We start from the raw sequence: 57,671 nt of genomic DNA, 5'->3' as shown, positions 1-57,671 counted from the left end.
GGTCGCCCACAAGCGCAATCGACCGGCTTCTTTCTCGAACACGTAGATGGAGCAAACTTCCATGCCCAGGCGGCTCGAGATCGTGTCGACGATGCCTTGCGCTGCCGCCCGCAAGTCGACCGTGTTCGTCGCCAGGGCAACGATCTCCTCGAGCAGACCGAGGCCCACGCCCGAGCTCCGAGGCGCTACGCCGCGATTTCGCACTGTTGAAGCCGCCGCCCTAGCCATGCGCTTTGCCTGTATACCGCAGGAAACCATGGGCGGCTAGCTACGCAAGCCGTCAACCGTCGCGCGGTACGAAGGTGCTGGCCACGGCAGCGGCGTCCGCATCCGGCCATCCAATGGGAAGTCATCTGGAGGCCGATGGCGGTGATTACCGCTCACTCGCCGGGGTGGGGTGGGCTTGGCACGCACCTCTACGGTTGCCCGCTCATCATTGGCCGCTGGACGACGTCCTACCCAGCCCGACGGGGGAGCGGCGGTCGCCGCTAAGTGCCACCATGCAGAATCCGTCAACCAGCTCGGGCGACCCGTCGCCAGGCAATTCGCCCTTCGCCTTCGATCGCATCCGCCACCGCAGGAACCGGCAGCGCGGGCGACGCGTGCGTCGCCCCTACCGCTCGCTACACGCCATTCGCGCCATTCACTATCCGTTCTGGCGCCTGAGGAATTACAGCGGCGGTGGCGGCAGCGGAAACGCAATCGACGCGTAGCTCACCACGTGCTCGTAGTCGCCGGTGATGTCCAAAGACGTGTAGTAGTGCAGCAACACACCGGAGGTTCGCTGCGCGTGCATCGCTAAAAAAAGGACAACCGGGTTGCGTCCGCAGATGGTTGCACCGGTGGCGTCGACAAAACGGCGAAAGGCTTCGAAGTCCCCAAGGCAGATGCGAGCAATGGCTTCGTGATCTAGCGCTTTTAACTGCGAGCGCACGAAGTCCGCACTCTGCGGGGGGAAGGGCAGATAATCGAACCGGGCCCCGTAGTGGGTGAGGTCGGAACTCACCAGAACCAAGGTGTCGCTGTCGACCATGCTGGCAAGCTCGTCGCCCCAAGTCCGCGCCCGTTCCGTTGGCACCTCCCCCACCAACAACGGCACGACACTCACCCCTGGGAGCGCCACTTGGAGAAACGGGAGTTGAATCTCCAGCGAGTGCTCGGGACCGAATGGAGCGGCATCTTCGCGAATCCAGGAGAAATGGAGCAGCTTTGCCACGGACTCGCAGTCGATGTTTACGATCCCGAGCGGGGTGCGGAAGCCGTCCCAGTTCAAGGTCACTGCCCCGCGGAACAGCGCATAATGACTCGGAGCGAGCATCAGTGCCCGCTTCACGGTGCGGTGGGCCGCCAAAGCATAACCGAATGCCGCGGCATCGCCGGAGTACATGTGACCAGCATGCGGCACAACCAACGCAAACGGCACAATGTTGGGAAGCGGGTAAGCGCGCTCGATCCGTTGCTCGATCTCCCTGCGCAACGCGACTGCGTCACTCGTGTACCAGCGGCCAGCCAGATGGGCGTCGTGAATCTTTCTCATACGCCGTCTTCCAGCTCCGGGCGCAACAACCGCATGCGTTCCCGTTGCACCTCCGGGCGCGGATAGCAGTCGATACAAGTGTACACGAAACGCGGATTGCGCACGTGTACCACGACGCGCGTAAGGGCAGCATACTCGTCCCACATCTCCGTCTCCTCCACCTCGCCGGTGTAGAGGAAGTGGAAGTCCACGTGGTAGCTGTCACGATAGTGCAGCGTGTCCTGCACCACGCGCCCACAGTGCGTGCAGCGCCTCGGTTGAGCGGGTTTACTTTCCAGCATCGCCTCTCGCCTCGAGTACCAGGGCAGCAAAGGCCGTATATCCCACAAATACACAAGGGCCAAGAACCAGCAGGTTCCCGCCGCATCCGCCAAAGCTTCGGACAGGCCCGCTCACACCTGCTGTACTTGTACGGGTAGGTACCAGCAAGCCAGCTCAGGGCGTTTCAAAATTCCGACGCGGTGGCGGGCGCCTCTGGGCGGTCCCTCAGCGAGGTTGGAGCGCCATCTTGGGCCTTCGCCTCCTCCACACCCACGCTTTCCTCCCACTTGGGCTCGGTTCCTGCGCGGAAGCACTCCAGCACCGCGCCGGGGGCGGTCGGCGCGGCACGCTGGCCCGTGTGACGGTCGATGGCCACAAAGCGAATGCCGCTCGGGATGGGAAAGTCGAGCACTGGTTGATCCGCGAGTGCCTCCCGCATGAAGGAAAGCCAGATGGGCGCGGCCACACGTCCGCCGGTTTCCCCCTTTCCGAGCGAGCGCTTGCTGTCGAAGCCAACCCAAAACCCAGCAAGCAATTGCGGGGTGTACCCGATGAACCACGCATCGTTCATATCGTTGGTCGTTCCGGTTTTGCCGGCGGCAGGTCGGCCCAGTGCCTTGGCACGCTGGCCGGTGCCTCGCTCGATCACGTCTTGCAGTACATCCGTAACCAAGTATGCCGTCTCCGGTGACAGCACAGCGCGGCGCTGCGGCTCGTTTTGCTCGATTGGCTGGCCGTGCTGGTCGCTCAAGCGCACAATAAACCGTGGCTCGACCAGCACCCCTTGATTGGCAAACACGGAATAGGCCGTGACCAGCTCGAGCGGGGTCACCTCCGCAGCTCCCAGGGCGATCGATAGGTTTGGAGGCAGCGGGCTGCGAATGCCCAGGCTACGCACAAAGGGGATTAAGCGCCGCAGCCCGATTTGTTGTGCAAGTTTCACCGTGGGCACGTTGCGCGAAAAGGTCAGCGCATCGCGCAGCGTGGTCGGTCCAAAAAACCGATGTTCGTAATTTTGCGGGGCCCACACTCCGTTGTTGTCGGGAAACGCTACCGGGGCATCGACAATCACGCTCGCTGGCGTGTAACGATCGTCGAAAGCCGCAGCGTACACAAACGGTTTGAACGCTGAGCCCGGCTGGCGCCGCGCTTGGGTGGCACGATTAAACTGACTCGTTTGGAAGTTCGTGCCGCCCACAAGCGCGAGCACATCGCCCGTGCTCGGATCCAAAACCACGGCGGCCCCTTGCACGAGGGAATCGCTGTCCACAACAAAATCATAGGCAGGGTCACGGCCATTGTCTCCCGGCATGGTGCGCAAACGCACCCGCACGACATCGCCCGCACGAAGCCGAGAGCGGACGGACGTATCCAGCACACCGGAAAACGGGCCCACGCGCACGCGCACGGCATCGCGGGTGGACACCACCAAGGCTTCATACGAGCGCTCCGGCTCTAGAGCTTTTCCGGCCAGCATGCGAGTTTGCTCGGCAAGAAACTGCTCTTGTTCCTTAGCATTCAAAGACCGCAACGCCGGCGAATACCGCTGCCGCTCTTCCAGAGCCGCGATTCCATCGCGCAGCGCTTGTTCGGCGAGGCTTTGCAAGCGCAAATCGAGGGCGGTGAACACCTGCAGCCCCATTTGATACGCACTTTGGCCACCGTAGCGCTGCTCGAGCAGGCGGCGCACATGCTCCACATAGTACGGGGCGTGCAAAACATTGCCGCGCCGCGGCCGCAGCGCAATCGGCTCCTGCGCTGCCAATACAGCCTCTGCCGGGGTGATAAATCCCACCGCCGCCATCCGTTCCAACACGTACCGTTGCCGCGCCTTGGCACGCACCCAGTGGCGCAACGGGGAGTAACGGCTGGGAGCTTGGGGTAAGCCCGCCAACAAAGCCGCTTCAGCCACGCTCAACTGATCCACCGACTTGCCGAAGTAGACCTCGGCAGCAGCCGCCACTCCGTAGGCCCCCGAACCCAGGTAGATGTGGTTTAGATATAGATAGAGGATGTCATCCTTGCTCAGCGTGTTCTCCAAACGGATAGCTAGGAGGATCTCTTTGAGCTTACGCTCGTAACTCTTCCGCGGCGTCAGCAGGATTTGTTTAACGACCTGTTGCGTAATCGTGCTTCCCCCTTGCACGCCTCCGCCACCGCTCAGGTTGTGAATCAGGGCCCGCACCATTCCCGCAGGATCTATGCCCTTGTGTTGATAGAACTGGTCGTCCTCCGCGGCGATAAAGGCATTTCGCACAATCGCGGGAATCCGTTCGAGAGGAACGACGTAGCGCCGCTCATCGTAAAACTCGCCCACGAGCGTACCGTCGCGCGCGAAGATTTGCGTGGCCGTGGGGGCGCGGTAGTTCACCACCTGGTCGAGCGGCGGTAAGGCTTCGGTCAACTCGCGATAAATCAGCACACCGGCAAGCGTAGTGCCGACCACAAGAATGAGCCCGAGCGAGAAGAAAAAAAGTTGCAAAGTACGCCACCAGCCGCGTGCCTGCCGGTCTTCGCGTGCCTGTCTCATTGCCGTCCGTACAAAGCAAGCCGAAGAACGCCCCGGCCACAAGTAGGCAGCGCGTAGGCCAGCGTTAGTCCCGTGCAGTTTCTCCCAACGGGGTTGCCGCACGCTATCGCTTCCCTAAAAGCCAATTTGATTTCACCGAGGAGAGCGGCACATGCTTCCCACAGCGATTGTCATCGATCAGAGCTACGCACGCCACCAAGCGGGCAGGCACCATCCAGAGCGGCCCGAGCGCATCACCGCATTGGTGGCTTGGGCCGAGGAAGTCCAAGATACCGTAGAAACCCTGCCTGCCCGCTACGCCACGATCGAAGAAATTTGCCGGGCGCATGATTCCACTTACGTCCAACGCGTCGCAGCCACTGCTCAGCAACCCCTCGTCCACTTCGACCCCGACACTGCCGCCTGCGCGGAGACGTACGACACGGCGCGCCTGGCTGCGGGGGGCTTGCTCACGCTGCTCGAGGCCATTGTGCAAGGCGGGGTGGAAAACGGCTTTGCCCTGGTGCGTCCGCCCGGGCACCACGCTGAGTTCGATCGGGCGATGGGCTTTTGCTTTTTCAACAACGTCGTCATCGGCGCCGAGCACTTGCGGCAGCGCTTCGGTGTGGAGCGCGTGCTCATCGTCGACTGGGACGTACACCACGGCAACGGTACGCAGCACTTTTACGAACGCGATCCGAACGTGCTTTACTTCTCCCTCCACCAATGGCCGCTCTATCCGGGAACCGGAAATGTGACCGAGGTCGGCCACGGCCCAGGGGAGGGCTTTACCGTCAACCTGCCCTTACCTGCGCACACGGGTGACGCTGAGATCTACCACCTCGCGCAGCGCATTCTCCGCCCAATCGCGCTTGCGTTCCGGCCCGACTTCGTTCTCGTCTCCGCTGGCTTCGACGGCCACCGCCGCGACCCGCTCGCCGATCTTGCGCTTACGGATGTCGGCTATCGGTACTTGGCCCGCACGTTGATCGATGTCGCATACGCGAGTGCCGGCGGGCGCATCGCCCTCGTTCTCGAGGGTGGCTACGATCTCACCGCGCTCGTGCAATGCACGCACGCGGTCACCCGCGAGCTCGCCGGCGACCGGCCCGAACTCCCCGAGCCACCACTAACCGACCCTGCCCAAGCCCTACTCCGCCGCTTCCAATCAGCTTTCGAACGCTATTGGCCGGTGTGAGGCATGGCAGGCGAGCGGCGAGCAGCGAGTGGTGGGAAACAGCGAATGGCGAATGGGGACCACGTCGATCGGTGATGGTGTTGTCACCGGTGTCCTGCGCGCGTGGTCGTCTTGGCACGCGGCACCTGCACGATCGTAGGGGCGACGCATGCGTCGCCCGTGCAACTCACAACCTGCGCAAGATGAGGCGTGGTGACCGGGAAGCCTGTTCGGCCGGGGGGTCATTTGACACCTCCGGGGCGTTCTTTTACCGTCGATCGTCAGGCGTGCGGCGATGTTTGGGATCGGAACTCCGGAGTTGCTCGTCATACTACTCGTTGCCCTCATCGTGCTCGGGCCGCAACGACTCCCGGAAATCGCGCGGGCATTGGGCAAAGGGTTAGCGGAACTCCGCAAGGCCACGAGCGGACTTACCAACGAGATCGAGCGGGCGCGCTGGATGTTGGAGGAAGAAATCCGCACCGCGGAGCGCGCCAAACTTACAGACCAAAGGGCGTCTCGGCCAGGGCCAACGGTTGAACGCGGGAGCGGCACCGTCACGCGCGATGCTCCATCTGCGGATCAGGGAAGAGTCACCGACACATCCCCAGCTTCTGGCATTCCGCACACCACCACCTGAGCGTCGTTCCTATGCCAGGGTCGCTCGACGATGTGAAAATGCCGCTTACAGCGCATTTGGAAGAGCTGCGCTGGCGGCTCATAAAGTCATTGGCTGGGATCGGTGCGGCATTTCTCCTCTGTTACCAATTTGCCGAGGTATTGTTTGCATTTCTCACTGAGCCCTTGCACAGCGCGCGCTTACTGGTTGGCGACAACCCCGGCCACACGGTGAACTTGATTGGCACCGGTGTGGTCGAAGCGTTTTTTACCAAGCTTAAAGTGGCGTTGATTGCGGGCATTTTTCTGTCGAGTCCCATCACGTTCTATCAACTTTGGCGCTTTGTGGCCCCCGGCCTCTACCCACACGAGAAGCGTTACGCACTGCCATTTGTGTTGTTCGCCAGCTTTTTCTTCGTCGCCGGGGCGGCGTTTTGTTACGCGCTTGTGTTACCGGTGGGCTACCGCTTCTTCCTCGAGCAGTACGGCACCATCGGGGTACGGCCGGAGCTGCGGATCAGCGAGTACTTATCGTTCACCGCACGGATGCTGTTGGCCTTTGGGGTGACCTTCGAACTTCCCGTGATCACCTTCTTCCTTGCCCGCGTCGGGGTGGTCACGCATCGCACCATGCTCAGCTACTGGCGGTATGCGGTGGTCCTGATCTTTATCGCCGCTGCGGTGCTCACTCCTGGCCCCGACGTTGCGTCGCAGCTTCTCATGGCGACACCCTTGCTCGTCCTCTACGGGGCCAGCATTGGCGTCGCGTTTGTTTTCGCTCGCCCCCGCCCCGAGGGGAGCACGGCAGAGGGCACTAGCGCGGGTTCTTAAAGCTCCGGCAAGAGCCAGTCGCCGCTCAGGTCTGCCGGAGGCGGCACCTGCCGTGCCCCGGTTCGCACGCAGGCCTCAGCCACGATGGCGTGCACGTGAGGCAGAAAATCCCGCAACCCGAGCACAACGATGATCGCCCGCTCCCGATCGAGGGTGCGCACGATGGCAAGCTCTTCGTAGGACTCGAAGAGGAACTTCCAGTACGCGATCTGCGGGGGTCGAACCTCGATAAAAATTGGGACCACCGCCCCTCGATCCTGCCCACCCGTTTCGCTGCCGGCTTTTACCGTGCAATCCTCCATTGGTCGAACAGCCACCAGGTTAGCAACTTGCCATACTCCGTGACCACGCGGCGCAGGAATGCGCGCTCGCGCCACCAAGTGTGGGGGTCGAACGGGTCGTAGCGCGAGGGCACGACGAGAATTTCCGGATGCCCCGCGGCAAGCGTGCGGAAAATCACCCGCGCCCGCCGGGCATGAGCTCGCGAGGTCACTAACAGCACTCGCTGCATCCCCTGCTTCTGCAGCAGCGCCACGAGCTCGCGAGCCTCGGCCAAGGTGCTCGTTGCCCGCCGCTCGATCACCTCGATGTTTTCTACCGGCACTCCCAGTGCCAAAGCAATGTCGCGGTTTTGCTCATGGCGCTCGGGCAAAGCGACTCCCCGCCGTCTCAGCTCGTCCAACCCGGGCAAACGCCCTTCTCGGGTCAGGAGCAGCCGCGGGGCGAGTCCGGCGTGGTACAAATCCACTGCTTCGAGGATGCGATCCGGAACAGAGCCAGACAACACCACGATGGCGTCGCTTTTCGTCGGAACATCCTGCACCACCAAGAACCCGCCGATCGCTACAAGAATTGGCTGGCGTTGCCAAAATAGCAACGCGGCCAGGACGGCCACCCCAGCGAGCGCGGTTGCGCACCCGATCGTTCTTCTACGTCGCACTGCCTTCCCCCCGCCTTATTTGGCGGCACGGAGCTGATCCATCCAGCGAAACTGGCTCGTAGAGGAGATTTGTTCGCAACCGTCTTGACCTCGCAGTGACGTTTATTGCAAAGAGATGGCGCATGTGGGATAGCGAGGACCCGCAGAGCCGAAAACCAGCATCACGGCAACCAAGTCTGGGAGGCACAGGAATGGATTTTCTTCAGGGAAGGAGAGTGGTTATGCGCAAACGGAGAGTATGGTTTGGGTGGGAGCATGGTCGGGCGCTGGTGACGGCAGCAGCGTTGGTGGCGCTGCTCGGCGCATCACCGGCGACGGCGCAACGTCGCTGTTTGGGCGATTGTAACGGCGATCAACAAGTCACTGTGGATGAAATCATTACCATGGTGAACATAGCCCTCGGAGCCCAGCAGGTGTCGGCTTGCCCAGTTGCCGATCCGAACGGCGACAACCAAGTTACCATCGACGAGATCATCCAAGCGGTAAACAGTCTCCTCACGAGCCAGTGCGTGGAGCTGCCTGGCGGCGAAGCCGTCTGCGGTAATGGCCAGCGCGAGGGCGACGAAGAGTGCGACGACGGTGGCATTTGCGTCGGCACAGCGAAGTCGGGCACGGCTTGTACCAAGGATTCTGACTGTTTTACGGGTAACGATGAGTACAAAGGCGTTTGCGACGGTGGCGAGAAGCCTTACACCTTCTGCAATTCGAACGACGACTGCCCGGGTGGTGGTACCTGTGTGGCTTGCCGGACTTTTGGTGGCGATGGCTGCGCAGCCAACTGCACCACGGAGCAAACCGTCACGTACTCCCTGGTGCCGGGTGTTGTGAATGCGGATCAAACCCTCCAGCCTGGAACGAGCGGTGCGGTGGTTCACGGTGACCCACTGGTCCTGGGGTTGTCCTTGAAGGGCTCGCAGGAGCTCAAGATCGGCAAAGAGCGCAACGGGCGAATTACCGCCGTCATTCCCGCGGCTAGCGTGCAATTCGAACAGATTCCGATCTCCACCTTGGCTTGCGCATGTGTGCGCGGAGCGGAGTACAAGACCTGCGGCGGGGCGATTTTCGACCAAAACGGAGCGTTCGTCGAGTCGTGCACCACGGGCTTTGCTTCCCAACCAGCACAATGTCCCGAAACACGGCCCTGCACAGCCGTGTTCGGCCCGGGCAATTCCGCTGCCGGTGTGGTGGGTTGCCAAAGTTTGAGCGGTGTGAACGTGGCTGTCACCCAGGATAGCTGTGAAGGCGACCCAGGTGGTCCGGTGCAACTAAGCTTGTCTGGCCAAGGCGGGCCGGGAAGTGCCTTGATCGTAAATGCTATTGGTATCGGTACCTCCCTCGGCGCGTGTCAGCCTTCGTTCTGCACGGATGCCGACCCGCCGTCATCGCGTGGCACACCCAACCCCTTGGTGTTCACCACTGGACAGGCGTGCGCCACGGTGCTGTGCAAGAACGATGACCCGTCGTACCCGGCTGCACCCAAGTGCGTGCAGGGAGCACCGGCGAGTTGTGCCAACCTGAGCGCCGGCAATATTAACGGATTCACCCTCGGCGGTGCCTTCACAGCGCTTGGCCAGCAAACGCTGGGAGACATCGAGGTCACCAACATCCTCGTGGCGCAGTAACCGAGCACTAAGCTCGCATGCGCACGGCGGTGGCCGCCACAATCGGCCACCGCCGTTTTTTTTTGGCGTGCCCGCGATCGTGGCTGGGTAGGTTGTACCACGGATGAACATCCGATAATCCCGCGGACTCAAGGAGAACTTTGCTGCCATGGACTTACGCTTTCGCCCGGAGTACGAAACGTTTCGCCAAGAAGTGCGCGAGTTTTTGGCAACACACTGGACAGACGAGGACCGCGCCAGCGCGCCACCGGTGAACCCACGGGGAATGAGCTTGGGAACCGCGATCCGCACTGACGAGCGGGCGACTCGCTTCCGCCTGGCGGCCATCGCACGCGGATACTTGTACCGCCACGTGCCACGCCGGTACGGAGGCAGCGAACAACCGTTCGACCCATTGAAGTCGGCCATCATCCAAGAGGAATTCCGCAAGGCCGAGGCTCCCGGCGAGCTAATTGGGCAAGGACCCAGCATGCTCGTGCCGACCTTGCTCGAACACGGCACCGAAGAGCAAAAGCAACGCTTCATCCGCGACACGCTGCTCGGCAAGATCCAGTGGTGCCAGGGCTACAGCGAACCGGGCGCCGGGAGCGATCTGGCCTCTTTGCGTACGCGTGCGGAGCTCGACGGCGACTTCTTCGTCGTTAACGGTCACAAAATTTGGACTTCCAACGCCGACACCGCAGACTGGATGTTCGCCTTGGTACGCACCGATCCGGACAAACCCAAGCACGAAGGCATCAGTTACTTACTGATCGATATGAAAAGCCCTGGCATCAGCGTGCGCCCGCTTCGCCAAATGACCGGTGAAGCCGATTTCAACGAGGTTTTCTTCGATAACGTACGCGTGCCGGTGGCAAACCTCGTGGGTCAGCGCGGCCAAGGCTGGGTGGTGAGCCGCTCCACCCTGAAGCACGAACGCAACCTCATCGGTAGTGCGCTGCTGAGCGAGCGCGTGTTGGAAGGCGCCCGCTTCTTGGCGCAAGCGCTCGAGCTGCACGGACGGCCGGCCATCCAAGACCCGATTGTCCGCGCTCGGCTGGTGGAGCTGGAAACGAAAGTGCTTGCCAATCGCTATCACGGTTACCGGCTGCTCACCATGCAGGCGCGCGGGGAAGACCCTGGAATCGCCGGCTTGGTGACGAAACTCTACGGGACTACACTCGGCTACGATGTGGCTCGCTTAGCGATGGATCTCCTGTCCGACCGGGGCTTGCTCGCCCCAGGAGAGAGCGAGGCGCCGGCAATGGGCATGTTTATTACCGCTTACATGTGGTCGCTCGGTATCTTGATTGCCGGCGGCACCGCCAACATTCAGCGCAACGTGATTGCCGAGCGAGGGTTGGGCTTGCCGCGCGACCCGGCCGTGCAGCGCAGCCGCGGCGCGGAAGCTAAGGAGGCTTGAGTCGCCATGGACTTCGGTTTGTCATCTGATCAGGTACTCTTTCAGTCGACCCTGCGGCGTTTCCTCGCGGAGCAGTGCCCCACCACGCGCGTGCGCGCCATCATGGAAACCGAAACGGCGCACGATCCCGAGCTGTGGAGTGGGCTGTGCAATCTCGGAGTGGCTGGCCTGATGGTGCCGCCCGAGCACGGAGGCGCGGGACTCGAACTCCTCGACCTGGCGCTGGCCGCGGAAGAACTCGGTTACGCATGCACCCCGGGGCCATTTCTCGCTCATGCGCTCGCCACCATTTGCGTGCTGGAGGGGGCAAGCGCCGCTCAGCAAAAAGCCTGGCTTCCAGCGATGGCAGAAGGCACGAGCCTCGGCAGCGTGGCTTGGGGTGAAGCGGGCAGCCAGTGGGACCCACAACAGTGGCGGACGACCTTCGACGGACACTCGCTCACCGGGCAAAAGTTGTTCGTGCCCTGTGCTAATGTAGCGCAAGCCTTGTTCGTGGGGGCACGGACTCCGGGGGGTGGCGTCGGCTTGTTCCGTGTAGAGCGCGACGCACCCGGGATCACGGTGACGAACCTTACGGTAGTGGACATGACCCGCAAGGTCCAGCACGTGCGTTTCGACCGCACACCCGCAGTCCCGCTCGAGGGTCCTCCCACAGGTTTGCAGCGCGCTATCGATGCTGGCTGTATTCTCATCGCTGCGGACGCCTTTGGGGGTTCGAAGCGCTGCTTGGAGATGGCGGTGAATTACGCGAAAACGCGCGAGCAATTTGGGCAAGTCATCGGCGCGTTCCAAGCGGTGAAACACCAGCTCGCGAACATGGCTTGCGAATTGGAGCCGGCGCTCTCCCTGTGGTGGTATGCCGCACACGCCTACGACCACATCCGCGATCAAGCGGAGCGGCATGCGGCCATGGTCAAGGCCCACCTCAGCGACCTTTACGATCGCATCACCCGCGACGCCACGGAGCTGCACGGCGGCATCGGATTCACGTGGGAATTCGATTTGCACCTCTGGTTCCGCCGGGCAATTTTCGATCGCGGCTTTCTCGGCGACGCGCACTACCACCGCGAGCGAGCTGCGCGGCTTGCGGGCTGGTGACGACACATAAGGAGGCACACTGCCGTGCTGCACTATCTAATTTTGATTCCGTACTACTTCTTCGGTGCCCTTGCTCTGACAACCTTCTTCCTCGTGTTTTGTCGGGTGTTGGGTCTTCGCGTCCCCATTGCTTATCTCGTAGGTGCAGGTGTTGTTGGCACCGTGGTGGGGCTCGTCGTGGCCTTAGCCACGTACCACATCTCCATCGACCACTTTGGTTTCTTGCCCTTAATTGCGCTGCTGGCAGCCTCGTTCGTGTTCGCCGGGATCGACGCCTTGCTCCAACGATGGCGGCCACTCCCTCTCGATCAAGAGCTGGCTGAGCTTTAACAATCGGGCGAGCGCCTGCGCCGTAACCGAAGTCCACGGGCGATCGCCCCTGCGGGTGGCGTCTCGATGGAAAGATTCCGTCGCAGCGTGGCGGCGTTGTGTCACGATGGCAACGAGGGCGACGCGGATCGTACTGCGCGGAGTCACCGGCGGTCTTCGCTGCCTCGGCGACAGGGCGGCCCGATGCGTCCCCCTGTCGCTGTCACATACGGGCGCCCGAGGCCATACAGGGACGTCTAGGGGCAGGCCTTGTGCCTGCCCGTGGGGGGGCGGTATTGGTCGTGGAGCAGGCAGTGGCGGCGTCGTGACGGTCACCGAGAGCAGCCACAAGGGCTGCCCCTACGATGGCTTTGGTGCCGCGTGCCCAGACAGCCACGCGCGCGGCCCCGGTGGCAACACCGTCACCAACCGACGTGTTCCCTCTTCGCTCTTCGCTATTCGCCATTCGCTATTCGCCGCTCCGCTCACCATTCGCTGCTCGCCGCTGGCGCTCGACCTAGGACCACGGGCGACGCATGCGTTGCCCCTACGAGCCACCACTCGCTACTCGCCAGTTCCCAAGTCACCTTGCGCTCTCCTCGCCAGCCGTGACAAAGCGAGGAGAACTGTATGCCGGATCACGGTTTTCTCACCGACTTTTTGTTGATTCTGGCCGTGGCACTGCCGATTGCGGTGGTGTTCACCCGATTGCAACTGCCGTCCCTGGTTGGGTTCCTCCTCGCTGGCGCGGTGATCGGTCCGCACGGATTCGGGTGGATCGACCAAAGCCAAACGGTCTCCGCATTGGCCGACGTGGGGCTGATTTTGCTGCTGTTTGTTGTGGGCTTGGAGCTTTCCCTCGCTCAGCTCTCCCAACTCGGAGGGCGAATTCTCCTGGCTGGCATCGCCCAGCTTTTCCTGACTGGTCTGCTCATCGTCGTTGCGGTCCGCGCCGGTGGTGTCGGCGGCACCGTGCCACTGCTTGCTGCCTTCGTCGCCGTGCACTCGAGCACTGCGATCGTGCTCAAGGTGCTGAGCGATCGTAAGCAAATCGACGCCTTGCACGGGCGGATCTGCTTGGGCATCGCGCTCATCCAAGACCTGTCATTGCTGCCGATCATGCTGGTGCTCCGCGGTCTTGGCTCCGCGCAAGTGTGGACATGGGAAGCCATTGGCCGCGTGACATTGCAGTCGGTGCTCGGACTCGGCCTGGTCGTTTTTGCCGCGCGCTTGCTTCTCCCCGCACTTCTCCGCCGCATCGTGGCGATGCGCAGCCGCGAGGTGTTTACGGGGACGATCGTCGTCGTCGCCCTCGGCACGGCCTGGGTTGCGGGGCAATTTGGCTTGTCACTTGCCGTCGGTGCACTGATTGCCGGGTTGGTGATTAGCGAATCGGAGTATGCGCACGCCGTCGTGGCCGACGTGCTTCCTTTCCGAGACACACTCAACAGCATCTTTTTCATCTCCATTGGCATGCTGGTGCCGATCCCGGCGGTGATCAGTGAATTCCCGTTCTTTATTGGCTCGGCGGTGGCCGTACTGGTCGGCAAGGCTGCCATCGTGTTTGCCATCGTGCGCTTGCTCTACCGCTCGAGCCGCGTTGCCTTCCAGGTGGCCATCGCGTTGGCTTCGATGAGCGAGCTGGCCTTCGTGTTGTTACAAGCGGCGCGCGAGCTCGCACTGATCGACCATTCTCTTTACGAGCGCTTCGCTGCCGTAGCCGTGCTGACGATGCTTCCTACCCCGTTTCTCGTCACCTGGAGCGAACCCATTTGGTCGTGGTTGGCGCATCGCTGGCGCACCCGGGCTCCGGGTCCCTCTCAGCCAGCAGAGAACTCGCTTGCGCCCCATGTGGTCATTGTCGGCTATGGCCTGAACGGCGAAAACCTGGCTCGGGTGCTGCGGGCCACCGGGATTCCCTTCGTCGTCGTGGAACTCGATCCGCGCCGCGCTCGGAGCGCGCGCGCGCAAGCAGCCCCGGTGGTGTACGGTGATGCGACCAAGCCGCAAGTGCTGCGGGCAGCCGGGGTCGAACGGGCACAAGTGGTCGTGATCGCCATCTCCGATGTCCAAGCTACGCGCCGCATCGTGTCGCAGGTGCGACATTTGGCACCGCAAGTGCCCATCATTGTTCGCACCCGGTATGTGGCTGAGATCGAGGAGCTCCGCCGGCTCGGGGCCACCGAGGTCATTCCCGAGGAGTTCGAGACCTCGGTGGAAATTTTCGCGCGCGTGCTGCGGTTGTTGCGGGTGCCGCGCAACATCATTAACGCGCAAATCGACCTCATTCGCCGCGAAGGCTACAGCATGTTGCGGGGGCTCGAACTACCGCGCCAAACGCTCGACCAACTCGATGCCATCCTGGCGGCAACCACAACCGAATCCTTTCTGGTTACGCGCGATTCTCCTTTGTGCGGAAAGAGCTTGCGCGACCTACGTTTACGCAAGGAAACCGGCGCAACGGTGATCGCGATCGTCCGCAACGGCAAGCCGCTGACCAACCCTGAGCCAGACGAACCCATTCACGCTGGTGACATCTTGGTTCTCGTTGGCTCTCACGAACAACTCGACCGTGCCTTGCAGCGGCTCAGCGAACCGGCAGGAACGGGCTGACACGATGCTGAGTATCTTGTTTACCTTGGCGATCGTGGCCGCAGTCGTCGCCATGGCCGCACGTCGCTGGCAAGAACGGCGCGCGCGCCGACGCCGCCCCGGGGCCACCATCGAGCGTGCCGTTGTGGTAAGCCGTTTTGATGAAATCGATCTTACGCTCGACCGTTACCGCTGCTCGCGCTGTGGCGAGCCGGTGCAACGCGTGGGCGAGTTCTCCCGCACCGTCGGCCAACGCCGTTTTCGGGTGGCGCGCGTGCTGTGCCGTGGCTGCGCAAACGAAGAGCGCGTGCACTTCGACGTTACCGCCGCCTTCCACTGAACGTGGATCGATCACCGCGGCCGCAGCCACGTCGCCCACCCCGGCCGCCTGTACGGGCGACCGGCCGGTCCCGCTCGGTGTTGTGTCGCAATCGACCGGTTCCTCCGGGGCGTGGTCGCGTTGTGCCACGGTGGCAGCGGGGGCGACACATGCGCCGCCCCCTAAGCGCCATCCCCACCACTCGCCATTCGCGACTCGCTCTGCCTGTTCCCAAATCGCAGGAACCGGGATAGGCAAGGTTCATGGTACCCGAGGAATCGTCGCAACATCTTGCCCTGCACTCGGGATTGCGCGCGGACGCAGTGGAGTGCCTGCGCGCTTGGTGCAAGCAGTTGCGGCGCCACCGCTTCACGCGCCACACGATTCAACAAGCCGTCGGCGTGCAGTATGCCGACGAGCTCTCGGCTTCCGACCGTGAGGGCTGGCTGGCGCGTCTCGAGGGGCGCAGTGACGCAACCAGCGTGTGGCTGCGCCTGTTCTGGCTCGAAGCATCGGTGCGTGCCGAGATCGTGGCCAGCCACGCTGGTCCCCTACTCGCCCTTGGCCGCAAGAGTGGTCTTTTGCGCCAACGAGGCCGCTTCGTGCAAGCCACTTTGCGCGCCGAGGCAGCTGACGGACTCGTAGTTTGGGCCGACCGCCGCTTTGCCGATCCCGTTCGCAAAGCCCTAGTTCGCCGCGCCGGTGATCCGGTTTACCCGCCGAGTGCCGACTCCTTCCAGCTCGCGCACATCTTGCCGCCTCTCGCCGGTAGTCGCTTTCTCGACCTCTGCACAGGTTCGGGCGTCATTGCCCTGATTGCGGCCAAAGCGAGAGCAAAGGCCGTCGGTGTGGACGTGGACCCACGCGCCGTAACCATGGCCCGGCTCAATGCCGCAGCGAACAACCTGCGCTCAGTGCAATTTGCCGTGGGCGACCTCTACGCGCCCGTTGCATCGCAGCGCTTTCACTGCATCGCCGCAAACCCACCATTTGTGTGCTCTCCCTACGCCACCGCTCCGAAGTACCACAGCGGCGGCCCCCACGGCGATGCGGTTTTGCAGCGTGTCCTTGCGGGCTGGGCCGAGCATCTCCATCGCGGGGGCAGGGCGGTTGCGATTAGCCAGGTCGGGCTCCGCCGCGGCGAGACGTTGAGCGAGCGCGCACGCTCGTGGCTACAAGCCTTCGACGGGCGCTGTTTAGTTGTGGAGTTCGCCCGTGCCGACGCGCTGACGTTCGCGGCTGCGCAAGCGAGCTTTGCGATTGCGGAGGGAATGCCCAGCTATCGCCGCGAGTTGCAGCGCTGGGTGCGGTTTCTTGCGCGCCATGGCGTGCACGAGGTTGCCGCTGTGCTGGTAGCCGCGGAGCGGTCGGGCGTTCATCATCTCGAAGTGGTCAGCGCTGTTCCGGTGGTTGTGCCGGTGCCGCTGAACAAGGCAGCCACCCAAGTGGTGCGCGACTGGTGGAGCCACGGACACACGTGAGCCAAGTGTACGGCTGCGGTTGACTGCCGAGCTGCGGTCGTTAGGTAGTGCATGCCTCGGTTGCGCGCGGCGCCCCAAGCTACGTTGGGGCGGTGCCACCCGAGGAGGATCCGGACGATGCCTGAGGCAAAAAAGTTTCGCGTGTACGTGAGCAAGGACTATCTCAAGTTCAACGCCGCACACTTCATTGCCTACCGCGGCTTCCGTGAGGCTCTGCACGGGCACAACTACCGGGTTTCCGTGGAAATCGAGGGCGACCTCGGCGAGCAAGGCTACGTGTTGGATTTCAGCATCGTTAAGGATGTGGCGCGGCGAGTGTGCGATCGGCTCGACGAGCGCATGCTCCTCCCCGCGGAAAGCGATTGCTTAGCGATCGAAACCAAGGGGGCGCAAATTGTTGTGCGCTTCGACGACGACGAATTTTCCTTCCCAGCGAAGGACGTGCTGCTGCTCCCCATTGTCCACACTTCTGCCGAAGAGCTGGCGCGCTACCTCGCCGGGGAAATTCGTCGCGAATTGGCGCGCGACGGCATTGTCCTGCAGGGCTCGATCGAAGTCGGGGTGGCCGAAACCCCTGGTCAGGTAGCGTACTACCGCGACTCATGAGTGCGAGGAACATTGCGCGTGCGTTGTTTGTTGCTGCTATGGGCGCTGCCTTCCTCCTACCGCTCGCTTGCAATGCGCCACTGCCCGAGCCGGAGTCTCCCGGCGCGCGTGTGTACGCCTCGCGCTGCAACACCTGCCACCGTCTCTATGCGCCGAGCGCTCTCACGTACGAGATGTGGAAGATGAAGGTTGCCCTGATGCAAGGCGAAATGGTGCGCCGCGGGCTCCCACCACTGACGCGGGAAGAACGCGAAGTGCTCCTCGACTACCTGCGGCGCCACAGCCAAGGAGCCGCACTATCCTCTCAAGAGGTGAACGGATGAAAGTGACCACAACCACAGTGGGTGTGGAGAAGCTTGCCGTCGACTTGCTCGTCGTGCCCGCGCTCGCTGATTGGAAAACCGGTGTCGTGGCCGAGCTCGACAAGCACTTGCACGGCGCTTTGGTGCCTGAGGTCCGCCAGCAGGGGTTCAAGGGGCACGATAACGAGACTGCCCTCTTCCAAACCCACGGGCGTTTGCCCTATCGCCACATTCTCCTCGTCGGTTTGGGCACGGGGGACACAACCGCCGCCTGGTACCGGGTGGCGCACACCGCCGCCACACGAGCCCAAGAGCTCCAGGCCACCCAGGTTGGTTTCATTCCCCTGCCCGCCTATTCCGATGCGGCCACGCTGGAGCGGGTGGCGGAAGGATGGCTGCTCAGCCTCTACCGCTTCGAGGAACTCAAGACCGCTAACGGGAGCAGTAAGGCGGCCCCCCCGCGCCTCGTGGTGCGCATCAAGCCGAGTACGGAAATCAAGACTGCGTTGTCGCGAGCGGAACATCTTGCGCAAGCCGCGTGTTACGCGCGGGATTTAGTCAACCGCCCGGCTGCGATTGTGACGCCCGCCTACCTGGCAAGTGAGGCCAAACAGATTGCCCGAGAGCACGACCTCAGCGGTCGAGTGTTCGATGTCGCCGCGCTCCGGCGCGCCCGCATGCAGTGCATTCTCGGCGTGGCGCAAGGAAGCGAGCAACCTCCCCGCTTCATCGAACTGATTTATCGCCCGCCGCGTCCCAAAAAAATCGTGGCCATCGCCGGCAAGGGGATTACCTTCGACAGCGGTGGGCTCAACCTCAAACCGGGCGACAGCATGACTACAATGAAGCGCGACATGGCGGGGGCCGCCGTGGTGCTGGGGGTGATGTCGGCGGTTCGCAGCTTAGGGATCAACGTAGAGGTGCGGGGGTATGTCGCGGCGGCGGAAAATATGCCGAGCGGACGTGCCCTCCGTCCTGGTGATGTCCTCACCGCCCGCAACGGCAAGACGATCGAAGTTCTGAACACCGATGCCGAAGGCCGCCTCGTGCTGGCGGACGCGATGTCCTACGCAGTCGAAGGTAAGCCCGATGTGCTCATCGATTTCGCCACCCTCACCGGTGCCGTGCGCACCGCCCTCGGCACGCGCTACGCCGCCATCATGGGGACAGACCGCCAACTGGTTGCCGACTTGATTGCGGCTGGCCAGGCCTCGGGCGAGAATTTGTGGGAGCTGCCCTTGGTGGAGGATTACCGGGCCGAACTACAAAGCAGCGTGGCCGATTTGAAAAACATTGGCGAGGGGGGAGCAGGAACGATTATCGGTGGCTTGTTCTTGCGCGAATTTGCGGGCGGCCTGCCCTGGGCTCACATCGACTTCTCCAGCACGGCAAGCACCGACAAGCCCTTCCCTTGCCACCCCCGCGGGGCGACCGGCTTCGGTGTGCGCACCATGCTGCGCTACCTCCTCGCGCAAGGTGCATAACGCTCGCCGCGGCGCTCGGCCGATGCCATGGTAACTTCACCGCCATCGCACGTCCGGAACGCGTAAGCCCGGGCAACCCAAATTGGCCCTGCAGGAAAGGGGCGCGTCGTGCCTCATAGCCCACCGAATGCCGGCGTTATTCCGCCAGGCATGCCTGCCGTCGAAGTGCCACCGCCGAGCCTGCACCGAGCTGACCGCCCCGGCCGAGGGCAGCACGCAATCTTGTGGTGTTCTGCACGCTTGGGGTATGGAGTCGAAAACATTGCGTTTGCCCTGGGTGGAGTTGTTATGGCCGGTCGCTACGAAGGCAAAGTCGTCCTCATCACTGGTGCATCGTCCGGCATTGGTGCGGTGGCGGCACGCATGTTCGCCCAACAAGGTGCGAAGGTGGTTGCCGTCGCTCGGCGGGAGGCGCTGCTCGAACAAGTGATCACCGAATGTCGCCAGTATTCCCGGGAATCATTTTATCTGACTGGAGACGTCGGCGAGCGGAGCTTTGCCGAAGGGATCGTGAGCACCGCTGTGGAGCGCCTCGGCCGGCTCGACATTCTGGTGAACAACGCCGCCGTCTCCAAACACAAACATATCTACCACACACGCGCCGAGGAGGCGGAAACGGTGATGCGCATCAACTTCCTTTCCTGCGTGTGGACGACATTTGCCGCCATTCCTGCCATGCTGCGGCAAGGCGGGGGCTACATCGTCAACGTGTCCTCGTTCGCCGCCAAGCTCACGCCGCCCCGCGAAGCGCTGTATGCGGCCTCGAAAGCGGCAATGAGCGCGTTTACCGAAGGGTTGTGGCACGACCTCGCAGGCTCCAACATCCACGCCGTCCTCGTGCACCCAGGGCCCATCGACACGGAAATTTGGCTGAAGGAGGACGAGCCCCCGTCGTACCGAGGAAAAAAGTATCCGCCGGAAATGGTCGTGGAAGCGATCTTCGACTGCATCGACCGCCGGCGCTATGAGATGACCGTTCCCCAACGCAATCCCATGCTCCTGACCGCACGCTTGCTGCGCTTGGCGCTGCCGAGCGTTCTTCGCTGGGGCATGCAGCGCACGGATCCGGTGCCTCAAGAGGTACTGGGGCGCGCGCGGCAGCGGGCTGCGGCAGGCAAGCGCCTGGGGGATATTGACGATGATTCCACCCGCGGTTGAGCCGCATTAGCATTGATCCTAAGTTGACTCGCGCATGGGTTCCATCTTCGGCCATTTGTTTCGCATCAGCACATTCGGTGAGTCGCACGGGGGTGCGGTTGGCGTGGTGGTGGACGGCTGTCCGCCCAAACTGCCCCTTTCTGCGGCGGACATCCAGCACGACCTGGACCGCCGCCGCCCTGGGCAAAGTCGCTTGACCACCGCGCGCCAGGAACTGGACCAAGCGGAGATTCTGTCCGGCGTGTTCGAAGGCCTCACGTTGGGAACTCCGATTGCCGTCTTGGTGCGCAATACCGACGCGCGCCCGTCTGCATACGAAGCCTTCAAAGATCTCTATCGCCCGTCGCACGCCGACTACACGTACGAGGCAAAGTACGGAATCCGCAACTGGCAGGGCGGTGGCAGGGCTTCAGCTCGCGAAACCGTGGGGCGCGTGGCCGCCGGTGCCATTGCCCGCAAGCTGTTGCGCGAACTGGCCGGAGTGGAGGTGCTCGCCTGGGTCCGCAGTGTACACAGCATCGATGCTGACGTGGATCTGGCAACGGTCACGCTCGAACAGGTGGAGTCCAACCCGGTCCGTTGCCCCGACCCGGCAGCGGCGGAGCAAATGGCTGCCCGTATCGAGGCGGCGCGCCGTGACGGTAACTCACTAGGTGGCGTCATCGAATGCGTGTGTCGCAACGTCCCCGCTGGGCTCGGCGAGCCCGTGTTCGACCGTTTGGAGGCCGACCTCGCCAAAGCCATGTTATCGCTCCCCGCTTCCAAGGGATTCGAAATCGGCAGCGGCTTCGCTGGCACCCGCCTCACGGGCTTCGAGCACAACGACCCGTTCGTCACTGATTCCAGTGGCCGGATTCGCACTGCGAGCAATCGCTCGGGCGGCGTGCAAGGTGGCATCAGCAACGGCGAGGATGTCTACTTTCGCGTGGCATTCAAACCCACAGCCACCATTGCCAAGGCGCAAGACACCGTAGACCGACAAGGGCAGCCAGCCAAAATCGAAGGGAAGGGACGCCACGATCCCTGCGTCCTCCCGCGTGCCGTGCCCATGGTAGAAGCCATGGCCTGCCTCGTTCTGGCCGACCACTACCTACGGCAGCGCGCGTTGGTGGGGCGAGTCAGCTAACCGGTTTCTTCCTCAAGCGCGATGTATGCCAAGGCGAGGCACTCGAAGCCGTGACCGCGCGAGGCACGGCGGATCGCGGAACCGACCGAGAGTGCATCGGTAAGTGCGCGCGTGGCCAGTCGCGAATACTGATTCCCCCACGAATAAGGCGGCCGCGGCGCGAACGCCACACCTGCCATCCTGCCAAATTCCATCACGCTGCCGGGGGCATCTGCGCCCGCGCCCCAAACGCGCTCCGTTGTCTCGCCAACAACTTGGCAGCACGCGGACGCGTTTGTCCTCGGATAGCGACGACCTGCCGCTCGGCCCTGTCGTGACCGAGCGCCGCAGGGTGCGCTAGAGCTCCACCGTCAACACGGGCGGGCAGCGCCCGCTGCTCGGGTGGGAACGACGCCGCGCCACGCGCGGCCGGTCGCCCGTGCGTAACGCTTCAGCCCTTCGGCCACACGTTCGCAAGCAATGGCTACAATTGCAGCGTCATCCAAGCGGCCGAGCCGCGGCAGAAAATCGGGGAGCAAGTCCCACTCGTTGGCAAAGTAGAACACCGCTGCCGCGGCGTGCGCAATGGTGGCATAAGGCACTTGCGGGATGCGACCCGCATGGTGGTCGCGCAAACAGTCGAGGAGCAAAGTGAGCTGCCGCTGGAGCAAAGTAAACTCGGAGTCCAGCGCCTCAATGCGGCGGCGGAGCTCCCCCTCGCGCTCCAGCAGCGTCGCCACGTCAGCCGGCGCGACGGTGCAGGCCAAGTCCGACACAATCCGCTCGAGATCGTCCCGTTCGAATACCGCCGAGCTCTTCTGGGCTCTCTTCCCCGACTTCGTTTTCGGGGCGCGCTTGGTCGCTCGATTCATTGCTCTTCCCCTTCCGTGACAACCTCCGGGTCGATCAACACTCCGGGGTTCAAAATCCCGTGCGGGTCCAACGCCCTCTTCGCGGCGGTCAGTGCCGTGGCGAACAGCGGCGGCCGTTCGCGGTCGTACCACGGCCGATGGTCGCGCCCAACCGCATGGTGGTGTGTAATTGTGCCGCCGTGTTGTAAGATTGCTTCCGATGCGGCAGCCTTGATGGCATCCCAAAGCGCCAACAGGTCGCGCCCTCGCCCCGGCGCGACTACCGTGTAGTACGGCGCCGGGCCGTCAGGATACACATGAGTGAATCGGCAGCTCACTTGCCCGCCGCCACAGAGTTCGTGCAAGGCGCGCTCCACCGTTTGCAGCACAGACACGTACAAACTCGGGAACCGATCCCACGTGGTGGCGGTCTCGAACGTCTCGCTCACCATCCCCATGCCGACCAAGGCATCGCGGAGGTACGGTCCACGCAAAAACGCCTGCCGCCACGCACCTGCGGCTCCTTCGCGGCCTACCGCTGAATCCTCGCGGGTACGCCACGCAGCTTCGTCGTAAATGCCGCCATAGTCGCGACAGCACTCCAGGGCCCGCTGCATCCACGGGTCCAGCGGATGATCCGCCGATTCGAACGCCAGCACCAAGATTGCTGCCGAGCCATCACCAGCGCCGGCGGTGAGAGCCTCAATCGGGTCCAACAGGCGGAGGTTCGACGGGTACAACCCAGCCTGAGCAATCGCGCGCACGGCTTCCGCCCCGCGGAGAAAATCCGAGAACCGCACCGACACCGCCGCGCGAAAGCGTGGCCGTTCTTGCACCCGCATCCACGCTGAAGTGATGATGCCCAGGGTACCTTCCGAGCCAATCCACAAGCGATCGGGGCTCGGACCCGCCCCTGACCCCGGAAGCCGCCGCGTTTCCACCCAGCCCTTCGGCGTGAGGATGCGCAGCGCCTCGACGAACTCATCGATATGGGTGAACAGCGTGGCGTAGTGCCCGCCGGAGCGGGTGGCAATCCAGCCACCCAGGGTGGAAAATTCGAACGACTGGGGAAAGTGCCGCAGGGTAAGCCCGTGGGGTTTGAGTTGCTCCTCCAGCGCTGGCCCGTACACCCCGGCTTGAATGTGCGCAGCACGCGACCGCGGATCGACTTCCAGCACGCGGTCGAAGTGGCGCAAGTCAATGGACACCGCCCCCCGGCAGTGACTTTCCCGTGGTGGCTCCACGCCGCCGACAACGCTCGAGCCTCCCCCGTAAGGAATCGCTGCGAGCGCCTGTTCGTCGCACCAAGCGAGCACCGCCTCGAGCTCGCACTCGCTGCGTGGCAGGGCAACGACATCGACCGGGTTGTCGTACTGCCGGCGCCAAGCACGCACGAGATCGCGAAACGACTTGCCGTAGCTGTGGGCAAGCCGCTCGTGTGGATCGGTTGTGCACACCGCCTCGAGGCTACTGGGAATCCGCACCCGCGGCACCCGCAGGGCGATGTCTTCCACTCGCGGCGGCGAGCCGATACGGACCTCCCCGAGCTCAAAGCGGGCCGCTAACAAACTGGCGAGCCGCTCCTGCTCGGCTGCGTCGAGCCCGTCGTCTTCCCAGCCCCAGCCCCAAAATTTTCGTCGCCTGCTGCTCATCTCCTGCTTCCCATACTGCGGAATTGGGCAAAGGTTCAACAGACGACGAACGAACCCACCGGTTGCTTCAACGCTGCAACCGTGGTCTCTCAAGCAGTAGCGAGGGCAACATGCGCTACGACTTCACCCCGGAACAACTCGCTTGGCGGGAGGAGATTCGCGCCTTTCTCCGCGAACATCTCACGGCGGAGTTGTTGGCCGAGTTGCGCGAATCCGGGAACGAGTGCCAAGGGCCGCTCGCGCGCCAGTTTATCTTGGCGCTGCGCGACCGCGGCTGGTGGGGCTTGGCGTGGCCGCCCGAGTACGGGGGCCTTGGCCGCTCGGCGATCGAGCAGTGGATTTTTGTCGACGAGATGGAGAGCGCAGGTGCACCCATGTTGCCCCTCACGGTGACCTCGGTTGCGCCCACGATTATGCGGGTGGGCACGGAGGAGCAAAAGAAGTACTGGCTGCCGAAAATTCAAAACGCCGAGGTGGAATTCGCACTCGGTTACTCGGAACCGGAAGCAGGCACCGACCTGGCCGCGCTGCGTACCCGCGCGGTGCTGGAGGGCGACCACTGGATCGTGAACGGCCAAAAAATGTGGAACACGATGGCGCACATGGCCACGCACAACTGGCTTGCTGTGCGCACGGAGCCCGACGTTCCCAAGCACAAAGGCATCTCCATTTTGATCGTGCCCATGGACGCTCCTGGAGTCACCGTGCAACCAATTTACGTTTGGCCCGGTTTGCGCACCAACGCGTTGTTCCTCGACAACGTCCGCGTGCCGCGGGACTATCTAATCGGCGAGCGCGGCATGGGATTTTACTACGCTGCGATGGCGCTCAACTTCGAACGGCTCAGCATCGGCTCGGTGGGGATGGTGCGCCGCTATTTCCGCGAATTGGTTGCCTTTGTGCGCGCACACCAGGTTGGCGGCGAGCGGCTGGCCGAGGTCCCGTGGGTGCGGGAGCGCATTGCTCGTTTGGCTGTGGACATTGAAGCCGCGCGCATGCTGGGCTTGGAAACTGCGTGGGCGCTCGAACAAGGGCGAGTGCCGGCGGCCGAGTCGTCGATGGCCAAGGTGTTCGTCAGCGAACTTGCCCAGCGGCTTGCCGACACGGGAATTGAAATTCTAAGTCTCGCCGGGCAACTGCATCCCGATGAGCCCAGCACGCCGCTCCACGGGCGCCTCCAGTGGCTCTACCGTACCGCTCCGTTGCTAGCATTTGGTGGGGGAACGAACGAAGTGCAGCGCAACATTATTGCGATGCTGGGCTACGGGCTGCCGCGCAAGTGAACCGAGAGGGTGACTGCATGGACTTCAACCCAACGCCCGAACAACAAGCGATCGCAGAAACGGTACGCCGCTGGTCGCGGGAGCAAGCCACACCGGAACAATTGCGGGACTGGGACGCGCTGCCGAGCGGCATCGACCAAAACACGTGGCAGCGCTGTGCCCACCTCGGCTGGTTTGGTATGGCAGTGCCGGCGCGATGGGGCGGCTCGGGGCTCTCCTTGTTGGAGATCGCCATGTGGTTCCAGGAAGCCGCCCGCGGGCTGGTGCCTTTGCCCGTGGTGCAAGCCGTACGGGGTGCCCATGCCCTCGCCACCCTCGCGCCGGAAGCGCCGGAACTCGCCCGCGTGGCCACCGGTGAGGCTGTGGTCGCACTCGCCCATGTGGAGGTCGACTGCACGGATCCGGACCATTGGGCAACAACCCTATCGCAACACGACCGCGGTTGGACGCTATCAGGCACGAAAACCCACGTGAGCAATGCGGGGCTCGCAACCCATCACCTCGTCGGCGCAGCGAGCGCGCAAGGTATGGCGTGGTGCTTGGTAGAGCGTTCCGCCGCCTCGGTCGAACCACTGCGTACGTTCGATGGGGATCGCCAAGCTCGCGTCCTTTACGAGCAAGCACCCGTGCTCCGGGTAGTGGCCTCCGGCGCCGAGGCGCGCAAGAGTTGGCGCCGGTTGGAACTCGAACAGCGTGCCTTTGCGCTGGTGGAAATGGTCGGAATCATGGACGCTGTCCTCGAACGCACCGTGGCGTATGTGAAAGAGCGCGAGCAATTTGGGCAAAAGATCGGCGTGTTTCAGGCTGTGCAGCACCAGATTGCCGATATGGCCACAGCCTACACCGCGAGCCGCCACCTGGCCTGGCAGGTGGTGGCACGGCTGCACTCCGGCACGTACGAGGGCTGGGAACTCGATACAGCCGCCGCATTCGTACCCCAAGCCTGTAAGCGGCTGACCCTGACCGCACACCACCTCCATGGCGGCGCCGGTTACGTGATCGAGCATCCCTTGCATTACTATTCCGAACGAGCCGTCACGCTTTGCGTCCGCTACGCCCCCGAGCGTGCTGCGCTGGAGGCGGTGGCGCAGCACTGGCTCGATGCTTGAGTGCGGCGAGTGTGAGCCCGGCGGGGCGCAGGCGGCCTGCCCGAGCGGACCACAGTGCTCGCGGGGCTGCTCGTGTCTTCGCTTACCTCGCCGAACGCCGGCCGGCTCTCCTGCACACTCGCACGTCCGCACACGATTCGGCCCCTGAGGCAGCATTACCTTGTCTCATCGTGCAGTCCTGCGCCTCTCGCGCGGCAACGCCACTCAGCTCTCGAACCAGCCGCGACAACAGGATAGACGTGCGACCATGCCAGACGGTGCCCGGGAGGCAACGCACTTGGTCGTGGAGCTTTGCGAAGCCGGCGACGAACGCCTTCCAACGTTTCGATTCTGCCGCGGCCGCGTCGGGGTGTCGCCCAGCGTGCTCGTACCCCCGACGCGAAACGGCCCGTGGCATTTCCTCGGCTCCCCGCTGGCCTTGTGCACCGTGCACGTAGGCGGCGGGGTCGGGCTGTACCTCACCTCGCGCACACTCATTCGCCTCACCGACCCAGCCCAAACCCCCGACTGCACGCTCCGGCACAGTGGCCGTGCCTGGCGTCCACAGGCGCCAGAGCGCGTGGAGTTCCGCTGCGGGGAAGCGTTTTGGGAGTACGTCGATGCACACGCTGAACAGCCGCCGTTACAGGTGCGGCGCACCATCGCCCGACTCGACGCCCGCACGTTCATCGTCGACCTCACCTTCGATGGAATCCCAGCCGGGGCCCTGTTCGAAGAAACTTGGCACATCGCACCCGAAGCAATCGTGCCTGTGCCGCTCATGGGTTGGAAGGGGCTGCCACGCGGCTCGGAAGCCATCACCGTCGCGCTCCTGCGCCATGGCGTCGTGCTGGCGGCACGCACCGTGCGCACGCTCGGCACGTGGCTCCGCGCCGTCGTGAGCCGTTCGCTGCACTACGACACAACCGCAAGCGATTGCGAGGTGCTCCTCACGCCACGGGCCGCGTTGCGCTCGCGTGGACGGTGCAGGCGCGACCGCAACCGGCCAGCCATGATCGATACGACCCTGCCCAAGCTCTCCTTCGCGCTTGCGGCGCGCAGCGAAAACCTGCAGGCAAGTTGGCATCACACTGGGGGCACAAACACGCGCGTGCGCTTGAGAGCACGTATCGTCCCCAACTCTTACGGCAGCACTCAGGCTCACGTCCGCTACATTGTTCGCATCGGCAGCGACCACAACGAGCCAACAACAGGCCAACAAAGCGGGCCACCGTTGCGGCAAACAGATCTGCCTTCGCCGTTGTTGCCCGGCGAGACGTCCCTACGGCTGGAACTGCTTTGGCATCTCGCATGTTTACGCCAACTGGCGGTGTACGATGACTATTTGGAACGCACCTTTGTGACCCAAGGCTCTGCTTACCTGTTTCTGCACGGTGTCCACGGCGCACCGCGCGACTACGCCGTTGCCGCGGTTGCGCTCCTGCCGTTCGACCCCGATCTCGCGCGTTCCACGATCGAAAGCATGATGTTGCTCACGCAGCCGGACGGCGCGATGTACTACCTGCACGCCGGGAGAGGCTGGTGCAGCGGAGCACTGGTGCACGAAAGCCCATCGGACTTGCCCATTTTTCTCATGTGGGCGGTGAGCGAATACGTGGAGCACAGTGGGGACGAGAGGTTTCTGGATCAGCGGCTACCGTTTTATCCCAAGCATGCCGGATGGGCTTCGACCGTGCAGGACCGCCTCGAGCTTGCCTACCGTTGGCTCAAACAGCGGCTCGGCACGGGCGCACACGGACTGCTCCGCGTGGGCTCGGGCGACTGGATGGATCCTCTCGCCCTCATGGTGCGCCGGTCTAAAAGATTTCACGCAGTCGGAGAATCCGGGCTGAACACTGCGTTTGCCGTGCACGCCTTAAGACGAGCGGCGCACCTCTTGAAACGACGGAGACCATGTACAGCGCACGCCATGGTTACGTTTGCCGATGAGCTCGCGCACGCCATGCATGCGCAGTGGACCGGCCAGTGGTTCCTCCGGGGGTGGGACGGCTCCGACCACCCCATAGGGCACGACCACCTGTTTGCCGATGTGCAGGCCTTTTGCCTGATCGCCGGGATCGGCACCGAGGAAGAACGCAAGGGCCTTGCGGAGGAGGTTTACCAGCGCTGCATTTTGCCCTCCCCCATTGGCGCTTGCATTCTCGATCGGCCGCACTGGAGCCGCCTGGGGTTGTTACCTCCAGGCTGGGACTGCAACGGCGGCGTGTGGGCGGCCATCAATGCCTTCCTGTGCTGGGGGCTGGCACAATGCCGGCCCGACCTCGCCCGTGACCTGTTCGAGCGGATGCGCTTCTCAGCGCGCGCTGCCGCATACCCGAACATTTGGTACGGGTTGTGGAGCGGTCCGGATTGTTTCAACGCCCATTACGCGCGCCGCCCTGGCGAAACCTTTCACCTGCCAGCAACACCGATGGACGAATTTCCGGTGATGAACTCCAACTTCCATGCTGCTCCATTGCTGGCTTGGCGCAAGCTTCGCGACTGCGCCGCGTAGCCCAGCGACTCCAGCGAAAGCGTTGCCCCGTCGGTTCGGAGACACGAGTCCACTTCACCCGAGAACCTCCTGACGTTGGGCGCGTGGCAGCCAAGAGAGAGTCACTGCTCCGGACCATCCAGCGGCAAGACCCCAGGGTCCACGACCACCTCTGGTTCCACGCTGCGCGCAGCAGTCGCTTGTCGCGGGGGGAACTCCGCCGGGTTCCAGGAAGACAGCTCTTGCCAAACCCGATCCCGTAGTTCCATCGCAAGGGACACCCAACGTTCCAAGTGCCCCTCCTGCCAGTTGCGCCCAGGGTACACAAGCTTGAGGAATGCGGACACCAGCCGCTGAACCGAACGCACATCGCGCTCCTTGAACGATGGAGGAAGATGGGAGGCAACGCGGATGTCGATCACTTGCGCTCGCAACATCCGCAGCGCTTGTGCCAGGTAATCCACGGCTAGTCCTGGCCCTTGGTAGAGTAGGTCGCGGGTAATTTTCGGAAGCTCGTGTCCAGGGATGAGCCCGTTCAGCCGGTCGAGGAAGCCAGTCTCCCCCGCAAGCCCGCGAGGCAGGAGAGCCGTCTGGGGCGTGGCGGGACTGTCGGTGTTGCCGAGGAACACCAACGAAGTCTGTGCCGAAAATTGCCGCCCGCCGCGGGAAAAGCGGCCCGATTCCATGAAGTCGTTCAGCGTACCGATGAGCTCGCGGTCGACCCATCGGCCGTGACCAATCTCGTCGAACACGAGCACCGGGTAGGCCGACACCAGGCCCGGGCGTCGTGACACTTGGTGATAAAAGAGCGTGGCCGGGCTCACGCTGCTGCTCGACACCAGAAACACGTCGGGCGAGGTATTGCGCAAGAGAAACGACTTGCCTGTCTGACGAGGTCCGAGTTCCATCAATTGGAGTCGTGGCTCCACCAAAGGAGCGAGCCGGGCCAAATTCAATTCCTTTTGCCGCGCTGAAAGTCTTCCCGGGTTGAGGCCCACGGCATTGAGGAGCACATCGATCCACTCGTCGTCCGAGAACCGCGTGCGGCCGCGGATAAAGCTGTCGAGATCGGCAACCACGGAAAACGGAATGAACCCGGCAAGGTTAACCTCGCGTTTGCGCGGGTCGTAACGCAGGTCAAGCGTACCCCACAGGCCGTACAGTGTGGACGGGTATCGGTCGCACAGATCTCCCGAGACGGTCGCGGTCACATCTCCCAGGGTGGAGAGTTCCGCGAAATGGCGGCCGGTTGTGAGGTCGGGTTTCACGCGCAGCTCGTCGATCAGCACCAGCCGCCCATTTCGTAAGAGCTGATCCTTGGCCCAATTCCGCTGCTCGGCCGTGGGGTAGTGGCGCAACACGAACTCGGCCAAGCGCTCGACCTGCGCTGGCTCTCCATCGCGGGCGAACTTTGCCACCAGATATTCCGCAACGTAGCGCGGCAAGCGGTCGAACGGTGGCATTAAAGCAATCTGCTTCGGAATCACTTTACCTGGGAATGTGTCGTTCAGTCGGTCATCCATAAAAGGCCTGCTCCAAGGGATCGTTGGGGCGATCGTCATGCGCTCGGGATTCTGTTGAGAAGTGTTCTTCGTCCCGGCCCCCGTCTCCGGCCGCGAGCGCTGGTACGGCAAGGTCGCCGAGCAAGTCTTCCGGAAAAATCGGGTACACGAAGCGAAGCATCACACCCTCGCTGTTGCGCCAGTAGCGGTCGGTAATGAGCTGCTCGGGCACGCGCGGCGGCGTACTGTGGCAAAATACCATAGTGTAGCGCTCTTGGTTGGGCCGGTGTGCCGCCATCACCCGCGGGGCGGCAATGTCAAATGCGGCAGCCCATACGCGGTCGTCCAGCAGCTCCTCCAAGCTCGGCTCGGGAAACTCCGCGATTGCCCGCTCCGCTTCGCGCAACAGGGTGGCGGTCAGATCATCTGGGCGCTGATCGAGCAACGATTGCAAGACGCCAGCACGAACGAGCTCCCTCGCCAACGTGTTCACCCGCGCGCGAACCAGTTTATCAGGCAAATCCAAGTGCAGTACTAGGGAATGTCGCGACCTGTGCCCGCGACTGAGCTCGATGCCTTCCGCTGCCTTGAGGGCGGCGTTACAGCGCTCCAGCGCCCGAACCAAAGCATCGCGATAAACCCTTCGCACGCGATATTCAGCCCAACGAGCCAGCCACTCACGCGTCAGTTCCCACTTGCGCAAGTGCAGCTCGTACCCGCGGTCGATTAAATGCCACGCGCGATCGCAGAGTCGCTTCTTCCAGAGCAAATCCTCTCCGCTTTCTGCGGGAGCGGGGCTAGTCCACACCCGCGCCGTTGCCCGGCGCACGGACTCTACGATCCACCTCGCCGCGCGCCGAAACCACGGCACCGTTGCGGCAGTGTCCTGGCCAGCATCAGCCTTGTCCTTCTTTTCGAAGCGATCCTCCCATTGCTTTTCATTCAGCTCGAACTGACCGCGGATATCGGCAAGATCGTATGCAACCGAGCGGCCTTCGTCGTCGTTCTGCAAGAACAGCTCGAGCTTGCAGTTCTCTAGCGCATCGTCCACTTGAGCAAGCCGCTCTTCCAAGTCGTTTCCGGACGGTGTGATCCCAGCCAGTGCGCCCGAGCGACCCCCCGCGCGCCAGCGGCGAGCCGCCTTGACTCCCATCACCCGATCGAACGGTTCCACGGCAGCATCGAGATCGGCGTTGGCGCGGCCCAACGCTTTTTCGAGTCGCTTGCGCAACTCGTCCCAGCCCCCGAGACCCAGGCGAGCAACCGAGGGGACGAGATCGTTGATGAGCCCTTGCTCCAGGGGTTCCAATTTAGCGGCGATTTCTTCTGCGCAGCGGCCTTTTGCCTTCTCCGTAAAGGCCGCCCACTCTTCATCGAGCCGCCAACTCGGGTGCCGGCTGCAACTCTGCCGCTGCGGGCATTGCGGAACGGCGTCCGTTCCAAAACCGCACGAGGGTGCAGAGGGACACAACGGGACCTCGGGCACAACATCCGGCGGATTTCCACCCAGCTTTTGGAACCACGCGACGAACCTCGCCCAATCCCACAGCGCCGATTCGCCCGACTCCGCGGGCCCGTGTGTACTCCCGTCGCCCCCTATGGATAGGCGGCCTGGAACTTGCTCCTCGCGATTGCCGCTCGCGGAGGCACGCGCGCGTGGCTTTGGCCGCAAGTCCGCCACCGATACTTGTTTGATCTCGCGCCAAAGGTCTGCAGCGAGATTTTGTGGGGACGGCTTACCGATCAACAACTGGCAACAGCCAACGCCGCCCCAGTCGCGACCGCGCAACGCCTGGGGATGGAACCGGAAATCGCGGAACAGGCAGACCTCGATGAAGAGTTGTACAAGAGGCAACAGGTCCAGCGCATCACCTAAGTACAAATCCACGCGGTTGCGGACAGACAACGGCCACACCCTCATCGGAAGGCGCGTTTCGGCGACGGGCTGGAGCCATTCAAGGTTTTCCTGCGCTTGGTTCCGCTCCGAAGGGGTGAGGTCGAATAAATCAGGCAGGAACAGCAGCATGTGGAGACGGAGTTCACGTCCCGCGGTTAGACCCTGATCCACACTGTGTCCTAGCGCGGCGATCCATGCCGGTAGTTCGGGGTCATGCAACTCCGCGAGCCAGACGGCATTAGTGGCATAGTCCACGCGATGGCCCCGGCGCTCGAGGCGCGCCACCTTGCTCACTTCGTGCAAATCGCGGATGGCGCGCGCCCACTCGTCGGGGCGCGGCGGCCTGACTTTCGCTATGACTTCTCCGCCGTCGCCCAGCGACGCCTGCCACCGCCCGTCGAGGTGGTCCAAAATGGAACTCGTGACCTCGCCGCTGGCTGCGACGATCGTCGGGTAGAGGTCCATCCGGTCACTCGGCTCCCAAAGTCGGGAACTTGTACTCCCTGTCTGGTGGTCGATAGCTTACCAGCTCCTCCTGCCAACGCTGCAGCACTGCGATTTGCGCCTCCAAAACCCTTCTATCTTCCGGGGTTTGGTAACCGGTTCCGTTCCCTGAGCTGTTCGCGAGCTCCAATTGTTTCCTCGAGTAGTCCAGGGCCTCTCGAACGCTATTGATTAGCTGGGGTAAGCGGTTCCGGGTCTCTCCTCGCTCCCTCTCGTTGACCATGGATTCCAACTCCTTGAAACCGAAGAAATCTCTTTGGAAGCAGGCGAAGGCCTGGCCCAGGGAGCGGCCCAATTCGTGCCAACCCTCCTTGCTGGAATCCTGCTGGCCCCGCCGCTGAAAAGTCATTGTTCGGCTGTCATAACGAATGAGTCCAAAGAGCTGAGCCTTGGTCCAGATCAGTGCGGCATCCTCACCGCTCGGCACCGGAACGAGCTCCGGAATGTGTTGCTCGAGCTGGCGATCAACGTGGAAGCTGCGGTCGCTCGACAAGTCGAGGTAGCGCTCTCGGTACATCTCGATTCCCTGCAGCGTGAACGCTGGGATCGATGCTTCGATTTTATACAGGTAGATCCGCTTGGGGTCACCAGTGGAAACCACGGCCAATTTCCGTGTGGCGTCGACGTTGCCCGCGAAGATTTTGCGGAACTCCCCCACGAGCAAGGGGTGCAGTGAATCGTTCTTGTCCTCAATGCCGATGATGTGCACCTGTTCTCGGCGTGCCACGTGGGGGTTGGCAAGCCAAGCATCCTGATAATCCCACGCGGGTGCAGACAGGGCGTCGAGCTCGACCAACGCTCGCTCCACTGCCTCTCGGAGGTAATCCGAGCGCTCCCGCCTCGCCACATCGATGAGCCAGTCGCGCAAACTGGAGGCCGCACTGGGACGAAACACCTCGTCGAGAACTCGTTCCGGATTTTCGCAGAGCTGCGCGAAGCCCCGCTGTTTCAGCCGCTCTAAGCCGTCGCTCGTTCCGCCAGTCGACGTACTTTGCTGTGGCAGGTACGGTGGCGGTAACGTCACCGTAAACGGTAGTACGTCCTTAACGGTCGGGGCAACGGCTTGCTGGGTCTGGCCGGCAAAGCGCGTAAGCCACTCGCTGGCCGCACCTTGCAACCAGCGAAGCTCCTCGATCTTCTGCTCCAGCGCTTTCTCGAGCTCGAACGCCGCCCGCCATCGTGCTTCTTTATGGCCGATCGCCCGCGCCATCTCCCAGCGTTGTTGAATCGTGCTTCTATTGACCTTCGGCTGTTCCTCATCGTCCGCGCGTAAACGACCGAACCACCGCCTCTGCACCGGGAGCTGCTGCGCGAATTTACTGTCGGACTCCTTCCGTCGCTGCTGTTCGTCGTCCAGATCCCGTTTTAACTGCTGAGCGAGCTCATGGGCTTGCGTGCGAAGTTTCTCGAGCCCGTCCAAAAACGAGGGAATCGCGTAGAGGCCAAAGCTGCGCTCAATCTCACCTGCGAGTTCTTGCTCGAAGCGAGCAATCTCCTTCTTCAAAAGCTCGACACTCTCTTCACACGCGCGCTCCTCCAGGCGACGGAACGCTTCTTGCGCCGTCCTCCAACACTCCTCGTCACGCGACCTCGCGCGTGAGGCCGTGGGGCGAGGCACGTCGAGCGGGTCGCTCTTAGGAAGCTCGGATGTGACCACCGCGTGTAGCTTGCGCTCGAATTCCGTCACGCCCCACTCGCGACCGTCGGCAGAGAACAAGCGTTGCAGAGCATCGCTCGCTTCGCGTCGTGCCCGTTCGAGATTTACTTGCTCGGGACGGAAGCGGAGTTCGGCCGCACCGAAGCTGGCGAAGTGGGCACGCTTCCCGTAAAACGCACCCTGCTGCTCGGTGAGCTGCATGACAATGTTATCGAACACATCCGCTTGCTCCTTCCCGAGTGGCCCACTGACCAAAAACGCACCCAAGCCAAGCAGTTCTGCCATGTGTTCGATGTCGTTGAATGTCTTTCCCGCACGGTTGCGGTTGTTGACGAGAAACACCATATCGAACGGCTTCTTGCGCACTTCGATCTCGCGGCCACCGAAGGAGTACCGGTGCGTGCCTTCTAAGCTCATGTAGTAATCGAGCTCCCGGAGGGCGCCGTAGGCATTAGCCTCGACGTTTTGGGTACCCGGGCGATTGATGTAGATGTCGGGCAGCAGCAGGTAGCCGAACAGTTGGTCTTCATCCTTGAGAATGTCGCGCAAGATCATCGCCACATCGAGAAAGATGCCCGACCCAGTGCCGCCCGCTAGGGAACCAATCACGCACACGGTCAAGTGCGGAGTATAAGCCCGGTAAACATACCGGTGCTCGATGGCGGGACGCTCCAAAAGGTAATCCCGTGCCTGTGACAGTAGCGCTCGCAGCCCCTCATAAACGCAATGAGCGTTGGCAAACAATGCAAGCCGCCCGAGAGCTCGGATCTGGCCGGCTCCGGAGATGATGTTGGACTTCAAATCCGCCTTGGGCGGAAACCACTGGCGAATCTCGTCATGGGTGCGCGGCAGCATGCTCGCACCGCGAGCTTCAATGAAAAGCACCTCGTTCGGTTCGAGGCTTACCTCGGTTGTTCTTCCCTCTGGATCCTCTGCATGGATAGCGTCCGTCGCTGCGGGAGTGGTGTCGATCAACAAGAAGCGAACCAGAGGAGGAACTTCGCCGAAGACCTCCACGTACTTCTTTTTGACTCGCAACAGTGCTTCTTTGCCTGTGCCCCCCAAACCGATGAGCACGGTGCGCTTTAACCAACGGGTTTCACGTGGTCCCATGATCGACCTCCTTGCCTCGGATCTTCATTTGGGCCTAGTGATGGAAAATGTGGCAATCTCCTGATCGCCAACGCGAACTCTGATCTCCTCATCGAATTCGATCGGGTCGCCCACCTCGAGCGGGTATCCTTGAGTCTCAAGGCGAAGGTTAGACAAATCCTCGCGAACGTGTTTGACGACAGGCAGTCCTCGTCCGGTCCGCTGAACCGCGATGCCCGCGAGCTCATCTAGGCCTAGGAGTCTACCCAAATCCACTGGCTTCCTCCCCCGCAAGGTGGCCGATAAGTTCCGACACGCTGGCGGCGGACCTGTGCCTGTTAACTGCCCCCAAGGCTGGAATCGGTTCCACAACGCCATGCCTACAGCGAACAGCAGCAGTGCCAATAACGGCCACAACCACCACCAGTCGAGTAATTTCTCCCAACAGGTCACTGGACGCACCACGAACGGCAGCGCCAGTGTTGCCGGACCTGTGGTCTCGGGTGGATACGAGAAGGCAAGCTCTGGCTTCAGCGGATCCCGCGACTGAATTCCTGCATTCTTCATCTGCACGGAGAACAAGTCGCCTGCAGTGAGCTGAATCGGGCCGGGGCCGCCATTGAGAAGCAACTCTAAGCCCTCGAAAGTACCCTGAGCCGCTGCCGTCACCGTCCCGCGGGCCCAACGATCGCCCTTGAGCCGGTAGCGAAGCGAGGCGCTGGCCCCTTGTTCGAGCGTGACCGAATCGGTTGCTTCAACCGCTTCTACGTCGAACACACCGGCGGGGTGGTAACGAAAGCGGAGCGGAACGCTCACGGGTTTCATCACCACTTCAGGATCGTTCGACTCGATGCACAGACGCGCACCGTAATTTTCTCCATCGGGCAGCGACTCCCGGTTCAGTAATTGGAAAGTCACGGTATGCAATCCGGGAACGGAGATTTCCTCGGGGCTGACCGCGAGTGCGGCACCGTGCGCACTCAAGTCGGGCGACACCGCGCGTACCCGCAGATGCAACGCACCTTCCTGCTCGCTGCCGGCACGCACGCGCAGTTCACGGGCCGCGCTGTTTGCCCCTTGCAGGTTCCCCAGTTCCAGGAGCTTGGGCTCCACCTCCACCACCGGCAGCCGCGGCACTTTGTTGGGCGGCACGGCCAAGAGTTTCCACCCCTCTTCCCGCCCCAGCAACTCCTCCAACTCCGGAGCAATCTCGAGGCCCAACAGGATGTAATGCATCCAATCGTAGGGTCCCCGCCGCAAGCGGTACTCGGCGTTCACCTCCTCCAACGTTGGCGGCGGCTGACAATTGTTGTTCCCGTCAGTGAACAGAAACACCAGCACGCCAGCGTCTTCGCTGCCCGGCCACGAGCTGAGCACGTGTTTCAGTGTGCGGTAGATACACGTCCGCTTGCCCCTCGCCTCGATCCCGTGGACAAACTGCAAGGCGGCTGACTTTTCCTTCGGGAGCTCGAATGTCTCCTGGCGCTTGGGGCCATCGTCGAACGGTTGTATGGTGACCCGCGACCCAGCAGGGAGGCTCTCCAAGAGCTTTCCGATTTCCTCTTTGACCTGCGGGAGCAATACCCGGCCTTTGCCATCGCCCCGGCCGACCATGGACATCGAAGTGTCCAACAGCACCACGTAGTGATACACGCGAGGCGGCGGAGCCTTTACCGCTGTGGCCGCGCTCGTCGCCAAGCAAGGATCGACTTCGTCGGCGGCCGTCGCCCGACCGCCAGCGAACACCGCGACGCACAGCAGAAATCGGAGCAGGAAGGCAAACGCCGCAAAGCGACGATCGCCGTTGCCTCTGCCGCGATCTCGCGAAAAGCCAAAGTAGAACAAAACTTCTCTACCGGCGCGCGCCCGCACCCTTGCGAGGACAGAGAAGTCGAGTTCGGCCAAGGTACGTCGGACTCGTCCTCGCACCCCACACCACTGCCTGTTCATCCTGCCTGAATTGCGAGCCCGCAGAACTTGCATCGCTATTCTACCCCTCGAATCGAAATTCACGAAAAGATAGTGCCTACGCTGTCTCTCCTCCGGATCCCGCCCCTCCACGAAAAGCGAGGCCTCTTTTCCATACACAGACTGTGCATGCAAGCTCTCGGAGCTGCCCCACCCACAAACGGCAACATTGCCACCAACAGCGGTCGGAGATTGCTTATCTCTCCGCACGGCGTGCCACCTATGCAGCAGGTTAACTCTTAGAAAACTCTGGTCGCTTGGGCATCGTCCAGGTGCATTGAGCGCCGCGTGGCGGACTTTTCGGTGAGCGCGCACCCGCCGGAGGCAAGTCGCCCACAACCGTGCACGAATCGGGCTCCATCGTGCACGCTGCAACGCCAACCGAGCTCGGCCCGTTGGGCTGGCGCCCGGCCAAGAACGAGCGAGAAAGCGTCAAAGTGACTTAGCCGGTTGCCGGGTTCACGTCATCACCAGCCAGTCCCAAGCCGACACCGCTCGGTGACTTCGCCTACACCCGCGCCCCAATCACGTCGCCGATGTGCTTTACTCCGTCGCGCTCGAGTAAGGCAATCAGCCCTTCGCATATGGTGGGGACGATCGCCGGGCCTTCGTAAATCAGACCCGTATAGAGTTGCACCAGCGAAGCGCCCGCCTGAACCTTCTCGTAGGCATCTTCAGCCGAAAACACTCCGCCAACGCCAACAATTGGCACACGACCTCTCAGGCGGCGGAAAAAGGCACGAATGATTTCCGTCGCACGCTCGCGTAGCGGGGCGCCGCTGAGCCCACCCTCGGGCATGGTTGCAGCCTGCTGCGGAGATCGAGCTGTCGTCGTGTTTGTGGCCACGAGTGCAGCGACGTTCTTAGCTTCGAGCACCTCAACCAAGGCGGCAACATCGTCGAGCGAGAGGTCTGGGGCCACTTTGACGAAAATCGGGCAGGGGTGGGACATGTGGTTTCCATCGAGCAACCGCTGGTTCTCCTCGTGCAACCGGTCGAGAATTTGCCCCAATTGGCGCGGCGTCTGCAAATCGCGCAAATTTGGCGTGTTCGGGGAGCTCACGTTCACGCAGATGTAATCCGCCAAGGGTGCAAGACGGGCAAAGCTCGCCGCATAATCGTCAGCCGCCCGGTCCAGCGGGGTGCTCCGAGACTTCCCGATGTTGATGCCCAACGGGATCGGGCTCCGAAGCATGTCGAGCTTCCCCGCTAATTCGCGTGCTACTGCCTCAGCGCCACGGTTGTTGAACCCCATCCGATTCACCAGGGCACGCTCGGCGGGAAAGCGCCACAGTCGCGGCTCGGGGTTTCCGGGCTGCGCCTGGGCGGTTAACGTGCCGAGCTCTGCGAAGCCGAATCCCAACAGCGCCCAAACGTGCGGGACCTCGGCGTTCTTATCCAACCCCGCGGCGAGCCCAATGGGGTTTGGAAACCGCAAGCCCGCTACGTTTTGCTCCAGTGCCGGATAAGCGGCTGGCGACACGGGCACACGGAGTCGGCACAGTAAAGCTTCCACAAGTCGCAGGAACGTGAACGTCCACTCGTGGGCGCGCTCGGGGTCCAATGCAAACAACCCCGGGCGAAACGCTTTGTAAGCCAGATTCAACAGAGCGTGTGTCCGCACCATCGCTAGCGGGTTACCTCATCGGTGAAGCTGTGGCCCGTGAGCCGAGAACACAAACCGCGAACAAACAAAACGGCGGTGGCTGCATTCATGGGGCAGCCACCGCCGTGTAAAAAAAGGAGGCTCGGCTTGCCGAGGCGACCACGGCAGGTGCACTACAAGTCGATGTCCTTCATTCCTGGTCTTGGAGCGCCGACCAAGCAAACCATCTTTCCTTCTGGAGCGCGATTTTCGTGCAGAAGTTGGTGTGTGTAAGGAATTTGGTCGAAGGTGTACGTCTCCGCCAAGCACGGATCGATTTTGCCGTCGATCACCAGTTGGTTGAAGGCGTAGGATTGCTCGTCATTAGCGAAGTGCGAGCCTTGGAAGCGCTTCTGTCGCATCCACAAGTACCGCAGGTCGACGACGGCGTTGTATCCTGTCGTACCGGCGCAAATCACCACCATGCCGCCCGTATCGCAGACGAAGATCGAAGTCGGCACGGTGTCCTCGCCCGGGTGCTCGAACACAATACGCGGGTTGCGGCGCTCCCCGAGAATATCCCAAATGGCCTTGCCGAAGGCACGGCAGCCCGCGGCCCATTTGTTGTACGCCTCGGTATCCGTCCAGTGTGGCATTTGCCCCCAGTGAGAGAAATTCTTGCGATTGATGACGCCCTTAGCCCCGAGCTTCAGGCAAAACTCCTTTTTCCGGTCATCGCCAACAACACCGATCGGAATCCCTCCTTGAGCCTTAACGATTTGGATCGCCATGCAGCCCAGGCCACCGGAGGCTCCCCAAATCAGCACCACATCGTTCGGGCGGACGGTATGGGGAGGCCAACCCATCAGCATGCGGTACGCGGTAGCCCCCACCAATGTTGGGGCCGCGGCTTCCTCCCAGGTGAGGTGCTTCGCTTTGGGCATGCACTGATGATCTTGCACCTTGGTGAACTGCGCAAAGCTTCCCCAATTCGTTTCGTAGCCCCAGATACGGAACGAGGGATCAAACATCGGATCCTCGCCGCGTTTGACCGCTGGGCAATCAGGATCCCACTGGCCACAATGGATGACCACACGGTCCCCCACCTTCACGTTTTTCACGTTGCTGCCCACAGCCCACACGATGCCGCTGGCATCGCTCCCACCGATGTGGAAATCGCTGGGGTCGGCACCCGACTTCTGTCGGGCCGCAATCACGTTGATTGGAACACCGAGGGCTGCCCACACATTATTGAAGTTGATCCCGGCGGCCATGACGAACACCAACACTTCGTTGGGTTTCAGTTCCGGCACCGGAATCTTTTCCACCTGGAACGCCTTCATGGGTTCCCCGAAACGCTCGGCGCGAATCACTTGCGCGTACATGTACTTGGGAACCACACCCAAGGGAGGAATCTCACCGATTTCGTAAATTTCCTTGACGCTCATCTTGTCTCTCCGCCGACCTCCTCGTCAGGAGTGATGATTCGCCGCCTTATGGCGAATGCCGTGCCCCAACGCAACCGAGCCCAGGACGCCTGTGCTCCCCTGCCATCCCCCTTATGGACAAAGCCCCAGCACCTCTGGCAATCAAAACGGCGACCGAGTTTTTGTAAGGAGCACTGCACATGGAGCAGATCCGTTTTGACGACATCGAGCGGCTGAAAACGAAGATTAGCGACGAGTTCGGTCCCTGGGGTCCGGAAGTCGAGGTCACCCAAGAGATGATCAATCAGTTTGCCGAACTCACCGGAGATCACCAGTGGATTCATGTCGACGTCGAACGCTGCAAGCGAGAAAGCCCGTTCAAGCAACCGATTGCCCACGGCTTTCTGACCTTGAGTTTGATTCCCCGACTCCGTGCACAAAGCAATTTCCAAATTGTCGGGTACGGCAACGCGACGAATTATGGAGCGGACAAGCTCCGCTTCACTGCTCCGGTGCCCGCCGGCGCGAAAATCCACGCCCGCAGTCGCATTGTCGGCGTGGAGGCCAAGCCAGCGGGAACGCAGGTGACTACAGAAATCCACGTCCACGTCGTGGGCCAGGAGCGTCCCGCCCTCATTTATGTCATGCATGTGCTTTACCATCCGCCGGTGAAGAAGTAGCCTGCGGGATTTGTGAACTTCTCGAGAACTTGTCGGGCCCCTGGCCAAGCGACACTGGCACTCGTTTTCGTGTCAGGGTTCATTCTGGCCTCGCTTGCGGCTACCGGATGCCAGAAAGGTTCCGAGCCCCCAGCCAGTGGAGGCACCTCTCCACGTCCGGTTGCCCAAACCGAACCCGCGCTGTTCGAGGCGTGGCTGCGCTTTGAACCGACCGAGCGCCAACACGATCCTGGCTGGCAGAATGCGTATGTCGACACGCTTCTCGGCCATCAAGTGTTTCAAGTGCCACCCAGCGGCGTTCCCCGTGCGATTGCCCAAGGGTTGATGCTGGATGACGACAAAGTGCTGTTGTCCTCGGGAAGGAAGCTTTGGGCACAGGAGTTAGACTTTGTCCCGGGTTTTGCTGGCAAAATCTGTTACCTGCACTCGTTCTTTTGCTTTCGGGAACTCTTCCGCCTGAGCTTTGCAGTGGACGGTGCGCCGCAACCGCTCTTCGAAGATCACTTTACGATCTACCGCTATCCAAGCCATACAGAGATCCGGTACTACGTCGGGCCCGTCGTTGTGGAGGAGCGCAAGTTCATCACGGCTGACGATCGCGCGGTCGCCGTCTACGTGGCCGAGAGCCGCGACCAGCGGGAGCATAAGCTGCTGCTCGAAGCAGATGTTACCTACTTACCCATGCCCAACCAAAGCCGCGGGCCCAAGTTGCCGCTTCTGGGCGCCGGCGAGTTCCAACAAAATCGACTCTACGCCTACTTCGATGCACCTGGCTTCGAAACCCGCGGCACGGCCCGCGTGCGGGCGACGCGCGAGCTCACAGTGCCGGCGCAGGACCGAAGTACGGCAGCGGTCGTCGCAGTCAGCTTCGAACCGCAGGAACGCAGCCAACCGGCAAATATGCCTCCGGACATCTTCACCACCCACCGTCGGGCCGACCAGCAGTGGTTTGCCGACAATGTGCCCTACTTCGACTGCAGCGACGAAGGCTTCAAGCGCATGTGGTACTACCGGTGGTGGCTTGTTCGCTTCAACATGACCGAAGCGGACACGCCCGACATGTCAGGCTACCGTTTTTACGAGGGCAAGCTTGGCTTCGACAACGCGATTACTTTTGCCGTACCGGTGCAATTGAAAGAGCTCACGTATCTCCGCAATCCTGCCTATGCCCGCAGCCAAGTTCGCAATGCTTACCGGAACTTGGCGCCGAGCGGCGCCCTCGTCGACCCGCCTGGAAGTCCCTACTGGCACGAAACCTACTCCCACTGGGTGGCGGCGGCGGTGGAGGAATTTCACCGCGTGCATCCATTTACGCTCGCTGAGCTCAAGCAACTCCTTCCCGAGATGGCTCGCGATGTGCGCGCGTGGGTCACGGCCTTCGATCCTGATGGCGATGGTCTGCCGCAAAGCGGACGACCCCGGATTACCGGCTACGACCTCGACATCCTGTCCTACTGGTTCTTCAACGGCCTGCGTTTACATCCGCGCGCCAACCCGCCGGAGCTCGAGCGAGTGGACTTCGCAAGTTTCGTTTACGCCAACGCCCGGGCAGTGGCGACGCTCGCGCGCGATGCGGGAGAGGCGCCGTTCGAGCGTGAATTCGAGGCGGTCGCGGACAAAATCCAGGCTGCCGCCTTGGAGGCGTTTTGGGACGACGACACCCACTTCTTCTATCCCCGACGGGCGGACGACAACGCGCGCATTCCCATCCGAGAGCTGCACGGCTTTTTTCCGTTCCTTGTTGGCATGGCTCCTGACGAACCCCGTTACACGCGGGCATTACAGTACCTCGTCGACCCAAACGAGTTTTGGAGCCGCTTCCCGCCAGTGATCACCAGCCAAGCCCACTATCGTGAATGGACGTGGGAGATGGATGGCCTGACGCGGAACATCGCGCCCCATCCCATCAGCATGGGCGGCCGCTTGGTGCTGCAGGTGCTGCGTCGCTACCACAACCACCCCGTAACGGCCGATCACTTCATGGACCTCATGGAGCGGTACAATCAACTCGTGTACCCCGGGGTCAATCCTTACGATCCGTACTGGCGGCCGAACGCCCACGAATATTATTCCCAGTGGGAGCCCTATCGGCTATCCTCGCGGCCTAAACCTTCGGATATTTCCCATGACTTCCACTCCATGTACCTGGCTCTTGTGGTTGAAGGGGCTGTCGGGCTCGTTCCGCGCCCGGACGGGTGGATCGAGCTCGACCCTCTGGCCAAACGCTGGGACCGCTTTCTTCTCGACCGGCTCCGCTACCGCGGTCACGATTTGACGATCGTTTGGGATCGACCCGACGGTCAACGAGCATACCCGCAATTCGATGAGGGATTTTCGCTGCTCATCGACGGTGCGCTGGCGTTTCGTCGCGACGACTTAGGGCACGTTCTGTACTATCCCGCCACGAAAGAATTCCGCGAGGTAAGGCCGTGAGCTCGCCGTGCACGCACCGTTCCACCTCGTCGCTGAGCGATCCTTCTGGTCTTACCGCTCCCACGAGCCGGGCGGCGGCTGGTGCAACCGCGATCACGCTGCTGAGCGGATCCTTCGGGCGAGTCATGACTGCGAACTTCGCCTTCTTCATGAACTTCGCCTCGTTCTTCTTATTACCGCTGTTCGTGAAGGAACTGGGCGGAACGGAATCGACAATTGGCTTTGTGATGGGATCTGGTGGCTTCGCCACGTTGCTTACGCTTCCGTGGATTGCGCTCTGGATCGACCGTCTCAGCCGGCGGCTCGTATTCGCGGCGGGTGCATTTGCGATGTCTGGCGCAGCGCTCGGTTACCTGTTTGTCCGCGACACCGGCGCACTGCTCGTCATGCTCCGCTTGGTGCAGGGCGTGGCGTTCGGGGCCTCGTTCACCGCGGCGACCACGTTAGCGGCAAGCTTGGCTCCAGCTGATATGCGAGCGCGGGCGCTGGGCTGGTTCGGGGTGTCCACGCTGCTCACCCATGCTTTAGCCCCAGCCCTCGGCGAAGAACTTGTGCACCGTGCGGGCTTTCCCGCATTGTTCATCGCAGCCGCTGCGTGTTCGGCATTTGCTGGATTGTGGATGATGGGGGTGCGCGAGGGTGATTCTCCTATCAGGTCGCTCAAGCAGCGCAGTCGGTTATCCGCCGCGCATTACCTGCTCGCCGGGGTGATGGTGCTCTTCGGTATGGGTTTTGGCTGCGTCACCACGTATGCAGCAAGTTTCATCAAGGCGCAGCACCTTGGCCGGGTCGGCGTTTTCTTTTCCGCGTATACGGCCAGCGCCATTGGCATTCGGATCCTGGGTGGGAGCATTTCCGATCGCTGGGGGCGCGCGGTTGTGACGGTTCCCGCCTTGCTGGCTTTAGGGGTGGCGATCTTTGGGCTTGCAGCAGTGCAAAGCCCAGTGGGTTTGGTTGTCGCTGGGGGGCTCTTCGGGCTCGCTCAGGGCTTAGCTTACCCAACGTTGCACGCGTTCCTGGTCGATCTCTCCCCCCCGCAAGCGCTGGGAAAAGCGCAGGCCCTGTTCAATGGTTCGTTCAACTTGGGCGTTATGAGCAGTGCATTTCTATTTGGAATGGTGGCCGACGCCTGGGGCCAGCGCGCGATGCTCAACGCGGCGGCCGCGACGCCGTTGCTGGCCGCGCTGCTGTTCGTCGCCGGGCTCGTTCGGTGGCCAAGGAGAAACCCGGGATCGTGACGCGAGCAAGACCTCGTTTTCGCGTTGGCACGGCATCTTGGACCGACCCGACGCTGCTGGAGTCCGGGTTCTATCCGCCGAAGGCGAACAGCGCCGAGGCACGGCTGCGCTTTTATGCCGAGCATTTCGACACAGTCGAGGTGGACTCTACCTTCTACGCGTTACCGAGTGAGAGAAATTCGTACCTCTGGGCACGGCGCACGCCGGCTGATTTTTGCTTTCACGTCAAAGCCTTCGCTGCACTCACCCAGCATCCTGTGGAACTGCGCCAACTCCCGCGGGCCATGCGGGAGTTACTGCCCGCCTCGGCGCCAGGTCACGAGGGGGAACGCATCAAGCTGACGGCGGGTGACGCCTTGGAAGCGTGTTTTGCAATGTTTGCGGCTGCTCTCGACCCCCTGCAGCGTGTGGGCAAGCTTGGTTGCTTGTTATTCCAATTTCCGCCCTGGTTCACTGCGAAAGAGGAAAACGAGGCCTACATTGAGTTGTGCCGCGATCGGCTGCCTGGTTTCCAGTTGGCCATTGAATTTCGCCACCGCAGTTGGTTCGGGGAGCGGGCGGAGAAAACCTTGGCGTTCCTGAGCGAGCACGAGCTTGTCCACGTCATTCTCGACGCCCCGGATGCTCCGAGCATCCCCAAGACACCGTTTGTCACCACCGCGCCCACGGCCTACGTTCGCTTGCACGGGCGGAATCGCGAGGCTTGGTTCGGCAAGCATGAGCGCGCAAGCGAGCGTTTTCGCTACCTGTACAGCGACGCCGAGCTGGCGGAGCTGGCCACCCGGATTCGGCGCTTGCGCGATGCCCGGGAGGTCAATGTCATCTTTAACAACTGCTACCGCGATTACGGTGTGCGGAACGCGCTGACCATGGCAAAACTTCTCGAGGAGAAGACGTAAATGTTGCGCTGGCGGTTCTCGAGCGGGATCATCCTCGGACTCGTGCTCGGCATCCCTTTCGGGGCAATCCTCTCCACCATTCTCGCTCCACCACCCCAGGCTGATGCACGCTTGCAGTTCGAAGTGAGGGAACTCACGCGCCAGCTCGAAGCTGCAAACGAGGCAAGGGCGCGGGCCGAGAAACAACTAGAGGAATTCACCAAGCTTGCCGATCAAATGACGAAGAGTTTCGAGAAACTCGAGCAGCGCTTTCGCGAGCTCGAAGCCGAAGTGGCCTCCGCCAAAATTCAAGAGGCCTCGCCTACTGGCGCCGTGCTCTCTGCCCCCACCGCCACGCTCGACACGCAGGATCACGAACCCTAGGGCGCCCGTATCGGCTTCCTTTGGCCTGATTCCCACTAACGTCGCCACGGGCGAATCATAAACGGCCCCTACGGTTGCCCCACCACCGAGGCGAATTTGCTACCTGCGGCTTCCGATCCTGCGGCAGCTACCCTCCACCCCACCTGAGGGCTGGTAACCCGCGCCTACTTCCACCACTCGCGACTCGCCGCCTTCCTCCTTTCCAATTCGCCGTCCGGTGAACTGCCACTCGCTCCTCGCCACGAATCTTGCCCGTCGCAAGTTGCAATTGGTTGGACCACCTGATAACTGGGACAATCTATGCCAGCACAAGTTGTCGAGGCACGTTTGTTTCGGCCCGCGCAACGGCGTCGTCTGCACGAGGAAGTGGCCAATCAGTTGCGCGATGCGATTTTGGAAGGGCACTACCGGGCGGGGGACAAGTTGCCCCCTGAGCGGGAGCTGGCAGCGCGTTTTCGGGTGAACCGCACCTCGGTGCGCGAGGCGATCAAGATGCTCGAGAGCTCCGGTTTAGTCGTCGCCCGCCAAGGGGACGGCGTGATTGTGCAGCCTCTCGTCGAAGCTTCCCTCGATCTGATTGCTCCGATGATTTTCCGCGGTGGCCACATCGACGTAGGCCTGCTGCGCGAGATGCAAGAAGTCGTTTCCGTGTTGCTCTACGAGATGGCGCGGGTTGCAGTTGAGCGGGTAGCTCCCGAGCATCTAAAGACCCTCCGCCATTGGCGGGACCGATTGGCAGATTCCACGCTTCAGCGCGAGGAGCGCTTTGCAGCCGCGCGCGAAATCATGGTGCTCGTGGCCGATGTCACCGGCAACCGTGTTTGGCAAATGGTGGCCCGGCGCCTGCGCATGCTGCTCGCATCGGCACCGTTGCAGGAAACGCGAGAGCGGCTGCACCTCGATCCAACGCCGCTTGTCCGCGTGATAGACGCGTGCATGGACGCCATTGAGCAAGGCAAGCCGAAGGACGCAGTGGCGAGGCTGCGCGAGGCCTTTCGAATGTTAGGAGAATCATCCGTTGGCCCGCATCTGGCGGCCTCAGTACCTGAGCAGCGCCCATCGAGGAGGAAAACTGTATGAGCGAGTTTCAAATTCAAACTCCTACGCAAGAACCCGCGTTGGATTCAGCCCTCAAAGTGATTTACCAATGGAACTACGATCCCGAGGTCGAGGAACTGCGGAACCTCTACCACAAAGCGTTGGAGGCGCAGTGGATCGCAGAGCGAGAGATCAACTGGGATCGTCCCATCGACATGGAAAAGTTCGCCACCACTCCTATGGGCACCGCCCTGGATATCGAGAAGTGCTCCTACTGGCGGTCGCTCCCAGAGGAGACGCAGTGGGAGCTCAAGCGGCGCATGGCGAGTTTTCGGCTGAGCAACTTCCTCCATGGCGAGCAGGGCGCGCTCATGGTCGCTGCGCAACTGGTGAACGCCGTGCCGCATACGGATGCAAAGTTTTACGCCGCCACGCAAACGATGGATGAAGCCCGCCATGTCGAGGTGTTCGCCAAGTACATCAACAAGCTCGACGAGGTGCGCCCCATTGCTCCCGCGCTGAAGAACATTCTCGATGCCACGCTGGCGACCGACGACTGGATGAAGAAGCTCGTTGGGATGCAAATCGTGGTCGAGGGCCTGGCCCTTTACAGTTTTCGGGAAATGCGGAACCTGACCGAGGAACCGCTATTGAAGGAACTGCTCACGTACGTGGCACGCGACGAATCGCGTCACCATGCATACGGCGTGCAGTACATCTCACGCTGCGTCCCGTGCCTCAACGATGCGCAACGGCGGGAACTCGAAGACTTTGCCCTCGAAGCCGCACGAACGTTGATCGGGTCGCGGACGCAGCAAACGTTCTTTAGTGCGCTGCTCGCCATCTGGTCGGAGGTCGGCATCGACCCGGCCGAGCTCCTCAGCAGCGTGCAAAGGGAGCGCGAGCAACTGATCCGAGAGGACATTCGGCCCGGCGGCCGGCTCGGACCGGTGCAAGGATTCGTCATTCCGACGCTCAGGCGCTGTGGTTTGCTCAGCGAGCGGGTGGCCGCGCACTTCCACAGCTTCCTCCGCGAAAACTTCACGAGCCGCGTGGTCGGCGAAGACGTGCAAGAGTTCCTCCGCCTCCTGCCGGACATTCCGGAAGACACCGCCGCGTGGGTGCTCGGGCAACTGCAGTAGCCCCTTCCCACAGATCGAATCACGCAGGGCAATGGTCGGCTGGGAGCGGGCTGCACCGCAGCTCCGTCCGCTCCGTCGTTCGCGGTGCACCGCCCACCGCATTCCGCGCAGCGGACGCGCGAGGTCACTTTTGCAGTAGCGGGATTTGTTCGAATGCGGATGCATGATAGGGTGCTTGCATGACGTCGCTGAAGCTCATTGCCTTCGTTGCCTCCCTCGCGGTGGTGGCTGTGCGACCGGCACGGAGTGAATCGGTACCTGCCGTCGGAAGCAAGGCTCCTGAGTTCAAGGCATCGTCAACGGCCGGGCCCCTTTCCCTCGCGGATCTCCGTGGCAGTTGGGTGGTGTTGTATTTTTACCCTAAGTCGTTCACTCCCGGGTGCACTGCAGAGGCCAGCTCCCTGCGCGACGGCTTTGATGCGCTCCGCAGTTTGCAAGCCACAGTGGTGGGCGTGAGCACCGATAGTTTAAGCACCCAACGCGAGTTCAAAGAAAAACTCTCCTTACCCTTTGAACTGATTGCGGATCCGAACGAACAGGTGGTCAAACTCTATGGAGTCGAAGGCTGGCTCGGGATGGCTCGCCGGCGCACGTTCATTATCGACCCAGAAGGCATCGTCCGCGCCGTTATCGAGGATGTCGATACACAGAAACACGCGGAGCAAGTGCGCGACTTGTTGCAGCAGCTTCGTGCCACCTCGGTACCGACGCCAAAAGAGTGACTTCGGGAGCTTTCCCGAAAGGCAGCGAGGTGCTGCTCTAGGCAGAGCCTTGGCTAGCGCCAGGCTTTCGCGGCTAAGCTATGCGGCGCGCGGTGCGGGGCGGCTCGCCGTGGCTCTAGTGCGAGGGGTAGTCGCCGCTCCGCTTCGGCCGCACGGCGCCTGGGGGTGCGGCGCACGCTCGTGCACTCGAGGCCGCGAGCGGCGGATGGGCATGCTCTTGGGTCCGAAAGTTTGCCGGAGGGTTCGCTCCTGAAACACCTGGCGCACTAGCGCGGGGGTACGGGGCGAAACACCAGGAAGTATTGATACGGTAAAAAATCAGGAGCGTCGGTCAGCACCAAGCCAGCCTGCAGCGCCTCGTGCACGACGACATCGCGCTCCAGTTTATGATCTGGCGGTGGCCCCACTGGCAGTTCCCGCTTGTGGTAGTCGATCACCACTACCCGTCCCCCTGGACGTAACGCCTCTCGCAAGTGCTCGAAGTACCGCACCCGGTCGGGAAAGTGGTGGTACGTGTTGACCACAAGGACAAGGTCAAACAATTTCGGCGGCAAGCGCGGATTGTCGGCCGGTGCCAACACGGGCACCACGTTCCTCACGCCTCGGAGACGGAGGTGTTCGTTCAAACGGTCGAGCTGGCGGGGTTCGACATCCACGGCAAACACCACTCCCTCCGGCGCCGCCTGAGCCAGCCGCAAGGTGAAGTAACCCGGCCCGGACCCAACATCGGCAATCCAAGCGTCGGTGCGAAGTTGCAAAGCGGCAATAACCTCATCGGGTCGCTGCCACACATCTCGCTCCGGTGACTCCAAGTGGCGAATGTACGCTTCAACGTCTTCCGGGCCGCGCACATCTCGGTTGGGCGCGGCAGCATGATGGCGGTGGTGATGGCTCTCCCGGCAGCGGCCGCATCCAGAGAGCACGAGCGGCACAAGCGCCGCTAGGACAAGGCTGCTTCCTGCAAGGACGACACGTCTTTTGCCCATCGTGCCACCACGCTCCTATCGCACGCTCTCTGGTTGATCAGCAACGCCCCTTTCCTCGTGTACCCTAGCGCGCGGTTCCTTCGCGCGGTTCCTTAAGGATGCCCTCGAATGGCTCCCACGTAGCGCTCTAAAAGCGCCTCCGCCTCGTTTTTTTGGCGAACCTTTCCATCGCGCTCGGCGATTGCAATGGCTGTTTTTAACAGAGCCACCGCGCGCTCTTTCTCACCACGGTCAAAGTACAACTGCGCCAGTTCTACGCGCGCTCCGACGGCATGCTCTGGCTCCAAAGCGATCGCCTTAGTTAAGCACTCCTCCGCCTTCGCCTCGCTTCCGCCCAGTAAGCGCGGGAGTTGGCGGTACAGACCACCCTTCGCTGCCAAGGCATCGGCATGATTTGGGTTGAGCTCCAACGCACGATCGAGATCGCGGTTCAGCCGCATCAGGTTAAGAGGATTGGGCGTTGCCCCATCCAAGAGCAACAGCCGCCCCCTGGTCGCAAACCGCGCGAAGTGGGCATCGGCATTCCGTTCATCGAGTGAGAGGGCGGCATCGGCTAAGCGCAACCCCTCCTCGTAGAGCCGCCGCTTCTCTTGATGATCGGCCGCATCTTCCGCTTGCTTGAGCAACGCGAGGGCCCGCTTGGCGAGGGCTTTTGCCTTCTCTCCGGGCGATTGCTCCGCCGCCAACACAGGTTCGGACGGCACCTCGCGGTCGGGCTCTGCCCGCAACGGCCGGGCCCACACCACCCCGAGCACGGCGGCCGCAGGCACCACACTGAACACCGTAACCCGTCGCCTCATCATACCTCAGGAGCAATGTTCGCTCCTGTAACATTGCCCGCGGTTTGCGGAAACCCGACGGCCCCGACGGCCCGGATTCTGTTTCTCCGGAGCGGTAAGTTGGGAGGTGCGCGCTTCGACTCGAAGCGTCACGCAATCCAAGCGTGATCGTGATTCTGCGAGCGCTCGCGCGAACATTTCCCACCCGGCAAATTTCGTGGTAGAAGTTTGAGGAGTGCATTGGAGATGGCAGCACTCAACACCCAAACCAACGCAGCGTGGCACTACCATCGTGTGACCAGCCATTCTTGGGAGAGCTTGCAAGCAAGCCCCCACACACTCGACTGGGGAAATTATCCGCAGCCTTTCAAAATTTACCGCGATCTTCCCACCGTGCCGCTGCCCCGAGAGTGGCCGCGCTCGACGATTCCTGCCCTAACAGCGATCTTCGACGACGGCACGAACTTCGACCCCACTGCGCGCCTGGACTTGTTCACTCTGGCGCGCCTTCTCTACCTCAGCGGTGGCGTGGTCCGCTGGCGCAACCTCGGCGGGATGCGCATCCCCTTCCGTACCGCCGCGTGCACGGGCAACCTTCATCACATCGATTTGTACGTCGTGTGCGCGACACTGCCCGGACTGGAGGCGGGCGTGTACCACTTCGGGCCCCAGGACTTCGCACTCCGACTTTTGCGCCGCGGAGACTTTAGGGCCAACGTGTGCACTGCAGCAGCAGCCCCGCCGGAGCTCCGCGATGCGCCTGTGTGGCTGGTTTGCACGAGCACCTTTTGGCGAAACGCGTGGAAGTACCGAGGCCGCACCTACCGCCACGCGTTTTGGGACAGTGGGACCATCCTCGCCAATCTCTTCGCCGCGGCCGCAAGCGTGCGGATTCGCCACCGGTTGCTCGTCGGTTTCGTCGACCGGGAGATCAACGCGTTGCTCGGCGTCGATGGACGAAAAGAGGTAAGCCTCGCTGTCGTGGGGTTAGGGGCCAAGGCAAAACCACCGGGCGAGTCGCTGCCGGTGCCAGCACTGCAGGTGGCGGTGGAGCCGTACTCCCGCCGAGAGGTCGAATACCCGGAAATCGTCGCGATGCATCAGGCATCCACGCTCGACAGCACAGCCGAGGTAGAAAGCTGGCGGCTGCGGGCGAAGGAGTGGTCCCTGCAGTCGAGCGTTGTAGGCGAGCCGCTCCCCGCATTACGCGAGTTCCCCAAAGACCCGATCGAGGAAGTGATTGCTAGGCGCGGGTCGACGCGAAAATTTCAGCGCGAGCCGATTCCGCTGCCAACGTTTAGCGTCATAGTCCGCGCCGCGCGCACGAAAATTCCAGCCGACTTCCAAGCTGTCGGGCCACTGACAGACGCATACGCTATTGTCCACTCCGTCACTGGGCTCGATCCCGGTGCATACTTTTGCCATCCCACCGGAAGCGGGCTCGCGTTGCTCCGCCGCGGCGAATTCCGCCACCAGGCTGGGGCGCTCGCTCTCGGACAGGCCCTTGCTGCGGATGCCGCGGCCAACCTTTACCATTTGGCCGACTTGCACAAGGTGCTTCCGACCCTTGGGAACCGTGGCTATCGTGCGGCTCAACTCGAGGGCGGCATTGCCGGCGGCAAAATCTATTTGGCCGCGTTTTCCCTGGGCATCGGTGCCACTGGGCTCACCTTTTTCGATGACGACGTGACCAGCTTTTTCTCCCCACACGGGGCCGGCAAGAGCGTGATGTTCCTCACCGCAGTGGGAAAGCCCGCGCGGCGCAAGTAGTCGTGCCCGTTTCCGCAAGGCGCCCGCACGCTGGCGAATCAAACGTTAAAGCGAAAGTGAATGATGTCGCCATCGCGCACGATGTACTCCTTCCCTTCCAATCGGAGTTTCCCGGCTTCGCGCGCTTTCGCCTCGCTGCCACATTGCACGTAGTCCTCGAAGGCAACCACCTCGGCGCGGATAAAGCCACGTTCGATGTCGCTATGGATTTTGCCAGCCGCCTTCACAGCGATGGTGCCGCGACGAATGGTCCAGGCCTTCACTTCGTCCTCTCCCGCAGTGAGGAAACTAATCAGGTCCAGCAGCTCGTAAGCCATCCGGATGAAGCGGTCGCGTGCCGAGGTCTCGACGCCCAGGTCGCGCAAGAACGCAACACGATCAGGCTCGGGCAACTTGGCGATCTCCATTTCGATTTGGCCAGCCAAAACCAGTCCCGGCACCCCCTCGCGTTCGAGCCAGGATTGGACTTCGGAGGGCATAGGCGCGCGTGCTTGCTCCTCGGCCACGTTCAACACGACCATAAACGGCTTGCGCGAAAGGAAGCCGAAGCCGGCCAGCATCGTCGCCTCTTCCGCACTCCATTCCATCCGACGGAGCGGCGTTTCTCGATCGAGGGCCGCTTTCAGCCGCTCCAGCAGAGCGCGTTCACGCTCCTTGCCTTTTTCTTTCCTCAACCGTTCGAGGCGCCGTTCCACTAGGATCAGATCGTTCAGCAGTAGCTCGCTCTTGAAAGCCTCGACATCACTCACGGGCGCTGCAGCTGCGCCCGTAAACGGGTCGGCGAAGCCGCGCACCACTTGCACAAGTGCGTCCATGTCCCGCATTTGGCCAAGTGTCGCAGGATCGAGGGCACCTTCCGAGCGCCCGGCTCCCGACGGCGGAAAATCAGCGAACACGATTTCGGCATACGTCACCTTGCGCGGGTGAAAGCGCCGGGCCAGTTCATCCACCCGCGGGTCCGGTACTTTGATGGTTCCGAGGTGCACCGTGCCAGGTTCGCCAAAACCACCCACGGGCACGTCTTGCCCGCTCAGGGCACTGAACACCGTCGTCTTACCGCTTCGGGGGAAGCCGACAATTCCGACCTTCATCGCAGCAACCTTCCGCTCCGAGGGTTCAAAGCTTCAAGGAGCCGACTTGGCTCGCGATCTTCAAGCGCAACGCGTTGAGGCGAATGAAACCTTCCGCGTCGGCCTGCCGATACACCGAATCGGCTTCGAAGGTAGCGATGTCGGGCCGGTACAGAGACTGCGGAGCTTGACGGCCCACCACATGCGCGCTGCCCTTGTACAGCTTGAGCCGCGCCGTACCTGTCACGGCTTTTTGCGCCTGATCGACCATGGCTTGCAGCATTTGCCGTTCAGGCGAGAACCAATATCCATAGTACACCATCTCGGCGTAGCGGGGGATCAAGCTATCGCGCAGATGCATCACTTCGCGGTCGAGGGTGACGGATTCCACGGCGCGATGCGCGAGGTGCAACAGCGTGCCGCCTGGCGTCTCGTACACTCCGCGCGACTTCATCCCCACGTAGCGGTTCTCGACAACGTCTACACGGCCCACCCCGTGGCGCCCGGCAATTTCATTCAACCGGGCAAGCAGCGCGGCTGGTGATAGTTTTTCCCCATTCACGGCCACGGGATTCCCCTCTTCGTAATCGATTTCGACATACTCGGGCTCATCTGGGGCTTTCTCTGGCGCGACGGTTAATTGGAACATGTCTGCATACGGCTCGCGCCAGGGGTCTTCGAGGATGCCGCCCTCGTAACTGATGTGGAACAGATTGCGGTCTGTACTGTACGGCTTTTCCACCGTCACCGGCACCGGAATTCCGTGGCGCTCGGCAAACTCGATAAGCTTCGACCGGGAGTTAAGATCCCAGATCCGCCAAGGCGCAATCACCCGGATATCTGGGTGCAGGGCGTAATACGTGAGCTCGAACCGAACCTGGTCGTTGCCCTTGCCCGTCGCGCCGTGCGCCACCGCATCCGCGCCCTCCGCCTTGGCGATTTCAATTTGCCGCTTGGCAATAAGCGGGCGCGCAATCGAAGTGCCCAAGAGGTAAGCGCCTTCATACACTGCGTTGGCGCGCAGCATCGGAAAAACAAAGTCGCGGACAAACTCTTCGCGCAAATCCTCGATGTAGACCTTGCTCGCCCCGGTTCGGCGCGCCTTCTCCTCAACCGGAGCCAACTCTTCGCCTTGGCCCAAGTCGGCACAAAAGGCGATCACCTCGCAGCCGTACGTATCGACGAGCCAGCGCAAAATGACGGATGTGTCCAAACCACCGGAGTACGCGAGAACGACTTTCTTTGGTTGTTCCATCGAATCCTACCCGAATCAAACCCCCGACGGCGCCACAACGGGCCGCCGCTGAGAGCTGTGTTGTACTAACCAAACCAAGATTGCCTTTTGGACGTGCAGGCGATTTTCCGCCTGGTCGAAAACAATGGACTGGGGGCCGTCGATCACCTCGTCGGTAATTTCCTCTCCGCGGTGCGCAGGCAGGCAATGCATCACCACGGCATTCGGCTTGGCCAGCCGCACTAGGTCGGCATTGACTTGGTAGTCACTGAAAGCGCGTCGCCGCTCCTCGGCCTCAGCCTCCTGGCCCATGCTTGTCCAAGCATCGGTGTAGATTACGTCGGCATCGTTGGCGGCTTGCGCGGGGTCGCGCACCACGTGGACACGGGCACCGTCTGCCCGCGCAGCATCAACGAGCCGGGAATCGGGCTCGTAACCACTCGGGCAAGCCAACACCAATTCAAAGCCGAAGCGAGCGGCGGCATTAATCCACGAGTGGGCCATGTTGTTGCCGTCGCCGACGAACGCCACGCGCAGTTGGCCGAGATCAAAACCGCGTTCGCGCAACGTGAAGCAGTCGGACAACACCTGACACGGATGCAGCCGATCGGAGAGACCATTCACGACGGGAACGGAAGCCCAACGCGCGAGTTCTTCGAGCGTCGCGTGGTCGTACACTCGCGCCATGATGACGTCCACCCAGCGCTCGAGATTCCGCGCCGCATCGGCCACAGTTTCTCGCTTGCCCAGTTGGATGTCCGCAGGCGTGAGGTACACCGCGTGCCCGCCGAGTTGGAACATGCCGACCTCGAATGTGACGTGTGTGCGAAGGCTCGGTTTCTCGAAAATCATGGCGAGCACACGCCCGTGGAGCAGGGGGTGCGGGCGACAATGCTGCCAATCGTCCTTCAGTTGCGCTGCGAGTCGCAAGATTTCTTCCAATTCGGCGCGCGACAAGTCCCGCAGGCTCAAGAAGTCGCGTTTCATGCTCGGAGCACCTCAGCGAGGATCCCGAGGGCATAATCGATTTCGGCTTTGGACACGATCAATGGTGGTGCGATGCGCAGGACGCGCTCGGCCGTGCCATTGACGATTAGCCCTCGCTGCCGGCAAGCATCAACCACGGGCGCCGCTGGATGAACGAGCTCCACACCGAGGAGCAAGCCATGCCCGCGAACCTCACGAATAGCAGCGCAAGAGCTTGCCAGTTCGAGCAAGCGTTCCTTCAAGTATGCGCCGGAGCGCCGGCAATTCTCTAAAACCCCATCCTCCAACAACGCGCGCACCGTGGCCACAGCGGCGGCGCAGGCCAGCGCATTCCCTCCGAACGTCGAGCCATGGGCACCGAGGCGAAAACTCTCCGCCACGCTCGCTCGGGCAAGCATGGCGCCCACGGGCACTCCGTTTCCCAGGCCTTTAGCTACCGTAAGCACATCGGGCTCCACGCCGAAGAGTTCGTAGCCGAAGAGCGTGCCCAAGCGCCCCATGCCCGTTTGCACCTCGTCGAAAATCAGCAGGACCCCGTTGTCATCGCACCACTGGCGCAGGGCACGGAGATAATCCGGCTGCACCGGAACGACACCGCCCTCCGCTTGCACAAGCTCGAGCATGACCGCCACAGTTCGCGGCGAATAGGCTGCTTCGATAGCACCCAAGTCGTTGAACGGCACATAGCGAAACCCTTCCGGCAACGGCTGAAAGCCCTCGCGCACCTTTTCCTGTCCCGTAGCCGTCAAGGTCGCCAAGGTGCGGCCGTGAAAGGAACCGAGCATCGTGAGGATCTCGAACCGGCCGCCGCGATGCTCGCTTCCAAACCGCCTCGCGAGCTTGAGCGCTGCCTCGTTTGCTTCCGCGCCGCTGTTGCAAAGAAAGGCGCGGTCAGCAAACGAGTGCTGGCACAACAGTTCCGCAAGTTCTCCTTGCGGTGCGCTGTGGTGCAGGTTGGAGACGTGCAGGATCGTTTTCGCCTGCTCGACAATCGCGGCCGTCACCCGCGGGTGCGCGTGCCCAAGGTTGGTGACCACAGTCGAAGAAAAAAAGTCGAGGTACTCCCTGCCGTCCGCATCCCAAACACGGCAGCCCTCGCCGCGAACCAGTGCCAGGGGTGCCCGCGGGTACACGGGGAACAAATACCGTTCATTACGAGCAATGATCTCGGCCGAGGTCATGTCGGACAATCGAATCGCGTAGGACCAAGCCGTTAGCGAGCCGGCCGTCGCCGTGCAATCGAAGCGGCCGCATCTTGTCGCAACACCACCTCGGTCCCAACGCCGGCGTCGGTGAAAATTTCCAGCAAGACGGCGTGGCGCACCCGCCCGTCGATGATGTGCGTCTTCTTCGTGCCCCGGCGCAAAGCGTCAATGCAGCACTCGACCTTGGGAATCATACCGCCGTCGATCACCTTCGTGCGAATGAGTTCCTGCGCTCGCTCCACATCGACCGTCGAGATCAGCTCCCCAGCGGCGTCGCGAATTCCCTCGACGTCAGTGAGGAGAATCAGTTTCTCCGCTTGGAGTGCGGCAGCCAGTTCTCCAGCGACAAGGTCCGCATTGATGTTGTAGCTTTCCCCTTGGTCCCCGACCCCGATGGGGGCAATCACGGGGATGAAGTCGGCACGGTCTAAAGCTTCGATGACCGTCGGGTTTACCGCACTCACCTCGCCAACGAGGCCAATATCCACTTTGGTCCGCCGGCCGCTTTCCTCCGTGGTCACTCTCAGCTTTCGAGCACGGATGAGGTTTCCGTCCTTCCCGCTCAACCCCACGGCCCGGCCACCGTGTTGTTGGATCAAGGTGACAATCTCGTTGGTAATTTTGCCGAGGACCATTTCTACCACGTCCATGGTTTGCGCATCGGTAACGCGCATGCCGCGGACGAACTGCGGCTCGATCCCCAACATGTCGAGCACGCGGTTGATTTGCGGGCCGCCTCCGTGGACCACCACCGGGTTAATCCCAATGTACTTC

The 57,671-nt window shown here is 62.1% G+C and carries 48 protein-coding genes (2 of these 48 only partly in view); 27 read left to right on the top strand and 21 right to left on the bottom strand.

The genetic code is table 11. The features are described 5' to 3' along the window. The 4 genes from ptsP to N3C12_09965 all read right to left on the bottom strand — a co-directional run. Nucleotides 1–168: the beginning of a phosphoenolpyruvate--protein phosphotransferase gene (gene ptsP / locus N3C12_09980; protein ID MCX8072766.1), read on the bottom strand. Its footprint begins 2,190 nt before the window's first position; 168 of the gene's 2,358 nt are visible here — the first part of the coding sequence; it begins with the start codon at nucleotides 166–168; the stop codon falls past the left edge of the window. A gap of 502 nt (nucleotides 169–670) precedes the next feature. Beyond that, entirely contained in the window at nucleotides 671–1,537 is an 867-nt protein-coding gene (gene amrB / locus N3C12_09975) for an AmmeMemoRadiSam system protein B (protein MCX8072765.1), read from the bottom strand. Continuing rightward, a complete protein-coding gene (locus N3C12_09970) occupies nucleotides 1,534–1,818 on the bottom strand; it encodes a hypothetical protein (GenBank protein MCX8072764.1) in 285 nt (94 codons plus the stop codon). Before N3C12_09970 ends, amrB begins: the two co-directional genes overlap by 4 nt. A 164-nt stretch (nucleotides 1,819–1,982) precedes the next feature. Beyond that, nucleotides 1,983–4,328 carry a PBP1A family penicillin-binding protein gene (locus N3C12_09965; protein MCX8072763.1) on the bottom strand — a complete coding sequence of 782 codons (2,346 nt, stop codon included), beginning with the start codon at nucleotides 4,326–4,328 and terminating at the stop codon, nucleotides 1,983–1,985. 151 nt (nucleotides 4,329–4,479) lie between these two features. Here N3C12_09965 and N3C12_09960 point away from each other — a divergent pair, with 151 nt between their 5' ends. From N3C12_09960 to tatC, 3 genes are all read left to right on the top strand, one after another. Then, entirely contained in the window at nucleotides 4,480–5,505 is a 1,026-nt protein-coding gene (locus tag N3C12_09960) for a histone deacetylase (GenBank protein MCX8072762.1), read from the top strand. A 274-nt stretch (nucleotides 5,506–5,779) separates the two neighbouring features. Beyond that, a complete protein-coding gene (gene tatB, locus N3C12_09955) occupies nucleotides 5,780–6,124 on the top strand; it encodes a Sec-independent protein translocase protein TatB (protein MCX8072761.1) in 345 nt (114 codons plus the stop codon). Nucleotides 6,125–6,162: 38 nt separating this feature from the next. Then, nucleotides 6,163–6,933 carry a twin-arginine translocase subunit TatC gene (gene tatC, locus N3C12_09950; GenBank protein MCX8072760.1) on the top strand — a complete coding sequence of 257 codons (771 nt, stop codon included), beginning with the start codon at nucleotides 6,163–6,165 and terminating at the stop codon, nucleotides 6,931–6,933. On the opposite strand, the gene N3C12_09945 is transcribed toward tatC, so the two are convergent. Then, nucleotides 6,930–7,250, bottom strand: coding sequence for a DUF4911 domain-containing protein (locus tag N3C12_09945; GenBank protein ID MCX8072759.1), 321 nt, complete (start codon nucleotides 7,248–7,250; stop codon nucleotides 6,930–6,932). The two genes, tatC and N3C12_09945, sit on opposite strands and share 4 nt — an antisense overlap. Beyond that, nucleotides 7,217–7,873: a YdcF family protein gene (locus tag N3C12_09940; protein ID MCX8072758.1), complete on the bottom strand. Its 657-nt coding sequence runs from the start codon at nucleotides 7,871–7,873 to the stop codon at nucleotides 7,217–7,219. Before N3C12_09940 ends, N3C12_09945 begins: the two co-directional genes overlap by 34 nt. 221 nt (nucleotides 7,874–8,094) lie before the next feature. Between N3C12_09940 and N3C12_09935 the strand changes: the two genes are divergently transcribed. From N3C12_09935 to aroC, 12 genes are all read left to right on the top strand, one after another. Continuing rightward, a complete protein-coding gene (locus tag N3C12_09935; GenBank protein ID MCX8072757.1) occupies nucleotides 8,095–9,495 on the top strand; it encodes a hypothetical protein in 1,401 nt (466 codons plus the stop codon). A gap of 148 nt (nucleotides 9,496–9,643) precedes the next feature. Beyond that, nucleotides 9,644–10,897: an acyl-CoA dehydrogenase family protein gene (locus N3C12_09930; protein ID MCX8072756.1), complete on the top strand. Its 1,254-nt coding sequence runs from the start codon at nucleotides 9,644–9,646 to the stop codon at nucleotides 10,895–10,897. A 6-nt stretch (nucleotides 10,898–10,903) separates the two neighbouring features. After that, on the top strand, nucleotides 10,904–11,995 hold the full coding sequence (locus tag N3C12_09925; protein ID MCX8072755.1) for an acyl-CoA dehydrogenase family protein: 1,092 nt from the start codon (nucleotides 10,904–10,906) through the stop codon (nucleotides 11,993–11,995). A gap of 24 nt (nucleotides 11,996–12,019) precedes the next feature. Beyond that, nucleotides 12,020–12,325 (top strand): hypothetical protein, encoded by a 306-nt coding sequence (locus N3C12_09920; GenBank protein MCX8072754.1) that lies wholly within the window; start codon nucleotides 12,020–12,022, stop codon nucleotides 12,323–12,325. A 609-nt stretch (nucleotides 12,326–12,934) separates the two neighbouring features. After that, on the top strand, nucleotides 12,935–14,917 hold the full coding sequence (locus N3C12_09915) for a cation:proton antiporter (GenBank protein ID MCX8072753.1): 1,983 nt from the start codon (nucleotides 12,935–12,937) through the stop codon (nucleotides 14,915–14,917). A gap of 4 nt (nucleotides 14,918–14,921) precedes the next feature. Further along, on the top strand, nucleotides 14,922–15,236 hold the full coding sequence (locus N3C12_09910; protein MCX8072752.1) for a hypothetical protein: 315 nt from the start codon (nucleotides 14,922–14,924) through the stop codon (nucleotides 15,234–15,236). A gap of 242 nt (nucleotides 15,237–15,478) precedes the next feature. Continuing rightward, nucleotides 15,479–16,696, top strand: a complete 1,218-nt coding sequence (locus N3C12_09905) for a methyltransferase (GenBank protein ID MCX8072751.1) — start codon at nucleotides 15,479–15,481, stop codon at nucleotides 16,694–16,696. A gap of 117 nt (nucleotides 16,697–16,813) precedes the next feature. Next, nucleotides 16,814–17,302 carry a 6-carboxytetrahydropterin synthase gene (locus tag N3C12_09900; protein MCX8072750.1) on the top strand — a complete coding sequence of 163 codons (489 nt, stop codon included), beginning with the start codon at nucleotides 16,814–16,816 and terminating at the stop codon, nucleotides 17,300–17,302. After that, complete coding sequence (locus tag N3C12_09895; GenBank protein MCX8072749.1) at nucleotides 17,299–17,625, top strand: hypothetical protein; 327 nt, start codon at nucleotides 17,299–17,301, stop codon at nucleotides 17,623–17,625. The genes N3C12_09900 and N3C12_09895 overlap by 4 nt, the downstream gene beginning before the upstream one ends. Then, nucleotides 17,622–19,088: a leucyl aminopeptidase gene (locus N3C12_09890; GenBank protein ID MCX8072748.1), complete on the top strand. Its 1,467-nt coding sequence runs from the start codon at nucleotides 17,622–17,624 to the stop codon at nucleotides 19,086–19,088. The genes N3C12_09895 and N3C12_09890 overlap by 4 nt, the downstream gene beginning before the upstream one ends. 288 nt (nucleotides 19,089–19,376) lie before the next feature. Then, nucleotides 19,377–20,246, top strand: coding sequence for an SDR family NAD(P)-dependent oxidoreductase (locus tag N3C12_09885; GenBank protein ID MCX8072747.1), 870 nt, complete (start codon nucleotides 19,377–19,379; stop codon nucleotides 20,244–20,246). A 34-nt stretch (nucleotides 20,247–20,280) separates the two neighbouring features. Further along, nucleotides 20,281–21,372 carry a chorismate synthase gene (aroC, locus tag N3C12_09880; protein ID MCX8072746.1) on the top strand — a complete coding sequence of 364 codons (1,092 nt, stop codon included), beginning with the start codon at nucleotides 20,281–20,283 and terminating at the stop codon, nucleotides 21,370–21,372. A 350-nt stretch (nucleotides 21,373–21,722) separates the two neighbouring features. On the opposite strand, the gene N3C12_09875 is transcribed toward aroC, so the two are convergent. Further along, a complete protein-coding gene (locus tag N3C12_09875; GenBank protein MCX8072745.1) occupies nucleotides 21,723–22,223 on the bottom strand; it encodes a YkvA family protein in 501 nt (166 codons plus the stop codon). Continuing rightward, the gene (locus tag N3C12_09870) at nucleotides 22,220–23,854 is read right to left on the bottom strand and encodes an FAD-binding oxidoreductase (protein MCX8072744.1); all 1,635 of its coding nucleotides are present in this window, start codon (nucleotides 23,852–23,854) and stop codon (nucleotides 22,220–22,222) included. Before N3C12_09870 ends, N3C12_09875 begins: the two co-directional genes overlap by 4 nt. 110 nt (nucleotides 23,855–23,964) lie before the next feature. Here N3C12_09870 and N3C12_09865 point away from each other — a divergent pair, with 110 nt between their 5' ends. The 3 genes from N3C12_09865 (at nucleotide 23,965) to N3C12_09855 (ending at nucleotide 28,740) form a co-directional block, all read left to right on the top strand. Further along, a complete protein-coding gene (locus tag N3C12_09865; protein ID MCX8072743.1) occupies nucleotides 23,965–25,137 on the top strand; it encodes an acyl-CoA dehydrogenase family protein in 1,173 nt (390 codons plus the stop codon). 17 nt (nucleotides 25,138–25,154) lie between these two features. Further along, complete coding sequence (locus tag N3C12_09860; protein ID MCX8072742.1) at nucleotides 25,155–26,246, top strand: acyl-CoA/acyl-ACP dehydrogenase; 1,092 nt, start codon at nucleotides 25,155–25,157, stop codon at nucleotides 26,244–26,246. 247 nt (nucleotides 26,247–26,493) lie between these two features. After that, on the top strand, nucleotides 26,494–28,740 hold the full coding sequence (locus N3C12_09855) for a hypothetical protein (GenBank protein ID MCX8072741.1): 2,247 nt from the start codon (nucleotides 26,494–26,496) through the stop codon (nucleotides 28,738–28,740). Nucleotides 28,741–28,841: 101 nt separating this feature from the next. On the opposite strand, the gene brxL is transcribed toward N3C12_09855, so the two are convergent. The 6 genes from brxL to ccrA form a co-directional block, all read right to left on the bottom strand. Further along, nucleotides 28,842–30,242, bottom strand: coding sequence for a BREX system Lon protease-like protein BrxL (brxL, locus tag N3C12_09850; protein ID MCX8072740.1), 1,401 nt, complete (start codon nucleotides 30,240–30,242; stop codon nucleotides 28,842–28,844). Then, nucleotides 30,235–32,583, bottom strand: coding sequence for a hypothetical protein (locus tag N3C12_09845; protein MCX8072739.1), 2,349 nt, complete (start codon nucleotides 32,581–32,583; stop codon nucleotides 30,235–30,237). Before N3C12_09845 ends, brxL begins: the two co-directional genes overlap by 8 nt. A gap of 4 nt (nucleotides 32,584–32,587) precedes the next feature. Then, entirely contained in the window at nucleotides 32,588–35,392 is a 2,805-nt protein-coding gene (locus tag N3C12_09840; protein ID MCX8072738.1) for a hypothetical protein, read from the bottom strand. A gap of 24 nt (nucleotides 35,393–35,416) precedes the next feature. Beyond that, nucleotides 35,417–37,276: a VWA domain-containing protein gene (locus N3C12_09835; GenBank protein ID MCX8072737.1), complete on the bottom strand. Its 1,860-nt coding sequence runs from the start codon at nucleotides 37,274–37,276 to the stop codon at nucleotides 35,417–35,419. 571 nt (nucleotides 37,277–37,847) lie between these two features. After that, nucleotides 37,848–38,966: a quinone-dependent dihydroorotate dehydrogenase gene (locus N3C12_09830; protein MCX8072736.1), complete on the bottom strand. Its 1,119-nt coding sequence runs from the start codon at nucleotides 38,964–38,966 to the stop codon at nucleotides 37,848–37,850. A 152-nt stretch (nucleotides 38,967–39,118) separates the two neighbouring features. Next, nucleotides 39,119–40,372, bottom strand: coding sequence for a crotonyl-CoA carboxylase/reductase (gene ccrA / locus N3C12_09825; protein ID MCX8072735.1), 1,254 nt, complete (start codon nucleotides 40,370–40,372; stop codon nucleotides 39,119–39,121). A 179-nt stretch (nucleotides 40,373–40,551) separates the two neighbouring features. Here ccrA and N3C12_09820 point away from each other — a divergent pair, with 179 nt between their 5' ends. From N3C12_09820 to N3C12_09785, 8 genes are all read left to right on the top strand, one after another. After that, nucleotides 40,552–41,031, top strand: a complete 480-nt coding sequence (locus N3C12_09820) for a MaoC family dehydratase (protein ID MCX8072734.1) — start codon at nucleotides 40,552–40,554, stop codon at nucleotides 41,029–41,031. 12 nt (nucleotides 41,032–41,043) lie between these two features. Next, nucleotides 41,044–43,464: a hypothetical protein gene (locus N3C12_09815; GenBank protein ID MCX8072733.1), complete on the top strand. Its 2,421-nt coding sequence runs from the start codon at nucleotides 41,044–41,046 to the stop codon at nucleotides 43,462–43,464. A gap of 125 nt (nucleotides 43,465–43,589) precedes the next feature. Next, the gene (locus N3C12_09810) at nucleotides 43,590–44,702 is read left to right on the top strand and encodes an MFS transporter (GenBank protein ID MCX8072732.1); all 1,113 of its coding nucleotides are present in this window, start codon (nucleotides 43,590–43,592) and stop codon (nucleotides 44,700–44,702) included. Then, nucleotides 44,699–45,601 (top strand): DUF72 domain-containing protein, encoded by a 903-nt coding sequence (locus tag N3C12_09805; protein MCX8072731.1) that lies wholly within the window; start codon nucleotides 44,699–44,701, stop codon nucleotides 45,599–45,601. Before N3C12_09810 ends, N3C12_09805 begins: the two co-directional genes overlap by 4 nt. Continuing rightward, nucleotides 45,602–45,964 carry a hypothetical protein gene (locus N3C12_09800; protein ID MCX8072730.1) on the top strand — a complete coding sequence of 121 codons (363 nt, stop codon included), beginning with the start codon at nucleotides 45,602–45,604 and terminating at the stop codon, nucleotides 45,962–45,964. 300 nt (nucleotides 45,965–46,264) lie between these two features. Beyond that, nucleotides 46,265–47,044, top strand: coding sequence for a GntR family transcriptional regulator (locus N3C12_09795; GenBank protein ID MCX8072729.1), 780 nt, complete (start codon nucleotides 46,265–46,267; stop codon nucleotides 47,042–47,044). Continuing rightward, complete coding sequence (locus tag N3C12_09790; GenBank protein ID MCX8072728.1) at nucleotides 47,041–48,144, top strand: ferritin-like domain-containing protein; 1,104 nt, start codon at nucleotides 47,041–47,043, stop codon at nucleotides 48,142–48,144. The genes N3C12_09795 and N3C12_09790 overlap by 4 nt, the downstream gene beginning before the upstream one ends. A 179-nt stretch (nucleotides 48,145–48,323) precedes the next feature. Further along, nucleotides 48,324–48,866 carry a peroxiredoxin gene (locus N3C12_09785; protein MCX8072727.1) on the top strand — a complete coding sequence of 181 codons (543 nt, stop codon included), beginning with the start codon at nucleotides 48,324–48,326 and terminating at the stop codon, nucleotides 48,864–48,866. Between the two features lie 266 nt (nucleotides 48,867–49,132). Here N3C12_09785 and N3C12_09780 read toward each other — a convergent pair whose 3' ends face one another. Together N3C12_09780 and N3C12_09775 are read right to left on the bottom strand one after the other, a co-directional pair. Then, complete coding sequence (locus N3C12_09780) at nucleotides 49,133–49,852, bottom strand: class I SAM-dependent methyltransferase (protein ID MCX8072726.1); 720 nt, start codon at nucleotides 49,850–49,852, stop codon at nucleotides 49,133–49,135. A 92-nt stretch (nucleotides 49,853–49,944) separates the two neighbouring features. Further along, complete coding sequence (locus tag N3C12_09775) at nucleotides 49,945–50,655, bottom strand: TRAP transporter TatT component family protein (GenBank protein MCX8072725.1); 711 nt, start codon at nucleotides 50,653–50,655, stop codon at nucleotides 49,945–49,947. A gap of 222 nt (nucleotides 50,656–50,877) precedes the next feature. Here N3C12_09775 and N3C12_09770 point away from each other — a divergent pair, with 222 nt between their 5' ends. Beyond that, a complete protein-coding gene (locus N3C12_09770; GenBank protein MCX8072724.1) occupies nucleotides 50,878–52,401 on the top strand; it encodes a SagB/ThcOx family dehydrogenase in 1,524 nt (507 codons plus the stop codon). Nucleotides 52,402–52,439: 38 nt separating this feature from the next. Here the strand turns inward: N3C12_09770 and N3C12_09765 are convergent, their stop codons facing one another. The 5 genes in view from N3C12_09765 to argB are tightly spaced (at most 32 nt apart) and all read right to left on the bottom strand, a layout consistent with a single transcriptional unit that may run on beyond the window. Beyond that, a complete protein-coding gene (locus N3C12_09765; GenBank protein ID MCX8072723.1) occupies nucleotides 52,440–53,492 on the bottom strand; it encodes a YchF family ATPase in 1,053 nt (350 codons plus the stop codon). A 25-nt stretch (nucleotides 53,493–53,517) separates the two neighbouring features. After that, nucleotides 53,518–54,726, bottom strand: coding sequence for an argininosuccinate synthase (locus tag N3C12_09760; GenBank protein ID MCX8072722.1), 1,209 nt, complete (start codon nucleotides 54,724–54,726; stop codon nucleotides 53,518–53,520). A 15-nt stretch (nucleotides 54,727–54,741) separates the two neighbouring features. Next, the gene (gene argF / locus N3C12_09755; GenBank protein MCX8072721.1) at nucleotides 54,742–55,692 is read right to left on the bottom strand and encodes an ornithine carbamoyltransferase; all 951 of its coding nucleotides are present in this window, start codon (nucleotides 55,690–55,692) and stop codon (nucleotides 54,742–54,744) included. Further along, on the bottom strand, nucleotides 55,689–56,873 hold the full coding sequence (locus tag N3C12_09750) for an aspartate aminotransferase family protein (GenBank protein ID MCX8072720.1): 1,185 nt from the start codon (nucleotides 56,871–56,873) through the stop codon (nucleotides 55,689–55,691). The genes argF and N3C12_09750 overlap by 4 nt, the downstream gene beginning before the upstream one ends. 32 nt (nucleotides 56,874–56,905) lie before the next feature. Further along, nucleotides 56,906–57,671, bottom strand: the 3' portion of a protein-coding gene (argB, locus tag N3C12_09745) for an acetylglutamate kinase (protein MCX8072719.1). Its footprint extends 173 nt past the window's final position; the window shows 766 of its 939 coding nt (coding positions 174–939); the start codon falls outside the window, past its right edge — the gene reads right to left on this strand; the stop codon is at nucleotides 56,906–56,908.

This window comes from Candidatus Binatia bacterium (genome assembly GCA_026415395.1).
Taxonomy (GTDB): domain Bacteria; phylum Desulfobacterota; class Binatia; order HRBIN30; family HRBIN30; genus HRBIN30.
The sequence above is the reverse complement of the archived record's forward strand: the minus strand, read 5'-3'. Positions and strand labels throughout refer to the sequence as shown.

Bases quoted from the DNA above. Each gene is read 5' to 3' on its own strand.
- brxL (MCX8072740.1), bottom strand. From the start codon at position 30,242: ATGGATGACCGACTGAACGACACATTCCCAGGTAAAGTGATTCCGAAG.
- N3C12_09830 (MCX8072736.1), bottom strand. From the start codon at position 38,966: ATGGTGCGGACACACGCTCTGTTGAATCTGGCTTACAAAGCGTTTCGC.
- N3C12_09875 (MCX8072745.1), bottom strand. From the start codon at position 22,223: ATGAATCGAGCGACCAAGCGCGCCCCGAAAACGAAGTCGGGGAAGAGA.
- N3C12_09865 (MCX8072743.1), top strand. From the start codon at position 23,965: ATGCGCTACGACTTCACCCCGGAACAACTCGCTTGGCGGGAGGAGATT.
- tatC (MCX8072760.1), top strand. From the start codon at position 6,163: ATGCCGCTTACAGCGCATTTGGAAGAGCTGCGCTGGCGGCTCATAAAG.
- N3C12_09900 (MCX8072750.1), top strand. From the start codon at position 16,814: ATGCCTGAGGCAAAAAAGTTTCGCGTGTACGTGAGCAAGGACTATCTC.
- N3C12_09895 (MCX8072749.1), top strand. From the start codon at position 17,299: ATGAGTGCGAGGAACATTGCGCGTGCGTTGTTTGTTGCTGCTATGGGC.
- N3C12_09935 (MCX8072757.1), top strand. From the start codon at position 8,095: ATGCGCAAACGGAGAGTATGGTTTGGGTGGGAGCATGGTCGGGCGCTG.
- N3C12_09840 (MCX8072738.1), bottom strand. From the start codon at position 35,392: ATGGGACCACGTGAAACCCGTTGGTTAAAGCGCACCGTGCTCATCGGT.
- tatB (MCX8072761.1), top strand. From the start codon at position 5,780: ATGTTTGGGATCGGAACTCCGGAGTTGCTCGTCATACTACTCGTTGCC.
- N3C12_09795 (MCX8072729.1), top strand. From the start codon at position 46,265: ATGCCAGCACAAGTTGTCGAGGCACGTTTGTTTCGGCCCGCGCAACGG.
- N3C12_09960 (MCX8072762.1), top strand. From the start codon at position 4,480: ATGCTTCCCACAGCGATTGTCATCGATCAGAGCTACGCACGCCACCAA.
- N3C12_09970 (MCX8072764.1), bottom strand. From the start codon at position 1,818: ATGCTGGAAAGTAAACCCGCTCAACCGAGGCGCTGCACGCACTGTGGG.
- N3C12_09765 (MCX8072723.1), bottom strand. From the start codon at position 53,492: ATGAAGGTCGGAATTGTCGGCTTCCCCCGAAGCGGTAAGACGACGGTG.
- N3C12_09905 (MCX8072751.1), top strand. From the start codon at position 15,479: ATGGTACCCGAGGAATCGTCGCAACATCTTGCCCTGCACTCGGGATTG.
- N3C12_09965 (MCX8072763.1), bottom strand. From the start codon at position 4,328: ATGAGACAGGCACGCGAAGACCGGCAGGCACGCGGCTGGTGGCGTACT.
- N3C12_09930 (MCX8072756.1), top strand. From the start codon at position 9,644: ATGGACTTACGCTTTCGCCCGGAGTACGAAACGTTTCGCCAAGAAGTG.
- N3C12_09845 (MCX8072739.1), bottom strand. From the start codon at position 32,583: ATGGACCTCTACCCGACGATCGTCGCAGCCAGCGGCGAGGTCACGAGT.
- N3C12_09780 (MCX8072726.1), bottom strand. From the start codon at position 49,852: ATGGGCAAAAGACGTGTCGTCCTTGCAGGAAGCAGCCTTGTCCTAGCG.
- N3C12_09760 (MCX8072722.1), bottom strand. From the start codon at position 54,726: ATGGAACAACCAAAGAAAGTCGTTCTCGCGTACTCCGGTGGTTTGGAC.
- N3C12_09790 (MCX8072728.1), top strand. From the start codon at position 47,041: ATGAGCGAGTTTCAAATTCAAACTCCTACGCAAGAACCCGCGTTGGAT.
- N3C12_09890 (MCX8072748.1), top strand. From the start codon at position 17,622: ATGAAAGTGACCACAACCACAGTGGGTGTGGAGAAGCTTGCCGTCGAC.
- N3C12_09810 (MCX8072732.1), top strand. From the start codon at position 43,590: ATGACTGCGAACTTCGCCTTCTTCATGAACTTCGCCTCGTTCTTCTTA.
- N3C12_09885 (MCX8072747.1), top strand. From the start codon at position 19,377: ATGGCCGGTCGCTACGAAGGCAAAGTCGTCCTCATCACTGGTGCATCG.
- N3C12_09925 (MCX8072755.1), top strand. From the start codon at position 10,904: ATGGACTTCGGTTTGTCATCTGATCAGGTACTCTTTCAGTCGACCCTG.
- N3C12_09870 (MCX8072744.1), bottom strand. From the start codon at position 23,854: ATGAGCAGCAGGCGACGAAAATTTTGGGGCTGGGGCTGGGAAGACGAC.
- N3C12_09855 (MCX8072741.1), top strand. From the start codon at position 26,494: ATGCCAGACGGTGCCCGGGAGGCAACGCACTTGGTCGTGGAGCTTTGC.
- N3C12_09910 (MCX8072752.1), top strand. From the start codon at position 14,922: ATGCTGAGTATCTTGTTTACCTTGGCGATCGTGGCCGCAGTCGTCGCC.
- N3C12_09820 (MCX8072734.1), top strand. From the start codon at position 40,552: ATGGAGCAGATCCGTTTTGACGACATCGAGCGGCTGAAAACGAAGATT.
- amrB (MCX8072765.1), bottom strand. From the start codon at position 1,537: ATGAGAAAGATTCACGACGCCCATCTGGCTGGCCGCTGGTACACGAGT.
- N3C12_09915 (MCX8072753.1), top strand. From the start codon at position 12,935: ATGCCGGATCACGGTTTTCTCACCGACTTTTTGTTGATTCTGGCCGTG.
- aroC (MCX8072746.1), top strand. From the start codon at position 20,281: ATGGGTTCCATCTTCGGCCATTTGTTTCGCATCAGCACATTCGGTGAG.
- N3C12_09800 (MCX8072730.1), top strand. From the start codon at position 45,602: ATGTTGCGCTGGCGGTTCTCGAGCGGGATCATCCTCGGACTCGTGCTC.
- argF (MCX8072721.1), bottom strand. From the start codon at position 55,692: ATGAAACGCGACTTCTTGAGCCTGCGGGACTTGTCGCGCGCCGAATTG.
- N3C12_09860 (MCX8072742.1), top strand. From the start codon at position 25,155: ATGGACTTCAACCCAACGCCCGAACAACAAGCGATCGCAGAAACGGTA.
- N3C12_09785 (MCX8072727.1), top strand. From the start codon at position 48,324: ATGACGTCGCTGAAGCTCATTGCCTTCGTTGCCTCCCTCGCGGTGGTG.
- ccrA (MCX8072735.1), bottom strand. From the start codon at position 40,372: ATGAGCGTCAAGGAAATTTACGAAATCGGTGAGATTCCTCCCTTGGGT.
- N3C12_09750 (MCX8072720.1), bottom strand. From the start codon at position 56,873: ATGACCTCGGCCGAGATCATTGCTCGTAATGAACGGTATTTGTTCCCC.
- N3C12_09770 (MCX8072724.1), top strand. From the start codon at position 50,878: ATGGCAGCACTCAACACCCAAACCAACGCAGCGTGGCACTACCATCGT.
- N3C12_09775 (MCX8072725.1), bottom strand. From the start codon at position 50,655: ATGATGAGGCGACGGGTTACGGTGTTCAGTGTGGTGCCTGCGGCCGCC.